55 protein-coding genes (2 of these 55 running past the window's edge) are annotated in these 56,557 nt (G+C 60.4%); 21 read left to right on the top strand and 34 right to left on the bottom strand.

The features are described 5' to 3' along the window. Window positions 1-1,081, top strand: the 3' portion of a protein-coding gene (locus tag AB6B39_RS03110; RefSeq protein ID WP_284371705.1) for a CocE/NonD family hydrolase. Its footprint begins 779 nt before the window's first position; 1,081 of the gene's 1,860 nt are visible here — the last part of the coding sequence; its start codon lies beyond the left edge, outside the window; the stop codon is at window positions 1,079-1,081. Here AB6B39_RS03110 and AB6B39_RS03105 read toward each other — a convergent pair. The 3 genes from AB6B39_RS03105 to AB6B39_RS03095 form a co-directional block, all read right to left on the bottom strand. After that, window positions 1,078-2,358, bottom strand: a complete 1,281-nt coding sequence (locus AB6B39_RS03105) for an NADH:flavin oxidoreductase/NADH oxidase family protein (protein ID WP_284371704.1) — start codon at window positions 2,356-2,358, stop codon at window positions 1,078-1,080. The genes AB6B39_RS03110 and AB6B39_RS03105 overlap by 4 nt on opposite strands. Before the next feature lie 76 nt (window positions 2,359-2,434). Next, window positions 2,435-2,962, bottom strand: a complete 528-nt coding sequence (locus AB6B39_RS03100; RefSeq protein WP_284371702.1) for a pyridoxamine 5'-phosphate oxidase family protein — start codon at window positions 2,960-2,962, stop codon at window positions 2,435-2,437. A 42-nt stretch (window positions 2,963-3,004) separates the two neighbouring features. Further along, window positions 3,005-3,268 (bottom strand): CBU_0592 family membrane protein, encoded by a 264-nt coding sequence (locus tag AB6B39_RS03095; protein ID WP_284371699.1) that lies wholly within the window; start codon window positions 3,266-3,268, stop codon window positions 3,005-3,007. 159 nt (window positions 3,269-3,427) lie between these two features. Here AB6B39_RS03095 and AB6B39_RS03090 point away from each other — a divergent pair, with 159 nt between their 5' ends. Both AB6B39_RS03090 and AB6B39_RS03085 read left to right on the top strand, forming a co-directional pair. After that, window positions 3,428-3,820, top strand: a complete 393-nt coding sequence (locus AB6B39_RS03090) for a BlaI/MecI/CopY family transcriptional regulator (RefSeq protein WP_284371697.1) — start codon at window positions 3,428-3,430, stop codon at window positions 3,818-3,820. After that, window positions 3,817-5,118 (top strand): M56 family metallopeptidase, encoded by a 1,302-nt coding sequence (locus AB6B39_RS03085; protein WP_284371695.1) that lies wholly within the window; start codon window positions 3,817-3,819, stop codon window positions 5,116-5,118. Before AB6B39_RS03090 ends, AB6B39_RS03085 begins: the two co-directional genes overlap by 4 nt. A 76-nt stretch (window positions 5,119-5,194) precedes the next feature. Here AB6B39_RS03085 and AB6B39_RS03080 read toward each other — a convergent pair whose 3' ends face one another. From AB6B39_RS03080 to AB6B39_RS03070, 3 genes are all read right to left on the bottom strand, one after another. After that, window positions 5,195-5,704 (bottom strand): DUF302 domain-containing protein, encoded by a 510-nt coding sequence (locus AB6B39_RS03080; RefSeq protein WP_284371693.1) that lies wholly within the window; start codon window positions 5,702-5,704, stop codon window positions 5,195-5,197. Between the two features lie 93 nt (window positions 5,705-5,797). Continuing rightward, the gene (locus AB6B39_RS03075; RefSeq protein ID WP_284371690.1) at window positions 5,798-6,445 is read right to left on the bottom strand and encodes an alpha-ketoglutarate-dependent dioxygenase AlkB family protein; all 648 of its coding nucleotides are present in this window, start codon (window positions 6,443-6,445) and stop codon (window positions 5,798-5,800) included. Beyond that, a complete protein-coding gene (locus AB6B39_RS03070; RefSeq protein ID WP_284371688.1) occupies window positions 6,442-7,941 on the bottom strand; it encodes a hypothetical protein in 1,500 nt (499 codons plus the stop codon). The genes AB6B39_RS03075 and AB6B39_RS03070 overlap by 4 nt, the downstream gene beginning before the upstream one ends. A gap of 361 nt (window positions 7,942-8,302) precedes the next feature. On the opposite strand from AB6B39_RS03070, the gene dnaK reads away from it, so the two are divergent. From dnaK to AB6B39_RS03050, 4 genes are all read left to right on the top strand, one after another. Further along, entirely contained in the window at window positions 8,303-10,228 is a 1,926-nt protein-coding gene (dnaK, locus tag AB6B39_RS03065) for a molecular chaperone DnaK (protein WP_284371686.1), read from the top strand. 71 nt (window positions 10,229-10,299) lie between these two features. After that, window positions 10,300-11,148, top strand: coding sequence for an FkbM family methyltransferase (locus AB6B39_RS03060; RefSeq protein ID WP_284371683.1), 849 nt, complete (start codon window positions 10,300-10,302; stop codon window positions 11,146-11,148). Beyond that, entirely contained in the window at window positions 11,135-12,289 is a 1,155-nt protein-coding gene (gene dnaJ / locus AB6B39_RS03055; RefSeq protein ID WP_284371680.1) for a molecular chaperone DnaJ, read from the top strand. Before AB6B39_RS03060 ends, dnaJ begins: the two co-directional genes overlap by 14 nt. A gap of 9 nt (window positions 12,290-12,298) precedes the next feature. Then, window positions 12,299-12,658, top strand: coding sequence for a VOC family protein (locus AB6B39_RS03050; RefSeq protein WP_284371678.1), 360 nt, complete (start codon window positions 12,299-12,301; stop codon window positions 12,656-12,658). Here the strand turns inward: AB6B39_RS03050 and AB6B39_RS03045 are convergent. Both AB6B39_RS03045 and AB6B39_RS03040 read right to left on the bottom strand, forming a co-directional pair. After that, entirely contained in the window at window positions 12,643-13,083 is a 441-nt protein-coding gene (locus tag AB6B39_RS03045; RefSeq protein ID WP_284371676.1) for an avidin/streptavidin family protein, read from the bottom strand. The two genes, AB6B39_RS03050 and AB6B39_RS03045, sit on opposite strands and share 16 nt — an antisense overlap. Beyond that, complete coding sequence (locus AB6B39_RS03040; protein WP_284371674.1) at window positions 13,076-14,545, bottom strand: Na+/H+ antiporter NhaC family protein; 1,470 nt, start codon at window positions 14,543-14,545, stop codon at window positions 13,076-13,078. Before AB6B39_RS03040 ends, AB6B39_RS03045 begins: the two co-directional genes overlap by 8 nt. Window positions 14,546-14,646: 101 nt before the next feature. On the opposite strand from AB6B39_RS03040, the gene AB6B39_RS03035 reads away from it, so the two are divergent. The 3 genes from AB6B39_RS03035 to AB6B39_RS03025 all read left to right on the top strand — a co-directional run bounded on the left by AB6B39_RS03035 (window position 14,647) and on the right by AB6B39_RS03025 (window position 20,009). Then, a complete protein-coding gene (locus AB6B39_RS03035) occupies window positions 14,647-14,838 on the top strand; it encodes a hypothetical protein (RefSeq protein ID WP_284371672.1) in 192 nt (63 codons plus the stop codon). After that, on the top strand, window positions 14,831-16,930 hold the full coding sequence (locus tag AB6B39_RS03030; RefSeq protein ID WP_284371670.1) for a peptidase domain-containing ABC transporter: 2,100 nt from the start codon (window positions 14,831-14,833) through the stop codon (window positions 16,928-16,930). The genes AB6B39_RS03035 and AB6B39_RS03030 overlap by 8 nt, the downstream gene beginning before the upstream one ends. A 466-nt stretch (window positions 16,931-17,396) precedes the next feature. Beyond that, the gene (locus tag AB6B39_RS03025; RefSeq protein WP_284371668.1) at window positions 17,397-20,009 is read left to right on the top strand and encodes a hybrid sensor histidine kinase/response regulator; all 2,613 of its coding nucleotides are present in this window, start codon (window positions 17,397-17,399) and stop codon (window positions 20,007-20,009) included. Here the strand turns inward: AB6B39_RS03025 and AB6B39_RS03020 are convergent. Then, window positions 20,006-20,482, bottom strand: a complete 477-nt coding sequence (locus AB6B39_RS03020; protein WP_284371666.1) for a hypothetical protein — start codon at window positions 20,480-20,482, stop codon at window positions 20,006-20,008. The two genes, AB6B39_RS03025 and AB6B39_RS03020, sit on opposite strands and share 4 nt — an antisense overlap. Before the next feature lie 91 nt (window positions 20,483-20,573). On the opposite strand from AB6B39_RS03020, the gene AB6B39_RS03015 reads away from it, so the two are divergent. Then, entirely contained in the window at window positions 20,574-21,746 is a 1,173-nt protein-coding gene (locus tag AB6B39_RS03015; RefSeq protein WP_284371664.1) for a PQQ-dependent sugar dehydrogenase, read from the top strand. Between the two features lie 49 nt (window positions 21,747-21,795). Further along, the gene (locus AB6B39_RS03010) at window positions 21,796-22,431 is read left to right on the top strand and encodes a hypothetical protein (RefSeq protein ID WP_284371662.1); all 636 of its coding nucleotides are present in this window, start codon (window positions 21,796-21,798) and stop codon (window positions 22,429-22,431) included. A 67-nt stretch (window positions 22,432-22,498) separates the two neighbouring features. On the opposite strand, the gene pnp is transcribed toward AB6B39_RS03010, so the two are convergent. From pnp to truB, 3 genes are all read right to left on the bottom strand, one after another. Further along, a complete protein-coding gene (gene pnp / locus AB6B39_RS03005; protein WP_284371660.1) occupies window positions 22,499-24,712 on the bottom strand; it encodes a polyribonucleotide nucleotidyltransferase in 2,214 nt (737 codons plus the stop codon). Window positions 24,713-24,870: 158 nt separating this feature from the next. Further along, window positions 24,871-25,140, bottom strand: a complete 270-nt coding sequence (rpsO, locus tag AB6B39_RS03000) for a 30S ribosomal protein S15 (RefSeq protein ID WP_284371658.1) — start codon at window positions 25,138-25,140, stop codon at window positions 24,871-24,873. Window positions 25,141-25,159: 19 nt separating this feature from the next. Next, entirely contained in the window at window positions 25,160-26,089 is a 930-nt protein-coding gene (truB, locus tag AB6B39_RS02995; RefSeq protein ID WP_284371656.1) for a tRNA pseudouridine(55) synthase TruB, read from the bottom strand. 147 nt (window positions 26,090-26,236) lie between these two features. Here truB and AB6B39_RS02990 point away from each other — a divergent pair, with 147 nt between their 5' ends. Then, window positions 26,237-26,659 carry a hypothetical protein gene (locus AB6B39_RS02990; protein WP_284371653.1) on the top strand — a complete coding sequence of 141 codons (423 nt, stop codon included), beginning with the start codon at window positions 26,237-26,239 and terminating at the stop codon, window positions 26,657-26,659. A 69-nt stretch (window positions 26,660-26,728) separates the two neighbouring features. Here the strand turns inward: AB6B39_RS02990 and rbfA are convergent, their stop codons facing one another. Continuing rightward, complete coding sequence (gene rbfA, locus AB6B39_RS02985; protein WP_284371651.1) at window positions 26,729-27,121, bottom strand: 30S ribosome-binding factor RbfA; 393 nt, start codon at window positions 27,119-27,121, stop codon at window positions 26,729-26,731. A 30-nt stretch (window positions 27,122-27,151) separates the two neighbouring features. On the opposite strand from rbfA, the gene AB6B39_RS02980 reads away from it, so the two are divergent. Then, window positions 27,152-27,940 (top strand): OmpW/AlkL family protein, encoded by a 789-nt coding sequence (locus AB6B39_RS02980; protein WP_284371649.1) that lies wholly within the window; start codon window positions 27,152-27,154, stop codon window positions 27,938-27,940. A gap of 69 nt (window positions 27,941-28,009) precedes the next feature. On the opposite strand, the gene AB6B39_RS02975 is transcribed toward AB6B39_RS02980, so the two are convergent. Together AB6B39_RS02975 and AB6B39_RS02970 are read right to left on the bottom strand one after the other, a co-directional pair. Then, window positions 28,010-28,888 carry a TraB/GumN family protein gene (locus tag AB6B39_RS02975; RefSeq protein ID WP_284371647.1) on the bottom strand — a complete coding sequence of 293 codons (879 nt, stop codon included), beginning with the start codon at window positions 28,886-28,888 and terminating at the stop codon, window positions 28,010-28,012. Window positions 28,889-28,914: 26 nt separating this feature from the next. Continuing rightward, window positions 28,915-29,274, bottom strand: coding sequence for a hypothetical protein (locus tag AB6B39_RS02970; RefSeq protein WP_371398686.1), 360 nt, complete (start codon window positions 29,272-29,274; stop codon window positions 28,915-28,917). 105 nt (window positions 29,275-29,379) lie between these two features. Between AB6B39_RS02970 and AB6B39_RS02965 the strand changes: the two genes are divergently transcribed. Together AB6B39_RS02965 and AB6B39_RS02960 are read left to right on the top strand one after the other, a co-directional pair. Next, window positions 29,380-29,892 (top strand): RNA polymerase sigma factor, encoded by a 513-nt coding sequence (locus tag AB6B39_RS02965; RefSeq protein WP_284371643.1) that lies wholly within the window; start codon window positions 29,380-29,382, stop codon window positions 29,890-29,892. Next, complete coding sequence (locus AB6B39_RS02960; protein WP_284371641.1) at window positions 29,889-30,455, top strand: hypothetical protein; 567 nt, start codon at window positions 29,889-29,891, stop codon at window positions 30,453-30,455. Before AB6B39_RS02965 ends, AB6B39_RS02960 begins: the two co-directional genes overlap by 4 nt. 51 nt (window positions 30,456-30,506) lie before the next feature. Here the strand turns inward: AB6B39_RS02960 and infB are convergent, their stop codons facing one another. The 13 genes from infB to gap form a co-directional block, all read right to left on the bottom strand. Beyond that, window positions 30,507-33,356 carry a translation initiation factor IF-2 gene (gene infB, locus AB6B39_RS02955; protein ID WP_284371639.1) on the bottom strand — a complete coding sequence of 950 codons (2,850 nt, stop codon included), beginning with the start codon at window positions 33,354-33,356 and terminating at the stop codon, window positions 30,507-30,509. A 140-nt stretch (window positions 33,357-33,496) separates the two neighbouring features. Beyond that, window positions 33,497-34,195 (bottom strand): RNA-binding protein, encoded by a 699-nt coding sequence (locus AB6B39_RS02950; protein ID WP_284371840.1) that lies wholly within the window; start codon window positions 34,193-34,195, stop codon window positions 33,497-33,499. Window positions 34,196-34,233: 38 nt separating this feature from the next. Beyond that, on the bottom strand, window positions 34,234-35,943 hold the full coding sequence (gene nusA / locus AB6B39_RS02945; RefSeq protein WP_284371637.1) for a transcription termination factor NusA: 1,710 nt from the start codon (window positions 35,941-35,943) through the stop codon (window positions 34,234-34,236). Between the two features lie 4 nt (window positions 35,944-35,947). Continuing rightward, entirely contained in the window at window positions 35,948-36,511 is a 564-nt protein-coding gene (gene rimP, locus AB6B39_RS02940; protein ID WP_284371635.1) for a ribosome maturation factor RimP, read from the bottom strand. Window positions 36,512-36,644: 133 nt separating this feature from the next. Then, window positions 36,645-37,373: a hypothetical protein gene (locus tag AB6B39_RS02935; protein WP_284371633.1), complete on the bottom strand. Its 729-nt coding sequence runs from the start codon at window positions 37,371-37,373 to the stop codon at window positions 36,645-36,647. Between the two features lie 52 nt (window positions 37,374-37,425). Further along, on the bottom strand, window positions 37,426-38,097 hold the full coding sequence (gene trmB / locus AB6B39_RS02930) for a tRNA (guanosine(46)-N7)-methyltransferase TrmB (RefSeq protein ID WP_284371631.1): 672 nt from the start codon (window positions 38,095-38,097) through the stop codon (window positions 37,426-37,428). Between the two features lie 37 nt (window positions 38,098-38,134). Beyond that, entirely contained in the window at window positions 38,135-38,560 is a 426-nt protein-coding gene (locus AB6B39_RS02925) for a helix-turn-helix domain-containing protein (RefSeq protein WP_284371629.1), read from the bottom strand. 54 nt (window positions 38,561-38,614) lie between these two features. Further along, window positions 38,615-40,231 (bottom strand): apolipoprotein N-acyltransferase, encoded by a 1,617-nt coding sequence (gene lnt / locus AB6B39_RS02920; RefSeq protein ID WP_284371627.1) that lies wholly within the window; start codon window positions 40,229-40,231, stop codon window positions 38,615-38,617. After that, complete coding sequence (locus AB6B39_RS02915) at window positions 40,228-41,166, bottom strand: hemolysin family protein (RefSeq protein ID WP_284371625.1); 939 nt, start codon at window positions 41,164-41,166, stop codon at window positions 40,228-40,230. The genes lnt and AB6B39_RS02915 overlap by 4 nt, the downstream gene beginning before the upstream one ends. A gap of 6 nt (window positions 41,167-41,172) precedes the next feature. Next, window positions 41,173-41,646 (bottom strand): rRNA maturation RNase YbeY, encoded by a 474-nt coding sequence (ybeY, locus tag AB6B39_RS02910; protein WP_284371622.1) that lies wholly within the window; start codon window positions 41,644-41,646, stop codon window positions 41,173-41,175. Further along, window positions 41,627-42,676 carry a class I fructose-bisphosphate aldolase gene (locus tag AB6B39_RS02905; protein WP_284371620.1) on the bottom strand — a complete coding sequence of 350 codons (1,050 nt, stop codon included), beginning with the start codon at window positions 42,674-42,676 and terminating at the stop codon, window positions 41,627-41,629. Before AB6B39_RS02905 ends, ybeY begins: the two co-directional genes overlap by 20 nt. 2 nt (window positions 42,677-42,678) lie before the next feature. After that, complete coding sequence (locus AB6B39_RS02900; RefSeq protein WP_284371618.1) at window positions 42,679-43,884, bottom strand: phosphoglycerate kinase; 1,206 nt, start codon at window positions 43,882-43,884, stop codon at window positions 42,679-42,681. Between the two features lie 3 nt (window positions 43,885-43,887). Beyond that, complete coding sequence (gene gap, locus AB6B39_RS02895; protein WP_284371616.1) at window positions 43,888-44,898, bottom strand: type I glyceraldehyde-3-phosphate dehydrogenase; 1,011 nt, start codon at window positions 44,896-44,898, stop codon at window positions 43,888-43,890. Between the two features lie 232 nt (window positions 44,899-45,130). Here gap and AB6B39_RS02890 point away from each other — a divergent pair, with 232 nt between their 5' ends. After that, window positions 45,131-45,442 (top strand): DUF4164 family protein, encoded by a 312-nt coding sequence (locus AB6B39_RS02890; RefSeq protein WP_284371614.1) that lies wholly within the window; start codon window positions 45,131-45,133, stop codon window positions 45,440-45,442. Beyond that, window positions 45,435-45,800, top strand: coding sequence for a cell division protein ZapA (locus AB6B39_RS02885; RefSeq protein ID WP_284371611.1), 366 nt, complete (start codon window positions 45,435-45,437; stop codon window positions 45,798-45,800). The genes AB6B39_RS02890 and AB6B39_RS02885 overlap by 8 nt, the downstream gene beginning before the upstream one ends. Before the next feature lie 336 nt (window positions 45,801-46,136). On the opposite strand, the gene AB6B39_RS02880 is transcribed toward AB6B39_RS02885, so the two are convergent. Further along, on the bottom strand, window positions 46,137-47,045 hold the full coding sequence (locus AB6B39_RS02880; RefSeq protein WP_284371609.1) for an IclR family transcriptional regulator: 909 nt from the start codon (window positions 47,043-47,045) through the stop codon (window positions 46,137-46,139). A 189-nt stretch (window positions 47,046-47,234) separates the two neighbouring features. On the opposite strand from AB6B39_RS02880, the gene AB6B39_RS02875 reads away from it, so the two are divergent. Then, on the top strand, window positions 47,235-47,909 hold the full coding sequence (locus AB6B39_RS02875; RefSeq protein WP_284371607.1) for a DUF2959 family protein: 675 nt from the start codon (window positions 47,235-47,237) through the stop codon (window positions 47,907-47,909). Between the two features lie 126 nt (window positions 47,910-48,035). Here the strand turns inward: AB6B39_RS02875 and AB6B39_RS02870 are convergent, their stop codons facing one another. From AB6B39_RS02870 to AB6B39_RS02850, 5 genes are all read right to left on the bottom strand, one after another. Next, a complete protein-coding gene (locus tag AB6B39_RS02870) occupies window positions 48,036-48,536 on the bottom strand; it encodes a ferritin-like domain-containing protein (RefSeq protein ID WP_284371605.1) in 501 nt (166 codons plus the stop codon). A gap of 127 nt (window positions 48,537-48,663) precedes the next feature. Next, entirely contained in the window at window positions 48,664-49,974 is a 1,311-nt protein-coding gene (locus AB6B39_RS02865; protein WP_284371603.1) for a TrkH family potassium uptake protein, read from the bottom strand. 3 nt (window positions 49,975-49,977) lie between these two features. After that, complete coding sequence (locus AB6B39_RS02860; RefSeq protein ID WP_284371601.1) at window positions 49,978-50,634, bottom strand: potassium channel family protein; 657 nt, start codon at window positions 50,632-50,634, stop codon at window positions 49,978-49,980. Between the two features lie 62 nt (window positions 50,635-50,696). Further along, window positions 50,697-52,301 carry a cisplatin damage response ATP-dependent DNA ligase gene (locus AB6B39_RS02855; protein ID WP_284371598.1) on the bottom strand — a complete coding sequence of 535 codons (1,605 nt, stop codon included), beginning with the start codon at window positions 52,299-52,301 and terminating at the stop codon, window positions 50,697-50,699. Continuing rightward, window positions 52,298-53,332 carry a ligase-associated DNA damage response exonuclease gene (locus AB6B39_RS02850; RefSeq protein WP_348520176.1) on the bottom strand — a complete coding sequence of 345 codons (1,035 nt, stop codon included), beginning with the start codon at window positions 53,330-53,332 and terminating at the stop codon, window positions 52,298-52,300. Before AB6B39_RS02850 ends, AB6B39_RS02855 begins: the two co-directional genes overlap by 4 nt. Before the next feature lie 105 nt (window positions 53,333-53,437). Between AB6B39_RS02850 and AB6B39_RS02845 the strand changes: the two genes are divergently transcribed. Both AB6B39_RS02845 and AB6B39_RS02840 read left to right on the top strand, forming a co-directional pair. Next, on the top strand, window positions 53,438-53,788 hold the full coding sequence (locus AB6B39_RS02845) for a DUF3140 domain-containing protein (protein WP_284371594.1): 351 nt from the start codon (window positions 53,438-53,440) through the stop codon (window positions 53,786-53,788). Window positions 53,789-54,852: 1,064 nt separating this feature from the next. Continuing rightward, window positions 54,853-56,557, top strand: partial view of a ligase-associated DNA damage response DEXH box helicase gene (locus AB6B39_RS02840; RefSeq protein WP_348520175.1) — the 5' portion only. The gene runs 869 nt beyond the window's last position; the window shows 1,705 of its 2,574 coding nt (coding positions 1-1,705); its start codon is at window positions 54,853-54,855; the stop codon falls past the right edge of the window.

The following is a 56,557-nucleotide window of genomic DNA, read 5'->3' as shown; positions in this document are numbered from 1 at the left end:
GAATGAACTGGATTCACCCCGCAACGAGGTGGCGGACTATCTGCGGCGGGGACCCGCTCATCCTGCCTGGAGCGAAAACCGCATCAGCCAGGGCGAGACTATCGCCATTCCAGGCTACTGGGCCGAAGCCATCTACGATATTTCTACGCGGTCAACCGTCAGCTATTTCGACTGGAACCGCGCGCAGAACCTGGCCGAAGGCCGGGACAACCAGACTTTGCGGCTGACGCAGGGCGGGCATTGCAGCTTTGGCCGGGAGACTCCGGACTGGAATATGGGCGAGCTGCCGCTCGGAGACGCCCGGTTCGACCTTGATTCGGAGATCATAGCTTTCCTCGATGCGTGGATGTCCGTTGAGGGCTCCGACACACAAGCGCCCCCCTTTACTGGCGTACGGGCTTATCTTTCAGACGGCTTCTGGGCCGATACGGACCGTTTGGCTTTCGGCGGCGGCGCGGTTTGGGCGCTCGGCGTTGACGGAACCTTCGGAGCGGCGGACCCAGCGGAAGGGCAGGCGCAAGCACTGTCCTATCGCTACGATCCGGCCGACCCGGTGCCCAGTCTCGGCGGCGAGATTGGCGGCACGGGCAGCGACCATGAAGATGGTAGCTTCGACCAGACACCGCTGGAGGCGCGCGAAGACGTGCTGGTATTCGATTCCGGCCCGCTGAACGCACCGATGGACCTGCTTGGCTATGCGCAGGTTTCGCTCACTGTATCGTCGGACCGGCCTGATACTGATTTCACCGTCAAGATAATGGACGTTCATCCGGACGGGCGCGCCTTCAATATCGGCGACACCATTCTGCGCATGCGCTATCGCGACGGCGTGGATCGGGAGGTCTTCATGGAACCAGGCCAGCGATACGATATCACCTTGCCGCCTATCTTGCTCAGCCTGACGATCCAGTCAGGCCACGCCCTTCGCGTCCACGTATCGTCCAGCAACTTCCCCAACTATGCACGCAACCTCAACACGGTCGGCAATCCCTACACTACGACCGAACAAGCCGTTGCACGTAACACACTCCATATCGGACATGACACGGCCAGCCGCATCGAATGGCCAATGCGGTCCTAGCCTGAGCGCTCCAGCCACGCTTTGTAGCGTTTCGTCTGCATGGCCTGGTTCTTCTGCTGCACAAGGCTGGCTAGCACCGGGTTGATGGATATCTTGGGCGCCTGCCCGCGGCTCAACCGGCGCAAATTCGCCTTGGCCAGCGCCATATTGGCGACGCTTCGAAAGGCTTTGTTCTTCCATGACACCGTCTGAACGCTGCCCGAGACACCTTCGCCGGCTTTCCATCGATTCGGTAGGTCCGGCGTCACGATCAGTGCGCGGGCGATCCCGACCAGATCGATCGCATCCGTCGCCAGCGCCTGTTCGATCGTATCGCGCCGCGTAATCCCGCCCGTCACCATGAGCGGCATCGTCGCGGCGGTGGCGATCTGTTCGGCAAATTCCAGAAAGAAGGCTTCGCGCGCGACTGTGCTCTGGCTGATCCGGCCATCCTGACTGTCGCCCATCATAGCCGCCGATTCATAAGTGCCGCCGGAGATTTCAACAAAGTCCACCGCTTCGGCCCCGAGCCAGTCCACCACCTGCGTCGCATCACCGACATCGAACCCGCCTTTCTGAAAGTCCGAGGAGTTCAACTTCACGCCAAGAATGAAATCTTCGCCGACCCGGTCGCGGATCGTCCGGACGATTTCCAGCAGAAGGCGCGCACGATTTTCAAGCGATCCGCCCCAGTCATCATCGCGTCGGTTCGTCAGCGGCGACAGGAATTGCGCCAGCAGATAGCCATGCGCGCCGTGAACTTCGACACCGTCAAATCCGGCTGATTTCGCCGCCAGCGCAGTCTCGCCGAAACGGCGGATCAAGCCGCGAATTTCATCATCGGTCATGGCGCGCGCCGGCGCGAACATATTGGAAAGGGATTCCCGTCCCATATCGAGCCGGGAGTCCGAGGCACTGACCGCTTCCGTACCTTGCGCGGCATAGATCTGGCGTCCGGGATGGCTGATCTGCATGATCATGGCAGCGCCGCCCGCCTTTCCGGCTGCCGCCCAGTTCGAGAATCGTTCGCGAACTTGTGGGTCCGCCAGCGTATCCCCCTCCAGCACAACGCCGCCCGGTCCGGTCAGGGCTGTCGGGTCGACCATGACATTACCCGTGATGATCATGCCTGCCCCGCCATCGGCCCAAGCCGAATAGAGATTAACCAGCGCGTCACCTGGAACCTGGCCGAGCCCGGCTGTCTGATCGGCCATATTCTCTTCCATGGCCGCTTTCGCGATCCGGTTGGGTAATGTGCGCCCACAGGGCAGGGACAGAGGATCAAATATATCGGCCATGCCGGGTCTCTAGGTCATGACGGATCACAAAAAAAGCCCCGCCGGAGCGAGGCCTTTCATGCAATCGTGAGGGGCGTTAGCCTGAAATCACTTTGCTCTTGCCCAGATCGGGCTGCGTGTCGGTCAGATTGGCTTTAGCAGTTTCATAGACGAATTTCAGCGGATTGCCCGTCGACGCCCAGACAGCGGCATTATCGATATCAAGGCGCAGCATCAGCATTTTCGGATCGTCCTGACCGTCCGGATACCAGCTTGCCACAACGGGATTCCAGAACCGCTCAATCAAGGCTGTGTCTGCTTCAACGGGATAGATTTCGCCTTCGACGCAGGCCTGATAATCCGATCCGATATGGCAAGCCCGGACCGTCGCACCGGGTTTTGCGAGCACAGCCCGTCCGAGGTCCGACGTCCGATCGGAATAGAAATAGATCACGGACGGCGCGCCCTGACTGACATCTTCGATCGACTTATCGTCGATCTGCGGGGACATGGGCTGCATATGTTCGTCAGCATTGGGAGAGCCCAGCATGACGCATCGGGCGCCCTTTATTTCTTCCAGTAGCTGGGTCTGCGGATTGGTTTCGAATTGCGACAAGTCGGCCATGATAATCTCCTTGGATTGTGTCCCAAGGCTACGTCCGGCCAGTCATCCCGGTTCCACGGACGTTTTGTCGCGTCGCCGCCACGCCTTCCATAAACCGTAACCGCTAATGAGCAGCCAGAAGATTTCGATCACAAAACTGGCCAGATTGAAGGTGAAATAGAGCGAGACGAGGATCAGCAGCGCGCCAAGACCGTTTATGCCGGAAAACCGCCAGTCTTCAGACCTGACGCGCTCAGTCTGGAGCGCGAAATAGGCTGTCAGTATCAGCGCCACGCCGGAAAGGCCGATCAGATCAGGAATAGTCATGCCGCGCTCTATGCCCGGTCAGAACCGACCGACAAGCGCGAAATTCTCAGCTCTCATTGACAATCCCGACTGTCTCGCTTGCCGCTTGCGTCAACGGTCCAGACATCATTGTGATTTTTTGCTTGACGTGTGACATATGTCACATCATACATGTGACATATGTCACACCCATCTGAAACCGAACTCGCAATCCTGAAGGCTTTATGGAACGTCGCGCCGCTCTCGGCACGACAGATCCATGACGGCCCAGGTATAATGCTAGGGTGGTCACTCAGTTCAACACGTACCACTCTGACACGCATGGTCGCCAAGGGCCTGCTCGAAGAAACGCGCGCCGATGGAGTGCGCGCATATGCCCCCGCTCAGAGTAAAGCGCACACCGTGGCCGCGCTGATGCGACGCTTCTTCGGGCGTGTGCTGGAAATTGACGGGCCGTTGCCCACCTCCGCTTTCATGGGAGGCTCACTATTGTCCGACGCAGAGCTGGAGGAAATCGACCGCCTGCTCGCGGATCATCCGGACGCGGACGAGAGTCGAGGGACCGAAACATGAGCGCTATGCTTCTGGCGCAGATTTGGCTGCTGGGAGTCGGGCTGTGGGCAAAGTTCTGGCTTGGCGTCCGCGCCGAGCGCAGCCCCGCACCTGGCGGATGGCTTGGTCTGATTGCAGTGGGAACAGGACCGACGCTGCTCTCAGTCATACTTCTGTTGCGCCCGGACATGATCCCGATCGTGACAGCCCTGGTCCCGGACACTATCACGGCCGCCTTGCCCACGCTGGCAAGCGTAACAGATATCCCGGTCCGATCGCACGCGCTGGATTTCGGGCCCGCACTGCCCCTGATCTTGTGGCTGGTCTGGTTGGCAGGTACGGCTGTGATGCTGTCGCAGCTGCTATGGCGAACCCTGTGGCTGCACCGCCTGCCTGTTACGGTCCTGATGCCGGACCTCGCCCTGACCCGCAAAGCCGTCCCGCCCCATGCGCTTGGCTGGCCATCCAGCCGCGTCGTCGTACCCGAAGCGCTCTGGCAATCGCTCGACGGGTCCGAGCGCGCCATGTTGGTGGCGCACGAACGGTCCCATATTATCCGGCGCGATCCGGACGTTACGCTGGCATTGCTGGCTCTTCAATCTGCGTTCTGGTTCAACCCGGGACTGCGCTGGCTGGTCTCCGGCTGGCGTCAGGCGGCCGAGATGCGCGCAGACCGCGCTGCGACTGCCGACCATAATCCGCGCGACTATGCGCAGATGTTCGCGAGATTGTTGCGAACCCCACACGGCCTGCCCGTTCCCACGGCCACGCCTCCGCATATTTCAGGAGATTTTATCATGCGCCTTGACGCTATTCTCAACGACCGGCCGACCCGGCCCAGACTGTTCACGACGCTCGCCCTCGCTATTTTGGGCTGCGGCGCGGTCGCAGCTGCCGCCGACACTTCGCCCGTCGACTATCCCGCGCTCGTTTCCAATGTGCCACCCGTCATGCCGATGCATTGTCTGATTGATGAGGAGGGCGCACCCACGTCCATTCTGAGCGAAGCGGCGAAGGCGACCCCCGATGGACGCGTTCTGCTGGAGAACGGGATCGCCAATGTGGGCTGGGTGAATGTCAGCTACGACGTCGCGCCCGATGGATCAACGCAAAACATATCCGTAATGGGGTCAAAGTCCGATTGCTTTCACGCGGCCAGCCTCAAGTCCGTGTCCCAGTGGCGCTTCGAGACTGGTAAACCCGTAACGGGCATGGAAACTCAACTACGCTTTGTCATGAAGTTTGACGCGGGTGAAGACTATCTCGCTGCGCTCCGGACTTTGCGCGCCCAGACGGACGCGGCGAGCGCCGACGAATAACACACATCTAGGCACCAAATCAGGCCGCGCCGTCAGTTCGGCGCGCCGACCACGGCTCTGTCTGTAGTGCTAAGTATCAGCTTTCGTTGATAATCCGGACCGTCGTGCCTGCCGCTTCCGTCAACAGCCCATCCATGACATCATGAATACGGTCGATCTGCGGCGTTACGTCCGCACGAACCCCGTGACGCTGCGCCGCCTCGCCGGGGTGACTATAGGCGAGATGGGTGCCGTCCGGCGCATCATGGATCAGGATCTTGAGTGGCAGGTCGAGGCCGAGCTGCGGATCGGCAATCATGAAGGGCGTGCCAACTTCGGGATTGCCAACAAGAAAGAGTTTGGATTGGCCAATCGGCATTCCGGCATTGCGGGCGCCTTCGCCGTGATCGACAACCGTGAAGAGCGTCAACGGACGGTCTGCAATCGCGTCGCGGAGCCGGGCTTCCACCGCGGCAAATCCGTCATCCGACACATAGACCGTATGGCGCTCCGGCGTCATGGACAATTCGGCGCTGTAAACCGTTTCGGTCGATGCGCAGGCGGCGAGAGTTATGGCTGTTAAGGCGAGTGTGGTGGTGCGAATCATGACAAGGCTCCAACTTCGATCTGTTACCAAATAGACGCGCAAACTTCGATCAGAGTTCCGGATTGCCAGAATTGCCAGACATTTGATCGTCGCTCAGCATGCGCCGACCACCCGCATCGTCAGGTTGATTCGTCCGCCATGGGGCACGAGGGCTGACTGACCGTAATCGACTTTACTGATACCGTGATAGCTGCGGCGCGCCTTTCCGGCGAGCACGACGACATCGCCGGAGAAGAGCTTCAGTCCGGCCGTCTTCCCGCCGCGAGCCTCCCCGCCAATGCGGAATAGAGCGGGATCGCCGAGACTGACCGAGACCACGGGGGCGCCCATGGCGTGTTCGTCATTATCGACATGAAGACCCATTTTTGCGCCTTTCCCGTCATTCGCGCTGGCCCGGTACCAGTTGATCAGACAGGCCTCGGGCAGTCCTGGCCAATCCGTCACATCATGCCAGAGATCCTTCAAAAGGCGGGGAAGGTCCGGCCAGGGCCCGCCCGTTTTCGGATGATCCGCCTGATAGCGATAGCCATCATCCTTGTCCGTCACCCATCCGAGCGGGCCGAAATTGCTCATCACAACGGATAATGGCGCGCCCGTGCGCGGCATCGTCGGCTGAAAGAACGGCGCTTGGGCCACGCCGGCCTTGACCGTATCGATCAGCTCGGCTTGCTGATCGGGCGAGAAATAGAGCGGATAATGCGCAAAGCCGGGCGGAAATGCGGGCGGGTTCCGGGTTGTCATTCTGCCATCGCGATCCGGCTGACCCGCCCATCGCTCACCACAAAGTCGAGATCGACGGCAGAGAGAAGACCGCGCAGAGCCGCGTCGGCATCTGGAAGGGTTTCAGTGGTTAAAACGCGCAACGCACCCACGATAGGCTCACTCGCGCCCAGTGCCTGCAATGCCGCAAAATAATCCTCAGCGTCGTAGCGGTTCGGGTCGTCGCCAATGCTGACCATATTCGCCCAAAGATCGTACAGATCATGATCCGGCAGAGCGGCGTCAGATGCTACCGCGATGATTTCGCCGCAATCATATGCCCCGATATAACCCGTATAGAGCGTCTCTGACAGGGCACGACCATTCAGCTCCGCTGCGCAGCGATTAAAGGCCTCGGCCAGGCGGACTTCATAGGCCTCCCGGGTCTGCAGGCCCTGTTCGACCAATAGCCGGTAGGCAACGGCACTGGCATGGCCTTCATGGATCCAGGCCGCGTCCTGATTTCCCAATGACTTGCCGCTGGCCTGCTGGAACAGATGCGCCGCCTCATGGGCAAAGAAGAACTGGAAATAGCCGGTGACGGCGTCGCTCGGCTGGCGCAGCGCGGTTCCCGCTGTCTCCAGCGCCAGCACATTGCCCGGCAGCGCGCCGCCCTTATTGCTTAACCCCTGCATGTCGTCACCGCGATAGGCGAATAATATGGTGGCTCGGTCCGGCAGCCCGTAGCCGAAACGCTCTTCCAGCGCGGTGAAGATAGTACCGAGCGTATCGTCGAAGTCCTCGCGGATCCAGGCGGGCAGACCCGGATCGATGACACCGACGAAATACTCGCCTTCAACCAGATCGGCCGTGCCAAAATATATATATTCCCCGCCGCCATCGACCATCACCGTCGTCTCGCCGGACTGGCGTCTGCCGTCCACCAGCATAGACCGATCGGATCTTAGCGTAAGCGGAATGGGGCGCTGTTCCCCGGACCAGTTCGATAGCCGCCCGCCAAGCCCTTCGATTGCGGCTGTGTCCGTTGCCGGCAACAGCTCGAACTGCCCCGTAAACAGGGCTACGCCACCGTCGGAAAATGGAATGAAAGGCGTGTAGTCGGCCCGGATATTACCTGAAAATGGCGTCACTGCGAACCGGGCTGCTCGCACATTTTCGTCAAAAATCAGCGTGTCGAAGCCGCCGATACGCGCAAGTTTGACGCCGTCATCCTGTGCGGCGTAACGCGCGACCCGATAATCGCCATTGGAGCGCGAGAAAAAGACGGGGCTCGACCCTGACCAATCGATCTCTGACCCATCCATATCTGGTCCATCGATCGCAATATCGAGCGTCCAAGGCCCATCCCCGCCATCTGTCAGCGTCAGCGTGATCGGAGAGACGCTCTCTGCCAGTGTGTCTGTTTGGGCGTCTGCCCTTGCGTCCAACTCTGCCGGTTGCTCGACCGGATCGGGACTGCATGCCACCAACATGCCAAGCGCCAATCCCGCCATCGCGGCCCTGAGCCGATATGCCATAACCCCGTCTCCCTTTTCAGGAAATCTGATTGGAGAGCTCGTACAGGCACGCAACTTAAATATCTGCAAGAGAGACGAAGACTTTCTCATAATGTCGTCTCCATGTAAAAAACTGTCGACCTGTCGGCGGGTCTACCGGGCTCTTCTGTTCCCCTTTCGTTTGAACACGCGATTTTCCGTGGAAATCGCAAGTCCGCCATCGATCGGAAGAAAACTGCCAGCTGACCCCTTGAGACTCTGTTTTCGCCTCCCATATCGGTCTCGAACGCTTCCGCCGGGCCGTTTGGGGACGTGCGGGAACTCACATCATATTGATTTCGTTGGGCGCTGCGAAGAGGCGGGCCCGGAAGAGGAGAAACCCATGTCGAAAGTGATCGGTATTGATCTCGGCACCACCAACTCATGTGTGGCCGTCATGGACGGCGACAAGCCGAAGGTCATTGAAAATTCAGAAGGTGCGCGCACCACACCATCCGTTGTCGCCTTCACCGAAGACGGCGAACGACTGATTGGTCAGACGGCCCGCCGTCAAGCCGTCACCAACCCGGACCACACCTATTATGCCGTCAAACGGCTGATCGGTCGTCCGTTCACAGACAAGGCCGTCAAGAAGGATGCCAAGCTGGTCCCCTATGAAATCGTAAAGGGACCGGGCGGCGATGCCTATGTGCAGGGCCGCGACAAGGCGCTGAGCCCGGCGGAAATTTCCGCCATGACCCTGACCAAGATGAAGGAAACGGCGGAAGACTATCTCGGCACGCCCGTCACTCAGGCCGTCATTACCGTTCCCGCCTACTTTAATGACGCCCAGCGTCAGGCGACCAAGGATGCTGGCAAGATTGCGGGCCTCGAAGTGCTGCGCATCATCAACGAGCCGACAGCAGCGGCGCTGGCCTATGGCCTCGCCAAGGAAGACGGCAAGACGATCGCAGTCTACGATCTGGGCGGCGGCACGTTCGACGTTTCGATCCTGGAAATTGGCGACGGCGTGTTCGAGGTGAAGGCTACGAATGGCGATACCTTCCTCGGCGGTGAAGACTTCGACATGCGGATCGTCGAATATCTCGCCGATGAGTTCAAGAAAGAGCAAGGCATCGATCTGAAAAGCGACAAGCTCGCGCTGCAGCGCCTGCGCGAAGAAGGCGAAAAGGCCAAGAAGGAACTGTCGACGGCTTCGACCTATGAGGTCAACCTGCCTTTTATTACGGCGGACGCAACCGGCCCGAAGCACCTGAATATGAAGCTGACCCGCGCCAAGCTGGAAAGCCTGGTCGAGGATCTGATCAAGCGCACCATCACGCCGATCAAGAAGGCGCTGGCCGATGCCGGTCTGAAAGCCTCCGACGTCGACGATGTCGTACTGGTTGGCGGCATGACCCGCATGCCCGCCGTGCAGAAGGCCGTGTCGGACTATTTCGGCAAGGAACCGCATAAGGGCGTGAACCCAGACGAAGTCGTCGCCATGGGCGCGGCCATTCAGGCCGGCGTGCTGCAGGGCGATGTCAAAGACGTGCTGCTGCTGGACGTCACCCCTCTGTCGCTCGGTATCGAGACCGAAGGCGGTGTCTTTACGCGTATGATCGACCGGAACACGACGATTCCGACCAAGAAGAGCCAGACCTTCTCGACCGCTGCCGATAATCAGGCCGCCGTCACGATCAAGGTCGCACAGGGCGAACGCGAAATGGCTGCGGACAACAAACTGCTAGGTCAGTTCGACCTTGTCGGCATTCCGCCGGCCCCGCGCGGCATGCCGCAGATCGAAGTCACGTTCGACATTGACGCCAACGGCATTGTCAACGTGTCAGCGAAAGACGCGGCGACCGGCAAGGAACAGCAGATCCGCATTCAAGCGTCTGGGGGTCTGAACGATGACGATATCGAAGCGATGATCAAGGACGCCGAAGCCAATGCCGAGGACGACAAGAAACGTCGCGACATGGCCGAGGCCCGCAATCAGGCCGAAGCGATCATTCACAAGGCGGAGTCCGATCTGGCCGAACATGGCGAGAAGGTCGACGAAGAGACCAAGACATCGATCGAAACGGCTCTGTCCGAGCTGAAAGAGATGATGACGGACGACGATGCCGATGCCGCCGGCATTACGGACAAGGTCCAGGTCCTGACCGCCGCGCTGATGAAGATGGGCGAAGCGATCTACGCCACGGCGCAGGCCGAGGAAGAGCAGAAAGCCAAGGACGCGACGAAGCCGGGCGATGATGTCGAAGAAGATGACGACATTGTCGATGCGGAATTCGAAGACGTCGATGACGAAAACGCGGCCTAAGGGCTCGCGAACAGGCCTCGCCGGGAACGGCGGGGCCTTTTGCTTTGCGCCGGACTGATCCGGGTTCTGCAATGACGGGGACGACACACCATATCGCCGATTTCGGGGCTTACGCCCTGCCGCTGGCGCGCGAACGCATCCGCCTGCGCGCGGACCGGTATACGGACACGCAGCTGGGGCGCTGGCGCATCAGCCTGGCCCGCAAGCAGGCGATCCGGGGGCTGGCTGAACCGTTCGACGTCACCGTTGCACCGGGGGTGAGGGCCCGCCTCTACCCATCCGGCAATCGCTGCGAAAAGCGGGCCTTGGCAGGCGTGCAAATCTGGGACGCCGAGGAACGTGGCGCCCTGCAACAGGCTGTGAGCGCAGGCACGGGCGAATTCGTCTTCCTCGACATTGGGGCCAATGCCGGGCTCTATTCCCTTTTCGTCAACGCCTATGCGCGCGCGGCAGACCGCACCGTTCGTCTGATCGCGGTCGAGCCCAGCGCGGAAATGGCGGCCCGTCTCAGCGTTAATGCAGCCGCGTCAGATGCCGATATCGAACTTGTCCGCTCCGCTATATCGGACGTGCCAGGCGAGGCGTGTCTGTCGGATGGCGGCGGCAATCGGGGCGAAGCCTCGCTCGGCGAAAGCGGCGAAACCGTACCGGTTGAAACACTGACCGGGCTTTGCGCACGGCTCGGTGTAGACCGGATCGACGCCATGAAGCTCGACATTGAAGGTCACGACGAACAGGCCCTGCGCGCTTTTTTCACCGACGCTCCGGAAGCCCTGCATCCGCATCGCCTCATTCTCGAACTGTCTGCGGAAAGTCGCAACGCCCTCGTTGAATTGGCCCATGCCCAAAACTACGTCCTGCAGGACGACACGGCGATGAACGCCGTCTTCAAGAAAAAGACTGATCATGTCCAAACGTGACTATTACGATGTGCTGGGCGTGGCGAAAACCGCCGACGCCAAGCAGCTGAAATCCGCTTTCCGCAAGAAGGCCATGGAGTGCCATCCTGATCGCCATCCGGATGATCCGGAGGCCGAGGCGCGCTTCAAGGAGCTGAACGAGGCTTACGGCATCCTCTCCGACGAGCAGAAGCGCGCGGCCTATGACCGGATGGGTCACGCCGCCTTCGAACAAGGCGGTATGGGCGGCGGTGGCTTCCAGGATTTCGGCGACATTTTCAGCCAGATTTTCGGTCAGGGCGGCGCCGGTGGGTTTGCCGACATGTTCGGAGGTCGCGGTGGCCGCCGGGCACAATCCGTCGCGCGCGGCAATGACCTTCGCTACGAAATGGAGATTACGCTGGAAGAGGCCTTCCGCGGCAAGGATATCGAAATCGAAGTGCCGATCGCTGAAGATTGCGGACGATGCGACGGCATGGGTGCAGAACCCGGTGCGTCCGTCGAGACCTGCAGCACCTGTTCCGGCGCGGGCCGGGTCCGCACGCAGCAGGGCATGTTCACCATGGAGCGCCCCTGCCCGACCTGTGGCGGACAGGGGGAGTATGTCTCTGATCCCTGCCGCGAGTGCGACGGTCAGGGACAGGTCCGCCAGCCAACCGAGCTGGACGTCTCCATCCCGGCCGGCGTCGAGGACGGCACCCGAATCAGGCTATCAGGTCAGGGCGATCAGGCCCCGAAACGCGGCGCCACCAACCGGCAGCGCGGGGACCTCTATCTATTCGTCTCCGTCAAACCGCACGATATGTTCGAGCGCGAGGGCGCGAACCTATTCATGCGCGCCCCCGTACCGATGACGGTCGCCGCACTCGGCGGCGAGCTGGAACTGCCGACCATCGATGGCGGCCGAACCAAGATCAAGGTCGAGGAAGGCAGTCAGGGCGGCAAACGGCTGCGCCTGCGCGGCAAGGGTATGAGCGTTCTGCGCAGTCAGGCGCGCGGCGACATGTATGTCGAACTGGCTGTGGAAACTCCGGCTCAACTGACCGGACGCCAGCGGGAGCTTCTGGAAGAATTTGCCGAGCTCTCCGGCGACGAAGTCAGCCCTGAAAGCAAAGGCTTTTTCGACAAAGCCAAGCGCTTCTGGGACGAATTGGTGGACTAGCACTCAGCCGTGCAGTTTGATCATATCGTTATTCTGGCTTCCGATATGGAGGCCAGCCTGCGTCATTACAGTACGCTTCTGCCCGCTCTCGGCTTTTCCAAGACGCGTGACCATGTCTGGTCTTTCGCGAATGGGTTTGAAATCGACCTGCAGCCAGCGCGGCATTCGCAGTCCTACGAACGGCATGGCCCCGGCGTGAACCATTATAGCGTGAGCGTCGGGAGCGAGGACGCCCTGGAATCGATTGCAGAGGCTTTACGTGAGGCAGGCCTCGATGTGCCGATCATTCAGTCCTTCGGCAATGCGCGAAGCCTGTTCCTGCCGGATCCGGACGGGTTACGCTTGGAAATCGCCTACGATCCCGACTGAGGCGGAAGGCCATTATCCGGTTCCTGACCAGGACGGAACGTGGCCGCCCCTGTATTGATCGTACGCCAGAGGTCGTCCCTTTCTTCCGCGTCGGGAATGTCCTTGGTATAGTGCCAGAGCGTGCGGATGAACGGGCCGTCTTCGTCCTCGGATAGCTGACCTGACCAGCTGGTGATTGAACCGAAATCGGTAAAGCTGACACTGAAGGCGATGACGTCGCCCTGTACCCAGCCTGTCAAAGGAAAGCGGCTCTGTGCATCGGGCGCGCCCAGTTCCGTCCGGTAATGACCTGTGAGCGAACCGTCCGCGGCGACACTGATCTCCACAGCCGAGCCGGCTTCATTGATCCAGAGACCGTCCATTTCGTGCGCGCTCGCCGTCTGGCAGGCGGACAGCAACATGGCAAGACAGGCCAGCCTAAGCATAGATCACACCCAGAACCAGATAGGCCGCGACTGTCAAACTGCCCGCAACCAATGCATAAGGCAGCTGCGTGCGGACATGGTCGATATGATCCGAGCCCGTCGCCATCGAGGCGATGATCGACGTATCGGATGTCGGGCTGCAATGATCGCCGAACACACCGCCGCCGATCGCAGCGGCAATGGCGAGCGAGGGATCGATGCCGTAGCTGGATGCGAGCGGGACGGCGATCGGCACCATGATGGCAAACGTGCCCCAGCTGGTCCCGGTCGAGAAGGCGACGAAACAGCTGATCAGGAAGACGAGCGCCGGCATCAGCGCCGGTGACAGAAACGCCGATGTGACGTCCGCCGTGAACACGCCCGTTCCCAATGTCCGGCACAGGCTGCCAAGTGCAAACGCCAGCAGCATCAGGATCGCCAGCGGAACCATCCCACCCATGCCCTTGAGCGCGGTCTCCATGCTCTCCCGCACCCCCAGAATGCCTTGCACCTTATAGAGCAGCATGGCGAGCATGACGGCGAGGCTGGTCGCATAGAGCACGGCCGAAGAACCTGAGCCGTCCTGCATGCGGGCGAACCAGCCGTCCCCCTCACCCGTCATGATCAGGAAAAGCGGGACCAGAACGACCATTGTCAGGATCGGGAGGATCATGTTGAATGCGCGGGGCTTCATGGCCCCGGACAATATTTTCGGCACGGGCGGAGTCTCCGCTGCCTCATCTGCAATCATCGGCACGGCCCCGTCACGCAGGATCGTGCCTCGCGCTTCGGCGGTTTTCATCTCGCCAATATCCTTGCGCGACAGAATGACGATAATGAGGACGACCAGGATCAGCATCGGATAGAAATTAAGCAGCGTCGCCTGCACCAGTTGCGAAAAGGGCTGGCTCAGACCTTCCGCGGCGATCAGCCCCATCAGATAGGCGCCCCATGCATTGAACGGGATGAGCACGCAGGACGGCGCTGAGCCCGTATCGGCGATCAGCGCCAGCTTTTCGCGGGGCATGCCGAGCTTGTCTGCCACGGGGCGAAACAGCGTACCGACCGTCAGGATGGAAATATTGCTTTCGATGAACAGTAATAGTCCTGTGCCGAGCGCCAGCAGTTCGACAAGGACGCGCTGATTCTTGGATTGGGCTTTTTGCGTGCGTCGCTCCAGCCAAGCCAGCAGGCCTGCGATAAATCCGGCCACACCGCCCGAGCGCTGGATCAGCGCAATCAACGCGCCAACGACCAAGGTGAAGAGAATGATGCGCGTATTGCCCGCATCGGAAAAGACAGTCACTACGGCATCGATCGTGTCGAATGTAGCCGCGACCGGATTTCCGCCCGCCAAAATCAGATAACCCGCTGCAATGCCGAGCCCGAGGCTCAAAAAGACCTGTCGGGTCCACAGGGCCAGTCCAATGGCCAGAATGGGCGGAAGAAGCGACCACCAGCCCGCAGTTTGAGAGACATCCATGTGCCGCGCTTTGCCCCTCAAAGCCTCTCTTTACAAGAGAGAGCGCATCGCTAGGCCTAGGGATGAATGGGTCTGTGGAACCCCCGATGGAGAGGGAGGCGATGAGCCAGCTATTTCGCAAGGAAGCCATGGAGCGCCGCTCGCGCGCTCTGTTTGGTGAGGTGGTTCTATGTGGTCCGTTGCCGCTTTGGTGTGTCGGTGTGCTGATCATGGGCGTGGGGTCGATGATTGGCGGAATCCTGTTCGGAATCGATGTGAACGGTCAGACCATCTGGAGCTGGCTGCGTGGCTGAGCTGTTCTCCAGCCGTCTCCCCGTCATTCTGCAGACGGAAATGACGGAATGCGGTCTGGCCTGCCTCGCCATGGTGGCACGCTATCATGGCCATGACGTCGATCTGAATTCGCTGCGGGACAAATATCTGCTCTCCATGCGAGGCACGTCGCTGAAGCAAATCATCAAGATCGCCGGATCTCTCAGCCTGTCGCCGCGGGCTCTGCGCGTTGATCTGGACCAGCTGCACAAGCTGGCCACGCCCGCCATCCTGCATTGGGACCTGAACCATTATGTGGTCCTGAAACGCGTACGCGGCGACCGGGTTTTCATCCACGATCCGGGCATCGGACAGCGAACATTGCCCCTGTCCAAGGTTTCCGATCATTTTACCGGGGTTGCGCTGGAACTGACGCAGGCGGCTGATTTCCAGCCCATCACGGACCGGATCCGCCCACGCCTGTCCGATCTCTGGTCGTCACTCGTCGGGGCCAAACGCGCTGTGGCGCAGACACTGCTCCTGTCGATCGCTTTGCTGGGCACGATTCTGATGGCACCCTTTCTGTTTCAACTGATCGTCGATGCCGTCCTACCCTCCCCCGATTTGCCAGGTGGCAACAGAAATTTGCTGATAGCTCTGGCGATCGGCTTTGGCGCGCTGACCGTGATGCGGGCCATCGTCGAAGCGGCACGCGGTTACACGATCGTGACTTTCGGCGCGCAGCTGTCACGACAGATGGTCGGCAATATCTTTCGTCACCTGATCCGCCTGCCCGTGCGCTATTTCGAACGCCGCCATGTCGGCGACATTATCAGCCGGATGAATTCAACACAGCCGATTCAGGAAGCGCTATCCCAATCCGTCGTTTCCGTTCTGATAGACGGGGCGATGGCGACTCTGATGCTGTTCGTCATGTTCATCTTCTCGCCGCTGCTGGCGCTGATCGTGGTCATCACGACCGCCCTGCTCGTACTGGCGACCTTGGTTCTTTACCCGCGACTGCGCGCCACTCAGGAAGAAGCCATCTATGCCCGGGCACTGGAAAACAGCCATGTCATCGAGAGCATCCGGGCGTCCACGACCGTCAAGCTGTTTGGCCGCGAAGCGGAGCGGGAGGCAAGCTGGGCCAATCTGTTTACCGATTTCATCAATTCCGACATGGCCCATCAACGCTGGCAGGTGGCGCAGACATTTGCGCAGACATTGCTGATCGGTGTGCAGGTCGTTGCCGTCGTCGTGGCTGCCGCCTGGATGATGACGGCCCCGGATGACCCTGGCGGATCCACCTTCACGGTCGGCATGCTCGTCGCCTTCCTGATCTACCGGCAATATTTCGCGGATGCGGTTGTCCAGCTGGTCACCAAGGGCAACGAATTCCGTCTGCTGTCGCTTCATCTCGACCGTCTGGCTGACATTATCCACGCTGCGCCCGACCGCGACCAGCATGGCTATGCCCCGCTGGGCCCGCTCGAGGGACGGATTACGCTGAACGGCGTGACCTTCGCCTATTCGCCCGAAGACCCGCTGGTCGTAACAGACTTCGATCTGGATGTTGCAGCGGGCGAGATGGTGACGCTGACCGGTCCGTCAGGCGGCGGCAAGACGACATTGATGAAGCTGATGCTGGGACTTTACGCGCCGAATGATGGCAGCATCCAGATCGATGGGCGGGATCTGAGCACGATCGACCCAGCGGACTGGCGCAGCCGCGTTGGCGTGGTGATGCAGGATGACCGGCTCCTGTCGGGAACGATTGCCGATAATATTGCTTTCTTCGATCCGGAAATTGACATGCAGCGCGTCATTCAGGCCGCACAGGCCGCCCGCATCCATGAAACGATTGCGGCCATCCCGATGAACTATCTGGCCGTCATCGGCGATATGGGATCAATCCTGTCGGGCGGGCAGAAACAGCGCCTCCTGCTGGCCCGCGCGCTTTATCAGAAACCCGACATTCTGTTTCTGGACGAAGGCACTGCCAATCTGGACACAGAGACAGAGGCGCAGATCGTCGCACTTGTGTCCGGTTTGGACATGACGCGGGTGATCGTTGCGCACCGCCCGGCCTTTCTGGAGGCCAGTGACAGGGTCATCACAGTGTCACAATCATAGTTAATGAATAATTATTGCACAACCTCAGTTAGAACGCATCGAATTGACACAACTGATTAACCATAAAATAGTGCATTTACAGTGCGTTAACTATAAAAAATCTCAAAATAATACATTTTTCTCTTGATAGGGGAAGTTTACTTTTGCTTAAGTATTCTCCCGCGAGTGGAATAATCCGCTCGCGCAACCACAAAGAGAAGGACTCAATATAATGCGTGAACTGACTGTTGAAGAACTCGAAGTCGTGACCGGCGGCGTGCCGATCATTGTCGGCCAAGACTTCTAAAAAACTGACAGCATTCGCTGTCTTTCATCATGTGGACACAAACCCGCTCATCTGAGCGGGTTTTCTTTTGTAAAGATACCGTTCCTTAAGCCCGTCAGGCTAGCCGATCTGGAGATTGGGTATGTTTTGACACTCTTTGCGCGATATCTCTGGCTGAGCTGCTTATTCAGCCTGTGCTGCGTGCCGTTGGCACAGGCCTCGGACAGATCTATTCTGATCAGCGACGCGGTCGTCGATTTTTTCAGTGAAGCCGAACCCGTCAATCCGGTCGAACTGTCGCTTCGCAAGCGCGACCGGTTGGGTTACGACCTCATGAACGAGCTGATCGAAGCCCTGGTCAATGCGGACAAATCCCGGATCGAGGCCGCGGTCGAAACGGCCCGCGCGGAGGCGAACGCCATGTCGCCCGCCTCCCTTCGCATTCTGGACTTTTCCGAAACCGTCCTCACCCTGTTCGACAATGAGAATCAGGTCGATCGATTCGATCAACTCAGAAGCTATTTTCAATCCCACCCGCATCAGACCGACTGGTACATCGAATCCATTGCCGAGAGCCTGACGGCCTTCACCCTGGTGTCACTCAACGATACGGTTCGGGCCGCAGAGCACCTTGATCAAGCGATGCATATTATACCGACGGAATTGTCGGACTGGGCCACGAGTGCCCGTCTGCTGGCATCCGAAGTCGCCATGACCTTGCACGGACTTCAAGGCAATCCTGTATTCATGCTCGACGCGGCCCGGACGCAGCGCAAGGCCAAGGCAGCCATCGGGGAAACCCTCAATCGCTACGAATTGATGACCAATTTCGTCTATGCTTTTAATCGGGTCCGGGATTTTGAAAGCGCGGCCCAAGTTGCAGAACTGATGCTGATCGAACCCCAGCCCGAGAATATGATCGAAGGCTTGGGCGAGGTCTATGTGGCACAGACCTTTGTCGAAGTCGGGCGCTACGCAGAAGCCCGCGATCTGGCCCGGCAATCACTGGCCGTCACCAAACACCCTCAGATCCGCAGGCGCGCGCATTATGCCCATATGCTCGGCCTTGCCGGGCTCGGCCGCGAAGCGGAAGCCCGCGCGATCATGACGGAACAGGGCTGGGTTTACAGTCGCGACGAGCTGCTTAACGACATCACCGCCGAAGCCGTCATTCATGCGGAAGCCCTGATTGCCATGCACCGCGAAGACTCGGCTTTCGCGCTGGCGCTGATGAAGCGCCGGACCGACCTGATCATCTCCCGCGTCCAGAATTCAAACTCGGCCAATATGACCGCTCTTCTGTCCAGTCTGGAGAACACGCAAGGGCGTCAGCTGGAACGCGAAGATGCACTGGCACGCGAAGCGGCGTTGAAGGCTGTACAGCTGGAACAGCAGACCAAGATGAACCGCCTGCTCTGGGTCTTGCTGGCTGTCCTGACCATCGCGTTCAACATGCTGCTGGCCTTCCTGCGCTACCGCGAAAAGCTCAGCCGCAAGGTCCAGGCGCTCCAGAAAGACGCGCTCTCTGCGGAGAAGATGAAGACCGAATTCCTCGGTATCGTCAATCATGAGCTGCGGACTCCGCTGAACGGTATCATCGGCATTAGCGACGCCATGATCCACAATGCCTCCGACCCGACAACAAAAGCCCAGGCCGAGGCGGTGCAGGAGAGCGGACAACTTCTATTCGATCTGCTCGACAGTCTGATCACCATGTCCACGATCGAAGGCAACCGTCTGGCTTTGGCTGCTGACGAGGCCGATCTGTCGCGCACGATTACGGCAGAAGCGAAAAGCTGGGAGCCTGCGGCAGAACAGAAAAACGTCGCCTTCAGCCATTATGTTGCGCCCGAAGTCGGTACGCTGATCGTCGGCGACCAGAAACGGATTCGCCAATGCGTTCGCTTCCTGCTGTCAAATGCCGTCCGCTTCACGCATGAAGGCCGCATCCATTTGCACGCCACCGCCGAACCGGACGGGCCCAAACATATGGCGCTGAGCCTGGTTGTGGCCGATACGGGTCAGGGGATCAGCGAAGCCGTGCAGGAACGCATGTTCAAACCCTTCCTGCAAGCCGACAGCACCATGACGCGTAAATATGGCGGCGCAGGTCTCAGCCTTGCGATTGCCCGCAAACTGGCCCGCATGATGGATGGCGACCTGACCGTCACCTCGCGCGAAGGGCGCGGATCCGAATTTCATTTCACGGCGCGCCTGCCCCGCGCCGATGCCTATGAGCCCGAACTGGCGGTCGAGGCAGAAACAATGCTTGCCGCAGAAGCCGGCCCGCAGACACTTACCGCCCCGGCACCCGCTGGCCTGGACGCGTTGAGCGAGCCGGAAGAAATTATCGACCTGATGCTGGAGCAGCAGCTCTTCGCCGAGACGACGGACGTCTCGCCCGCCAGACTGTCGGCACAGGGAGCGACGGCCCTATCCTCCCTGACCTTACTGGTCGGGGATGACCTGACCCTTCAGACCAGCGAAATGCGTGCCGCGCTCAAATCAATGGGCTGCCAGACAGTCGCCGTCGATCAGGCCGACCAGCTGATTGAACAGCTCGAGCGCAAACGTTTCGACGTCGTCATTCTGAACCTGCACAGCCCCGCGCTGGGCGGACGTGATACGGCGGCGCGAATTCGGCAATTGCCCGTGCCAGCGGGGCAGGTTCCCCTCATTGCACTGGCACGACCCGGACAGACCGGTGTTGATGCCGATGACGCGATGTTCGATCATGTGCTGACCCATCCCGTGACGAAAGCAGAAATCGAGGCTGCACTCAGCCAGATCCAGACCGTCGGGCGAGCCGCCTAGACTGTCACGCGCTTTCGGCGTGATTGCCTGACCTTGAGGCGCTGTGTCAGTCCGGCGAAAGCCCAGCCACCGACAGCCCCGGCGCCCAGTTGCAGGCTCAGGCCCAGAGGGCCGCGCGCACCGGCAATCAGGGTAATGTCGAAAAAGGCTGCTTTCATCGCCAGCAGCATGACAACCATCGCGACGGTCCCCGCTGTGATGAAAACAACCGGACGCCCAAAACCGGCTGCGCGATAAACCAGCAGGCCTGCCAGATAGGCGATCAACGTGCCCGCGAAGATGATAATTCCGTAGATCGAGCCGAGATGGATCAGATCATAAGCTGTCATGGACAGCCGGTCGCCAAGAGTGATCTCCGCCCCGACGGCATTGAGGCGGGCCAGAACGATCTGGGTCTGCCCGATCACGGCCAGCACCGTCGTTACGGACGCGCCAAAGAGCCAGCCCGCCAGAAATCGCAATGTGACGTTCATGGATGTCGTGCTTTCATCGCTGCGGCCAAGTGGTTGTCATTATCTTCGCTACGCCTACTGTGTCCGAGGGGTCAAATCCGAAGGACACTTCATGCTACGACGCGACCACTTCGCAAGCCTGACAATCTTTACCTTGCTAAGCGTCGGCTTGAGCGGATGCCGGGAACCCCAGCCCGCCCCGGATATTCAGCGACTCGGATCCGACTCATTCGTCATGGAAACGGTCATTGACGGGCTTGAACGCCCATGGTCGGTCGAACCCCTCGGGAACGCAGCCTATCTGATTACCGGAAAACTCGGCGTTCTGTGGCTCGTGGAAGGCGGACAGGCGCGAGAGATTGCCGGGCTGCCGGATGTTTTGATCGCTCAGCGTGACAAGCGCATCGCCGTCAAAGGCCACGGTGGATTGCTGGACATCGGGCTGCCCCCGGACTTTGCCGCAACGGGTGATATCTACCTCTCCTACTCCTATGGTGACTGGGACGCGAACGGGACCGCCCTGCTGCGGGCGAGGCTGGATGGCGACCAGATGCTGGACGCGCAGACTCTGTTCGAATCCAGCTTTCCGAAAGCATCAGGTCGCCATTATGGCGGCCGGATCGTCTTTCCTGATGATGGCACGCTGCTGCTGAGCCTGGGTGATGGAATGGCCTTGCGCGAGGAAGCGCAGAAACCGGACTCGCATCTGGGGTCCGTCGTCAGGATCAATCGCGACGGCAGCCCGCCGGACGATAATCCTGACTTCGGCGAGGGCGCGGAGCCCGAAATCTATACGATCGGCCACCGCAATGTGCAGGGCCTGGCCATCGACCCGGAGACGGGCGCGATCTGGTCGCATGAGCATGGTCCGCGCGGCGGGGACGAACTCAACCGTCTGCGCGCCGGCGCCAATTATGGCTGGCCGGTCGTCACGACAGGGCGCGACTATCAGGGTGCCCGGATTAGCCCCGACGAAACCGATCCGCGCTTCGAAGCGCCCGTGCATGACTGGACGCCGTCCATCGCACCGTCCGGTCTGGTGATCTATCGCGGCGCGCTTTTCCCCGACTGGGAGGGGGACGCGCTGAGCGGCGGGCTGGCGTCAGAAGATATTCGTCATGTCGATCTGAACACGGGTATGGAGACCGCCCTGCTGGGTGATCTGAAAACGGGTCCGGATACGTTCCGCGTTCGCGATCTGGCTGTCGATGAGGATGGTGCGCTGCTGATTCTGGTCGAAGACCCTGACAATGGGCGACTGATCCGGTTAATGCCGAAGGAATAGACTCTTTTGGGGACGTTGACGCGTAACGCGCACAAGGAAGGGACAGGGTATGAAAATGGGAACGCGATTGATCCTTGGAGCCGGACTGGCCTGTTTTGCTCTTGCAGGCTGTATGGCCGAGGCCCCCGAAACGCCCGCAAAGGCCAAACTCGTTACGGAGGCGGGCGATCCGACGCTCGCCTTGACCACTGTGCCGGACTGGGCTCGCGCCAATATCCGTTACATGAGCGCCGGGACGGGTCAGTGGATTGCCGATAATGCGACCTACCGTTCAGAGGGCGAGCCGTGGGATTCCTACGTCATCGAATGGACGGCAGGACCAGACGATCTGTCCATGACGGCGCGCATGTATGCGCTCAAAGACGGTCAACCCAGTCAGGGCGACTTCTGGAGTTTCTATCAGTTCTGGGATTACCCGGCGGGCCAGATGCGCATCATCCAGAATGGCTGGGGCGTTCACGGGGAAGGCACGATCTGGATGGATGAAGACGGGGCCACGCTGATCGCGGAGCAGCGTTTCACCCCCGTATCAGGACCGGCCTATAGCGTCCGACACGAGACAGCCGAGCTGTCCGAGACCGAGCATCGCAGCGCATCGCTCAATCCGTCGGATGCGGGTACATGGGTGACGGACCGCGCCTATGTCTGGGTTCGCACCTCGTCAGACGCGGTGGCTGCGCCATGAAAAAACCCGGCCAGAAGGCCGGGCTTATTGGTTCAACCTGATCTCAGGCCTTTCTCGTCGTCGCGAGCTAGTCTTCGTCTTTACGCGGCGAACGGCGGCGACGCGGACGACGGGGCTTGTCATCGCCGTCTTCGTCATCGTCACGCTTGGAGCGCGCGCGTTCTTCGACTTCAACTTCTTCGCCCGTTTCCTGATCGACATGTTTCATCGACAGGCGAACCTTGCCGCGATCGTCAAAGCCCATCAGCTTGACCCAGACGTCTTGTCCTTCTTCAAGGAAATCGGACGGGTGATTGACGCGCTCTGGCTTGATCATGGAGACATGAACCAGACCGTCCTTCTTGCCGAAGAAGTTCACGAAGGCACCGAAGTCGACGACCTTGACGACCTTGCCCTTATAGACCTTGCCCGCTTCTGGCTCAGCCGTCAGCGATGTGATCCATTCCTTGGCGGCGTCGATGGATTTCTGGTCGTTGGACGCGATCTTGATCGTGCCGTCATCTTCGACCGAGACGCGGGCACCTGTCGTGTCGACGATTTCGCGGATGACCTTGCCGCCGGAACCGATGACGTCACGGATCTTGTCGACCGGAATGCTCATCTGCTCGATGCGCGGGGCAAATTCGCCGACGCTCTCACGGCTTTCGGTCAGGGCTTCATTCATCTTGTCGAGAATGTGCAGGCGACCGTCATAGGCTTGGGCCAGAGCCGTTTCCATGATGTCTTCCGTGATGCCGGCGATCTTGATGTCCATCTGCAAAGACGTGATGCCTTCGCTTGTCCCGGCAACCTTGAAGTCCATGTCGCCAAGGTGATCTTCATCACCCAGAATGTCCGACAGAACGGCAACGCCATTATCGTCCTTGATCAAGCCCATGGCGATACCGGAAACCGGACGCTTGAGCGGAACACCCGCATCCATCATCGCCAGTGAACAGCCGCAGACCGTCGCCATGGATGAGGAGCCGTTGGACTCAGTGATCTCGGACACCAGACGGATCGTGTAGGGGAAGTCCTCATTGCTGGGCAGAACCGCCTGCAGCGCGCGCCAGGCAAGCTTGCCGTGGCCATGTTCGCGACGCGACGTGCCGCCCATGCGTCCCGTTTCCCCGACCGAGTAGGGCGGGAAATTATAGTGCAGCATGAACTTGTTCTTGATCGTGCCGGTCAGCTGATCAACGAACTGCTCGTCCTCGGACGTGCCCAGCGTTGCCACACAGATGGCCTGCGTTTCGCCGCGCGTAAACAGAGCGGACCCGTGCGTACGGGGTAGCAGACCCGCCATGGCTTCGATCGGACGCACTTCGTCGGTCTTGCGACCGTCGATGCGCTTCTTGGTCTTGATCACGCTCTGGCGAACCGTCTCGGATTCGACGGATTTGAACACGTCGTTGAAGACGGCTTCGGTCATGCCATGCGGATTTTCATCCGAAACGACCAGTTTGGTCTTGGCGTCTGCCTTGGCATCGCGCAGCGCGTCCTGGCGCTCCATCTTGTCTTTCTTCTTGTAAGCCGCCTTGATGCCTTTCTCGGCGATTTTCTTGACGTCTTTCTTCTCGTCTTCGAGGTTTGGAGTGACATAGTCGTAAGCAGGTTTGGCGCCGGCTTTTTCGACCAGATCGTGGATCGCTTCGATGACGTCCTGACAGGCTTCGTGAGCGAACATGACAGCGCCGAGCATCTGCTCTTCGGTCAGTTCCTTGGCTTCGGATTCCACCATCATGATGGCTTCGTGCGTCCCGGCGACAACGAGGTCGAGTTCGGACTCGACCATTTCGTCGAGCATCGGGTTGAGGACATAATCACCATCGATCAGGCCGACGCGGGCCGCACCAATCGGACCGGCAAAAGGCGCGCCGGACAAGGCCAGAGCAGCAGACGCCGCAACCATGCCGATAATGTCGGGTTCGTTTTCGAGGTCGTGCTGCAGGACCGTGATTACCACCTGAACTTCGTTGCGGAAGCCCTTTGGAAACAGCGGGCGGATCGGACGGTCGGTCAGGCGGGAGATCAGCGTCTCGCGCTCGGTCGGACGGCCTTCGCGTTTGAAATAGCCACCCGGCACCTTACCGGCGGCATAGAATTTTTCCATATAATTGACGGTCAGCGGGAAGAAGTTCTGCCCCGGACGCGCCTCTTTGGCATAGCAGGCTGTCGCCAGCAGTTTGGTCTCGCCATAAGTGGCCATGACGGCACCGTCGGCTTGGCGGGCAACCTGACCGGTCTCCAATGTGAGCTCGCGGCCCGCCCAATCGATCGTGACGGAATGTTTGTTGAACATGTGTGTAGTCTTTCGTTTCGTACGTATGACGTCCGTTGCCCCGCGCTGGTATCCCTCAATGGGCTTGAATGGCGGGTGGACGCTTTTTTCGAATGTGCTGAATGCACGAAAGCCGCCGAAGCCCTCTTCGGCGGCTTTATTCTTATCAGGAACGGGGCCTAGCGGCGCAGTTCCAGTCGCTTGATCAGGTCCTGATAGCGGGCTTCGTCCTTGTCCTTCAGATAATCCAGCAGGCGACGGCGCTTATTGACCATGGTCAGAAGGCCGCGGCGGGAATGGTTATCCTTGGCGTTGGTCTTGAAGTGTTCAGTCAGCGTCTTGATGCGGTGCGTCAGGATCGCGACCTGGACTTCGGGGGATCCGGTATCACCGGGTTTGGTTGCGTATTCAGTGACCAGTTCGGCCTTACGCTCTGGGGTAATCGACATCGGTTTCTCCATATTGCGTTCAAAGGTTGAACACGCGTTTCGGAAAAAGCTCCTCTCCACGTGGTTGGCACAGCGCAATTGGCAAACCCTCAGCCTCGGCCAATATCCATTCCCTATTCGATAGGGCAGAGGATTGGAGAGATTGGGGGGCGGCGATTGCACGGCCCTGCCTCAAAGCGGTCGTCTGCGGGTCGGTCACGGCCAGCACCGGGATGTCGTCCAGTGCGGTCGAGAGCGGCAGCAACCCCTCATCGGCGCGCGCGCCATCGCATAATTCCGACAGCGCGTCCAGCGTCAATGACCGTTGCAGATCGAATGGCCCGACCCGTGTGCGGCGCAGCCGGGACACATGCCCGTCCACACCGAGGGCGACGCAAATATCGCGCGCCAAGGAGCGCACATAGGTACCTTTGCCGCAATCGACGGTGAAGGATGCCGTGTCGCCGTCAAAGGCTGTCATCGTCACAGCGTCGATTCTGACAAGGCGCGTCTTCATCGCGACTGCTTCGCCTGCCCGCGCCAGATCATAGGCGCGCTTGCCGTCGATCTTGATGGCGGAGTATCTGGGCGGCACCTGCTCCACCGTACCCATAAAGCGGGGCAGGACGCCGGTAACGGCTGTGCGGGTCGGGCGGGCATCGCTCTTTCCCGTGACGTCACCTTCCGCGTCCAGCGTCGCCGTACTGACCCCGAACGCGATGTCGAATTCATAGGATTTGGCCGCGTCCATCAAAAACGGCACCGTCTTGGTCGCCTCGCCCAGTGCAATCGGCAGAATCCCCGTCGCCAGCGGATCGAGCGTTCCTGCATGACCGGCTTTTTGGGCGTCCATTAGCCGCCTGACGATTGCGACGGCCTTGGTACTGCCAAGCTCCAGCGGCTTGTCCAGCACCACCCAGCCATGCACGGCCTGCCCGCGCTTGCGTCGATTACGTCCGTTGGGGTCCATGGGGGGGGGCTTGGCGATGCAAACAGAGTCTGGCAAGAAGGACGGTCTATCTTCATTGAAAATTCGTCATAAACTGAACCGCTTGGTTGAGTGTCTTGTCGCCGCCGACTAGCTGTCATCGAAGGGCGCGGATTATGGGGGACTTTAATGACCATCAGATTTTTGACACTAGCCGCCTGCGCCATCAGCTTGGGGGCCTGCTCCACCGTCGTTAACGGCAAGAACCAGCTCGTACAATTCGATACAGGCTCAGTGACGGGCGCGGATTGCGTAGCAAAAGGTGGATCCGACTTCGCCGTGAACAAGCAATTTCAGACACCGGCAGACGTCAAACTGCCCCGTTCGAGCAAGGCACTGAATATTACCTGCAACAAGACTGGTTATCAGACGGCGAGTCGCACTATTTCCGGCAAGGTCGAGGGCTCTACGGCAGGCAACCTCGTTCTCGGTGGGCCGATCGGTGTCGGCGTCGATGCGCTGACCGGCGCAATCTACAAATATCCTGATACAGTTTCGATCCCGATGGACCCTCTCCAGCCGCCTACCGTCACGGGCGAGCCGATCTCCTAGAGCCAAGTCTGCCTGATGGCAGATCATCCGTAACTGTGAAACAAAAAGCCGCCCTCCGGTGCGGCTTTTTCATTCCTCTTCCGAACCCAGATCGCGCGCGACTTCAGGGCGGGCCAGCAGGCGCGCCATATCGTCAGCAGTATCGAAGGTGGTGTCGAGCCTGAAATTCAGGCGCGGCGTGCTTTTCATTTCCAGTTCGCGTCCAAGACGTCCGCGTAGAAACCGCCCGCAGCGTTGCAGGCCCGCAATGACGGCGTCCGCATCCGCGTCGGTCCCAAGCGGCGCCGCAAAAACCGTCGCCACCTTCAAATCCGCCGATGCCCGCACTTCGGCGATGGTCACGCTGACACCTTGCAGGGCCGGGTCCCGCAGGTCCTCGCGGTTGATAATATCCGCCAGTGCGCGGCGAATAAGTTCGCCTGCCTTGAGCTGACGTTGGGAAGGAGGTCTGTTGCGGGCCATGACGATGCAGATAGGGACCGCGCCGCGAAATTGAAAGATGATCCCGCAGCGTCGGAAACGGAACGGTTTCGTGTCGCCCATCACATCTATGACCTGCGAAATGTCGGACAGGATCCGCGTCAGAACAAGGAGACCATTATGCTGACGCCATCCCTTCCCAGACAAGATTTTCTGAAGTCATCCATTCTGAAGACCACGATGCTGTGCGGTCTGATCGCGGCCCCGTTCATGGTCGCCCCGACGGCCCTGGCCGGATCAGTGGATGATCCGTGGCTCGTGCGGGTTCGCGGCCTGTCCGTCATGCCGGATGAAGCGGGCACGACCGTTCCGCTGGGCGGTACTGTGTCGATCGAGAACCAGATCGTCCCCGAACTCGACATTTCCTATTTCTTCACCGAAAACTTCGCTGTCGAAGCCATTTTCGCCGTCACGCCGCATGACGTCTCGGTCGAGAACTCCTTGCTGGGCGATGTCGATCTTGGCGATGTCTGGCTGCTGCCGCCAACGGTCACCGCGCAATATCACTTCAATCCGCGGGGCAAGGTCCGTCCCTATGTCGGTGCCGGGATCAACTATACGGCCTTCTTCAATGCCGACTCAGGCCCGGTCGCCAACACGATCGAATATAGTGACGAATTTGGCTGGGCGCTCAATGCCGGGGTCGATATTCCAGTTAATGACATCTGGTTTGCCAATATCGACGTCAAGAAACTGTTCCTGGAAACCGACGTTGTCGCCAATGCTGGCGGACTGATCGTCACGTCCGATGTGCAAATCGATCCGTGGATCGTCGGTGTCGGCTTCGGGCGCAGATTCTAGAGACAGTCAGCCCGGACAATCATCCATGTGGGGCGATGGGGGCGCAGTCTGCGTCCCCATCTGCGACCTCTATTCGTCGACCAGACTGATGCGGCGGACTGTATAGCCACGGGCCTGCAACATGGACTGGACCGACTCCGGGCCCACCAGATGGCCCGCGCCGACGGCAATGAAATCACGGCCTGAGCCCTGCATCTCCGCGTCGATAATCTCCGCCCAGTTCGCATTCCGGTTGGTGAACATGGCCGCAAAAATATCTGGATAATCTGCGCGCATTTCGGCCAGCAATTCAGTTTCGATCATTTCGACATCGCCCTTCGACCATGCGTGCGCGACCTGCAAAAGCGTCTCGCCGATGCTGTCCAGATCATCCAGACTGCTCATCAGAAAACCGACCTGGTCGTCACCTTCCAGACTGGCGAGCATGCCGACCTGAAAAGCGGGGCTTTCGAGCCCGCGACGGGGACGATCCGCATAATCGTCTTCCAGCTCTTTCTCGACGCCGTTTTCGGGATTGAACCCAGCCTGTACAAGGCTTGTCATGCTGAGCATGACCGCCGCCAGCCAGGGCCGCATCGGGTCGATCTGCGCCAGCGGAACGCCAAGCGAGTCCAAGGTCGCTGTCAGCGTGGCGAGTTGATCCTCGCTCAGACGCTTGGATAGTGGCATGTCCGGCGACAATCCCTTTTCGCCCATCAGCGCCTGAATCTCGGCCACGGCCTGTGGCGATGTCGCATCCTCGATTTCGAACCAGACTTCATCCGCCTGCTGAATTTCAGCTTTCAGGGCCTGCGTTTCCCAGTCGAGCCCGTCTGGCAGAACGTGGATAGTCGGGAACAGAACGACGCGACTATCCGCATCAGTAATTTCCCAGGCGGGCGGCGCGGCCAGCGCCGGCGTTGCGGTCAGCAAACTGCAAAGCGCGGCGGTTATGAATATGTCTTTCATGATGGTCTCCTCTGGCTGATGATGACTTAGCTGATGAAAAGTTTCACAGTCTGACTGATCAGGGCACCAAGCATCATGCCCATTGCCATCAGGCCGATGATCCGCTGCGGGGCCAGCGCTTCGTGCGAACACGCCTTGCCCGGTCCACGACCCGTAATCGGACGCTTTTCCTGCCAACGCGCGAATATAAGCGGGCCGATCGACAAAGCCAGACCTGCGCTACCGATTATCAGAAAAGGGGTGAGCCGATCCATGACGCCCCATGGGGTGTCATGAACGGCGAACAGTAAGCCCAACAATACGGCATAGCCCCCTAGCGAACCCATAATCGTTGCCCGAAGCAGGTGCGCATTTGACGTTTCGTTTTTTCGATCAAAATGTGTCATCTGTAAACTCCCGTGTTTGACGGGAGAACAGTCGGAGAATGAGGATATTCGTTACAAAAAAGCGTCTTTGAAGATGTTTGTAACATATCTGCTTTGACGGCGACTATGGCCAGTATGACCGGGGTTCTGGATTTTGAGACCATTGTGCGCGAACAGGCGCCGCTGATCGGCCGGATTGCGTCTACCTATGAACGTCGTCCGGCCCTGATCGAAGAATTGACGCAAGATGTCTTGCTCGCGCTCTACCGTGCTCTGCCGACCTTCCGCGGCGATGCGAGCCTGAAAACCTTTATCGCCCGGATTACGCATAATGTCTGCGTCGATCATGTGCGACGAGCCACCTGCAGACCGGCTGAACAGGGCGATGACGCACTGAGTCACATGATCGATCCGTCCCAAAGTGCAGAAGAGGTTACGGACCTGTCCCTGGCACGCGACCGTCTTCTCACAGCTGTACGGAATTTGCCTGTCGCCAGCCGACAGATCGTCTCATTGCATCTGGAAGGATTTGACAATCTGGAGATCGCCGACGTTCTGGGCCTGACACCCGGCAATGTGCGGGTCCGGCTTCACCGTAGCAAAGACACGCTCAGAGACATGATGGAGACAGGACGATGAGCGATTTGCAATCCCTGTGGCAGAGTTCTGCCCCGCCGCTAGACGCCGACAAGCTGATAGCACGGCTACAGAAACAGAACCGGGCGCTGCGCCGGGTCAACCGGATCAGCTTTGCCGTCAGCCTGATTTCGCTGATCGTTATTCTCGCCCTGGAGTTTCTCGGTCGCATTCCGACAAAGGGACTTCTCAGCCTGCTTGGCGCTGGCGGCCTCATCTGGAGCGTATGGAAATACCGCCGTGACAAGGCGCGGCTGATCGCCGCCTATTCCGAAGAACCAGGAAAACTCCTGCCTTTTCTGATTAAACGCACACGGGCCGCGCGCAATCTCGGCCTTTATTTTCTGCTAACACCCCTGCCCAGCATTGGCTTGGGGTATGGCGTCGGTTATCTATTTGACCGGGCTGGTCATGAGGATGCAGCCAATCCGGACATCCTGCTAGCGATCATCGTGCCTGCTCTTCTGCTGGTGGCTGCCTTGATGATCTATGGCTACCGTCTGGCCCGACGCAAATCCACCGAACTGGAAGAGCTGTTAGCCCTGCAGGCCGAACGCCACGCATGAAAAAGGGAGGCCGGAGCCTCCCTGATCCTTTTGTGTATCGATGCGGAAGATCTAGGCGTCTTCGCTCTCACTTGCACTTGCGCTTGCACTCGCGCTTTCCGCTTCCATGTCGGACATGGCGACATCGTCGAGCGAGCGATCGACCATTTCGACCGTGAAGCACTCGATCTGATCGCCCTTGCGGATGTCTTCATAGTTCTCGAAGGCCATGCCGCATTCCATGCCACTCTGCACCTTCTCGACTTCATCCTTGAAACGCTTGAGCGTCTTGAGCGTGCCTTCGTGGATCACGACATCGTCGCGCAGCAGACGCACACCGGAGCCGCGTTCGACACGACCATCCGTGACGCGACAGCCCGCAACCTTGCCCAGCTTGGAAATGTTGAACACTTCCAGGATCTCGGCGTAGCCGATGAAGGTTTCGCGGCGCTCCGGATTGATCATGCCCGTCAGAATGCCCTCAATATATTCGATCAGCTCATAGATGATCGAATAGTAGCGGATTTCGACGCCTTCCCGTTCGGCCAGTTCCTTGGCCTGCTTATTGGGTCGGACGTTGAACGCGATGATCGGCGCACCCGCCGTCATGGCCATCTGCACGTCGGATTCGGAAATACCGCCCGCCGCCGCATAGATGACATTGGCTTTGACCTCTGAGTTTGACAGGCCTTCGAGCGACGCCTTGATGGCTTCGGCGGAGCCCTGAACATCGGCTTTGACCAGCAGTGGCAGTTCGGACACTTCCTTGTTCTGCAGCTTGGCCATCATCTGTTCCATCGACGCCAGAGCCGAAGGCTGCGCTGCCGCATCCTGCTTCTTCTTGCGTTGACGATATTCGACGATCTCTCCGGCTTTCTTCTCGCCATCGACCACGGCGAAGGGCTCGCCCGGCATCGGTGCGCCGTCCAGGCCCATCACTTCGACGGGAACGCTCGGACCGGCAGATTTCACCTGCTTGCCGCGCTCGTCCATCATCGCCTTGACCTTGCCCATATATTCGTCGGCCACGATCATGTCGCCGCGTTTAAGCGTGCCGCGCTTGACCAGCAGGGTCGTGACGGCGCCGCGCCCCTTCTCGAACCGGGATTCGATCACCAGCCCGTCCGGATTGCGTTTCGGATTGGCTTTCAGTTCCATCAGTTCGGCCTGAAGCGTGATCGCTTCGGCAAGTTCGGTCAGGCCGGTCTTCTCCTTGGCCGAGACCGGAATCGCCTGCACGTCACCGGACATGTTTTCCGTGATGATTTCATATTGCAGCAGGTCAGTTTCGACCTTTTGCGGATTGGCTTCATACGTATCCATCTTGTTGATGGCGACGATGATCGGCTTCCCGGCTGCCTTGGCGTAGCGGATCGACTCGATCGTTTGCGGCTTCACCCCGTCATCGGCGGCCACGACCAGAACGACAATATCGACGGCTTCCGCGCCGCGCGTCCGCATCTGCGCAAAGGCCGCATGGCCCGGCGTGTCGAGCACGGTGATCTTGTCACCCGATTTCAGCTGCAACTGATAGGCCCCGATATGCTGCGTGATCCCGCCGGCTTCGCCCGCGGCGACATCGGTCGCGCGCAATGCGTCCAGCAGCGAGGTCTTGCCGTGATCGACATGCCCCATGATCGCAATCACGGGTGGACGCGGCTTGCGGTCCTTTTCCTGGCTCGGCGTGTCGTCGATCAGGAAGTCCATTTCGACATCGGACTCTGAAACCCGTTTGACCGTATGACCGAAATCTTCAACAATGAGCTGTGCCGTATCGGCATCAATGACATCGTTGAGCGTGGACATCGTGCCCTGCTGCATCAGGTATTTCACCACATCGGCGCCGCGCTCGGCCATACGATTGGCGAGGTCGGCAATGGTGATGGTTTCTGGAACGGTGACTTCGCGCTGCACTTTCTCGCGCGAACCGCTACCGCCCATACGGCGCTGACGTTCGCGTTCGCGCTTGCGTTTGACCGCTGCCAGGCTGCGCTGGCGATCTTCCTGACCTGAGAGGGCGGACACGATCGTCAGCTTGCCTCGCCGACGCTTCTGCTCGCCCTTGGAGCGGGTCGGCGGCGGCGTATTGCGTTTCTTCTTGATGCGACCGCCAGCTTTTTCCAGCTCGCTCATCTCGGCTTCGGTCTTGCCGCGTTCGAGCGGCGAGCCGACAGATTTGCGTTGCAGACGCTCCTGCTCTTCTTTTTCCTTGCGGCGGGCTTCGGCTTCCTCTTCCTCGATCCGTTTCAGTTCGGCTTCTTCCTCAGCGCGTTTCTTGGCTTCGAGCATTTCCTGCTCTTCACGCATGCGGGCTTGACGCGCTTCGGCTTCGGCCGCCTTCCTGGCAGCGCGTTCGGCGGCCTGAGCCTGCGCTTTCTGCAGCGCTTCCATACGGACCTTGAACTCGGCCACAGACAGACCCTGCTCGCGCGCAGCGGCGGCAATCTGCTCTTCCGTGAGTGCGGCCGCTTTAGTCGGAGCGGGTTTCGGTGTCGGTGCGGGCTTGGCCTCTGCAGCCGACTTGATCGGTGGGGCCAGGGTCGGTGCCTTGGTCGGTGTGGCTTTTTTCGGCGTCGCGGCTTGCGGTCCGCTGGATGCACGGGCCGTCGCGCCTTCCGGTGCCGGAATGTTCACGGCCTTGGGTTCGGCCTTGGCTGTGGGGGCAGCTGCAGCCGGTGCGTCGACTTTCGGCGTGACTGGCTTGGGCGCAGCCTTCGGCGCTGCCGCGTCGCCACGTGGCTTGAGTTGAATTTTCGGCTTGGCGCCGCTTGCGCCTGTCCCACCGGCACCCGGCTTGACCAGACGCTTCTTTTTCTTTTCCACGACCACAGCCGAAGGGCGCGCCGTCGTGCGGCGCGGGCTGCGTGTGGGTCCACCAGGTCCGCCGGGGCGGCGGGGACGGTTGTTATTATTGTCGCTCATGCTTCACTTTCACTTCGTCAATTCGTCGGGGCGGTCGTCCGGGCTGCCCAACCCATTCGTCCACCTTGGAGACCGCCATCCATGCGTCCCGCCTTGCGACGGGCCGCAACCTAGCGGCAAAACCTATTTATTCAACCGCCTTAAGGCGGTGGTTCCAGCGCAATTTCATGCCGCGCATCGGACCAGGTGGGCGGCAGTAATGGCTCGAAACCGGCCAGTTTCTGCGCGGTGATCTTCACTTCGCCGACCATCGGGCCGGATATTATCGCCGCATGCACGACCGGATCGCGCCCCAGCGCCTGGCCAATCTCGGCGGCCGTAAAACAGCCGATGACCGGCGGATCGGGCCGCTTCACCCCTTGCGAGGACATCTCGCGTGCAGTCGCCAGGCTAAGCGTGCGGATCTTGCCACGCCCATCGGGTGCACCATCCGTGGCCTCGATCCGGATCGCCACATCACCTCGCGAGGCCGGTTCCCTTACGCCCGTTTCGCCAAAGACCAGCCGCCCAGCCTTGCGCGCCATGGTCAATTGACCCAGCAGGCGCCGACGCAACTGCGTCCGGGTCTGATCGATCAACACGTCCGCATCGGCAGAGACCTTGGTCTTGAAGCCCCGATTGAAGCCCCCTTTCTGTACCGCCTGGCGCAGCGCATCTGCATCGGCAGACACCCAGCAGCCGCGTCCCGGCAACTTACCGAGCGCATCCGCAACCACTGCGCCGTCCGGCGAGAGAACATAGCGAACCATCCACGCAGGATCGCGTACGTCGCCGCTGGCGACGCAGCGGCGCTCACGCGACTTGTGGCCACGCTTGTCCCCCTCGTCAGGGGCGTTGATGTCGGTTTCCGCAGTCAGCGGCCCGGGTCAGAGGCGCATTATGCGCCTGTTCCTTCTGTGTTCGCGCCGTCGCTGTTGAACAGCGCTTCGGCGGCATCGATCGGACGTTCAGGAGCCTGATAGGCGTCCGGATCGACGGCGCCTTCTCCGTCTTCCGCATCGCCTTCTGCACTGGCGTAGAGGTCTTCTTCGCTGATCCAGCCCGCGTGAACACGGGCCCGCATGATCAGGTTGGTCGCATCCTCGGCGGTGAACTTCATGTCTTCGAACAGACCGGGTTCGCGGATCCGCTCGCCGTCCTTATATTCGACATAACCCGTCAGATCATCCGGGATGAGACCGGCCACATCCTCGACGGACAGGATTTCGTTTTCACCGAAAATCACGGCCATCGGCAGGGTGACGCCATCGATTTCGAGCACGCCGTCTTCGACACCCAGCTCGGTCCGTTTGGCATTCTGCTCCTCGGCGATCTTTTCGAGATATTCACGGGCTCGGGCTTGCAGCTCCATCGCCGTTTCCTCGTCGAAGCCTTCGATAGAGGACAGCTCGTCCAGTTCGACATAGCCGACTTCTTCCATCGTCTCGAAGCCTTCGGAAACGAGCAGCTGCGCGACCATTTCGTCGACATCCAGACCATCCATGAAGAGCTGCGAGCGTTCGCGGAATTCCTGCTGACGCCGTTCGCTTTCCTGTTCTTCGGTCAGGATATCCAGCGCCCAGCCGGACAGCTGCGAGGCCAGACGCACATTCTGGCCACGACGGCCGATGGCGAGGCTGAGCTGCTCTTCAGGGACGACGACTTCGATCCGTTCGTCTTCCTCATGGATGACAACCTTGGTGACGGTCGCAGGCTGCAAGGCGTTGACGATGAAAGTCCCGAGATCTTCGGTGTAAGGAATGATGTCGATGCGTTCGCCCTGCAATTCATTGACCACGGCCTGCACGCGCGAGCCGCGCATACCGACACAGGCCCCGACCGGATCGATCGAACTGTCATTGGAATAGACGGCGATCTTGGCGCGGCTGCCCGGGTCTCGGGCGACGGCCACGATCTGGATCGTGCCTTCATAGACTTCCGGCACTTCCTGCGCGAACAATTGCGCCATGAATTGCGGATGGGCGCGTGACAGGAAAATCTGACTGCCTCGCGGCTCTTCGCGGACATCCATGATATAGGCGCGAATCCGGTCGCCCGGCTTGACGTTTTCACGCGGCAGGGCCTGATCGCGACGCACGACCGCTTCGGCGCGGCCCAGATCGACAATGATGTGGCCATATTCGACGCGCTTGACGATACCGTTGATGATCTCGCCGATGCGGTCCTTGAATTCTTCATATTGACGAGCGCGTTCGGCTTCGCGGGTCTTTTGCGTAATGACCTGCTTGGCCAAGTGCGTCTGCACGCGGCTCGGTTCGATCATGGGCAGCGGCGTGGAAATTTCCGCGCCGATTGCAGCGTCAGGATCATCCATCTGCGCGGTCGACAGACCGACCTGCGCCTGGGGTTCCATCACCTCTTCATCGGCCACGATCGTCATGACCCGTCGCAGGCTCATCTCGCCCGTCTCGGGATGCAGGAAGGCGCGGATATCCAGCTCAGCGCCGTAACGCATCTTGGCGGCCCGTTCGAAGGCTTCCTCGATCGCACGCAGGACGATCTGTTTGTCGATGCTCTTTTCCTCGGCAACCGCTTTCGCGATCTGAAGCCACTCGAGCTTGTTGGCGGAAACGCCGGCGATACCCACGGTACTATTCCTCTTCTTCGTTGTTCGAAGCAGCAGCTTTCGCTGCGTCTTTCTTGCGTTGACCCTCGGCGACCAGCTCATCCGTGATCAGCAACTTGGCCTCGGCGATCCAGTCAAACGGGATCGAGGTCGTATGCTCATCATCCCCGTCGAGATTGATATCGACCATTTTCGACCCCTGAGGATCAGGCTCGACCCCTGCCAGCACGCCGCGAAAGCGCTTGCGCCCTTCGACCATGCGGTCCAGCTCCAGCCGGGCCAGATAGCCCTCATAGGCGCTGAAATCCTCGATAGCGGTCAGAGGCCGGTCGATACCGGGGCTACTGACCTCCAGCACATAGGCATCGTCCAGCGGATCTTCCACTTCCATCGTCGCCGACAGCTCACGCGACAGCGCTTCGCAATTCTCGATCCCCATCAGGCCGTCGGACAGACGTTCAGCCATGATCTGCACGGTCCGGCGTTTTCCGGCCATGACGCGCACGCGCACGATCCGCAGACCCAGATCTGCAGCAATGGGCTCAGCAAGCGCCAGAATGCGCTCATCAATATGGGTCTTGGTCTTCAAGACGATCCTTCAAAGTCCCAATAAAAAAACGGCCCGCCGTGACCGGGGGCCGCCTGGCTGGCAACTGCCAGATCCGGCGATGTGAGGCTCATATAGGCCTCGCATACCGTCTTGGCAAGTGTCGCTATGCGGTTCAGATCGCGTTGAGAACGAGGCTGAACACGAGGAAGAAACCAAGGATGAGAACGGCCATTGCGGCTGTCAGCCCGAGCGCGCGAAACGTGGACATGGACCCACCCATTCGAAAACACCAGAAATAGACCCACATGGGCAGAGACAGGATCGGGATGGTATTGAGATCGTAGAGGGTCTGCTTGTTCCAGCCCTCCATCGCCACGCCAGCAGCGTCGATAATCAGGCTCGACAAGATGATCCAGCAGATCGCGGTCGCAATGGCGTAGAAGCTGGCCCGCAAGGACACGCGTATATCCCACCATTCCCCCGCGAACCGCGTTAAAGCCCGACCGAGAATACCGAAAAGCACGGCCGCGACGAAAACCGGCGCGATCCGCGACAGGGTCTTCCAGATATCACCCTCTGCGGCGGCGGCCGCGACATCGACAGCCAGTTTCGGACCGATTGCACCGCCATTGCTCTGCACGATTTCGGGCGTGACGAGTGACCCGACAAAGACGAGAATGACGGCCAGCGAGAGAACGAAATAGGCCCCGGGCGACAGGATCATGCCCTGTCGCCCATCAGGATCATCCGCGATCAGCAAAGGGGCCAGCTTCCAGGGCTGAAAGATTGCGACAAACAGTGTCGGAAAGACAGCAATGATCGCCAATCCGGCGCCCGTGACGAGCCGGTCCAGCCCGCCAAGCGGATTACGCTCTTCCAAGTCGATGTTGGGTCCGGACATGGCACTGCCCCTCTCTCAGGTTGGGGGCTTTTCACCCTATTCTGTCAAGAGGTCAAACCCGCGTGAAGGTGAACCAGTAGGGGGTCCGCCCTTCCCGGCGCGCTTTGGCTTCGTATTTGGTGCCCGGCCAGTTTTCTGGTGGCTGTTTCGGATCGCTGCCATCCCAGACAAATCCGCCGCCTGTCTGGCGCGCATGGCTGCGGAAGCGGGTCAGCGCCCAGTCGACATAATGCGGTATATCGGACGCAAAGATCAGCGATCCGCCCGGCGCGATGAGCCGGTGCAGCTCTGTGATAAAGGCTGTCCGGATGAGGCGACGCTTATTGTGGCGCGACTTCGGCCACGGATCGGGAAAGAGGATGTAGACACGTTCCAGGCAGCGATCCGGCATTTCGGTCATCAATTCGCGCACATCGCCCCGAAACAGACGCAGATTGTCCAGCCCCTCTTCGGCGGCTCCACGTACAGCTTTGGCCGTCCCGTTCAGAAACGGCTCCGCGCCGATGATGGACATGTCCGGATGGGTCCGTGCCAGATGCAACACATGCGATCCCATGCCGTAGCCGATTTCAAGCCAGATCGGACCGTCCGGCAGCGTATCGCCCGGTCTGATCTCAAGCCGCGGCCAATGTTCGGTCATGACGGCCTGTTGCGAGACTGTCAGGGTCCGGCCCTTGGCGCGGCCAAAGGTACGGAAACGGGTGTCGTCCGGTTGGGAATTCATGGCGGGCGGCCTAGCGGCGCGTCCGCCTCAAGACAAGTTAGTCGCTCTTGGCAGCACTGTCTTTGGCGAGACTGCGGGCCAGTTCGAGTATCTGGCGGCGCACGGCCTTGTTCTTGATCTGGCTGACAGCTTTGGCGAGTGCAACGCCGTCGGAGCTGTTGATGAAGTCGTACACGATAGGCATCTGATCATTCTCGCCGAACTCGCCCGCTTCGATCTGATCGGTCATGCCTTCGAAGAAATAGGAAACCGGAACTTCCAGCACTTGCGACAGACGCCAGAGCCGGGACGCGCCGACCCGGTTGGTCCCGCGTTCATATTTCTGAACCTGCTGAAACGTCACGCCCAGCTGGTCGCCAAGCTTTTCCTGGCTCATTTTCATGACTTGACGTCGCAGGCGGACGCGCGCGCCGACATGGACGTCAACGGGGTTTGCAGATCGAGGTGCGTGCTTGCTGGTCATGGTTATATCCCCTTCCACCGGGGGCTCTTATTTCTTGTGGAACCGCCGCGAGCCCTAACTACGGCGCGAACCAATCGCCCCTAGTAAGAATAAACATAGATTAATCAAGAGCAGCGCTGCATTGACCTGCCTCATCGAAACAGTTGAGCCAATGGCCATGGGCAGGACTGCATCCAGATGGTCGATCCCTTCCGCTGACAGGACGCGATCGGCGCGTCCGTAGGGATCGAACACGCCGCTAATCCCGTTCGCCGCGGAGCGGATCAGCGGCAGTCCCTCCTCGATCGCGCGGTAGCGCGCGATGGCGGCATGCTGATGCGGGCCAGTTGTCGCCCCGAACCAGGCATCATTGCTCTGATTGAGGATCGCCTGCGGAGCCGGACGGCCATTGCGGGCGCGTGGCGTCAGACCCGGAAAGATGACTTCGTAACAGATCTGCGGCGAAATGGGCGGCAGGCCCGGAAATTGCGCAATCCGCTTTTCCGGTGCCGGCGTGATCGAGCCGAGCGCCGTTGACACGAGCCGCGCCCCGATCTGCTCTACGATTTCCCCACCCGGAATGAACTCTCCAAAGGGGACCAGCTTGGCCTTGTCATTGGTTGCAGCGATCGCCGGGAAGCCCGAAGCGTCAAACGTTACGGCGACGGCACTATTATAGTAGCGCGACTTGGCGACACCGGTGCGCGGGTCGGGGCTTATCTCCATCCGGAGCGAATTCATCAACCAGACCGGCGGGCTGTCATCGGCGCGAACCAGCAGTTCACCCATGATTTGCAGCAGTCTTTCATCCTCTATCGCAAGGCCGTTGACCGCCCCTTCGGGCCAGACCAGATGGGTGACATCCTCCAACCCCGGCGCAAGGCTGGCGCGGATATGATTGTCGATCACCTGATTGGTCGTGGCCGGGTTGATCTTCTCCGACTGGTGGAACGGTGCGTCGACAAGCCGCAGCAGGACACCCGGCTGAATATCGGTCGATGCGGAGGCCAGACGCAGCTGCCCGAAGGAGAACAGGACGACCAGAATGGCCACGCCGCCCACAGCCGATATCGCGTTGCGGGTCAGCAGGGCGATCCCGAACAGGGCCGCAATCCCGTAGGCGATCAGGCTCAACCCATAGACGCCGACCAGACTGGCGCTCTGACTGATCGCGCCGCCCGGTTCGAACGCATAGGCCGCCATGTTCCACGGAAAGCCGGACAGGACATGGCCGCGCGCAAGTTCGGCCAGCATATAGGTCGCAATGAAGAGGCCAGCGGCCCACCATACGGATCGCCCGCGCGCGAAACGGACGGTCAGCGCCCCTGCAATACCCCAGAAGAGCGACAGAAGGATCGCCAGCCCCCCGACCAGCGGCGGGATCATGGGGATGAATTCCGGGCCGCGCTGGATAAAGGCCGATGCGATCCAGAAGCAGCTGGCAGAAAACCAGCCCAGGCCGAATAGCAGCCCGGTTCTGAACCCGGCACGGACAGGGCGGTCCCCATCCGAGACCCCGATCAGCCGGACGAACAGGAGCGACAGCGAAAGAAGTGTCGCGCCCCAGATGTGAAACGGCGCAAAACCCAGCGCCGCAAAGGCACCGATAGCCGTAACGGCGAGTCCCGCCAGCCAGCCGCGTCGGCGAGCCAGGGGCGGGACTGCCACGACGCCGCGACGGCGTTCGCTCATGGGTGGCTCAGAATGGCGGCGACGTCCTCGGCCGTCGGGGCCGTCTGTTTCGGCAGGGTGACACGCAACCGCTTCACCCGGCGCGGATCGGCGTCGACGACTTCCATCTCCACCCCTTGCGGGTGAACGATGATTTCGCCGCGCTCCGGCACGCGTCCGGCCAGGGTGAAGACCAACCCGCCCAGCGTATCGACTTCCTCTTCTTCGTCCAGTGTGGCGAAGTCGCGTCCGATCGCCTCCTCGAATGCATCGATGCTCATGCGCGCATCGGCGTCCCAGCAGATCTTGCCATCATCCCGCACGACCTTGCTCAGCGTGTCGTCCAGTTCATCATGTTCGTCTTCAATGTCGCCGACGATCGGCTCGATCAGATCCTCGATGGTGACCAGACCGTCCGTCCCGCCATATTCGTCGACCACGATCGCCATATGGATGCGCCGAACCTGCATCCGGCGCAACAAATCCTGAGCCAGCATGGAGGGCGGCACATACAGGACGGGGCGCTTGATGGTCCGGATGACTTTCCGGTCCGGATAGGTCTTGGCCGTGCGCCCGCGCGCATCGAACATCAGATAGGGCAGCAGATCCTTGATATGGACCATGGCGATCGGATTATCGAGCGTGTCTTCGAAGACCGGCAGCCGGGAATGACCCGCATCACGAAACGCCTTGGACAATTCCTTCAGTGTCGCTGTTTTCTCGATGGCAACAATGTTGGCCCGCGGCACCATGACATCGTCTACACGAAGCAGGTGGAAGCGCTCTGCCGCGTCCATCATCCGTTCCTGCGCCGCCGCTTTCGCGGTTGGCGAGGCAGCCTCCTCCGTGCCAGCATCGACGGAGCGACGGCGGAAGACCTTGCTGAACAGGGAGGGCTTTACGGATTCTGACGCCGGGTCGGGTTGGTCCGAAGGCGACGATGGATCGGTGGTCATAGCGCGCTAGCCACTATCCGAGCTGTAGGGATTGTCAATCGACAGACACGCCAAGGCCCGGACTTCGCGCGCTTCCATATCCGCCGCATCCTGATCGGCCTCATGGTCGAAGCCCTGAAGATGCAGCACCCCGTGGATCAGAAGGTGGACAAAATGGTTGGGGAAGGACTTGCCCTGCTCCCGCGCTTCGCGCGCAATCGTTTCGCGTGCCAGAACGACGTCGCCCATCATCGCGGTTTCCGGCGGCATTGGAAAGGACAGGACATTGGTCGGCTTATCCCGTCCACGAAAATCCCTGTTCAGCGTCCGGACCTTATCGTCATCGCTCAGCACGATGGACAATTCGCCCAGCAGCGGGGCATCGACGGTGGACAGGGCGGCCTGGACAGCCGGGCGGATCAGATCGTCGATATCCGGCCAGGCTGCGTCCAGCCGGGCAATCTCAATCGTCAGGCCCGGTCTATGCGTCGACTTCGGCATCGACCTCCGGCGACCATTCGCCCTTGGATGCCAGACCATTCATCCGCGCGCGGTGCGCGAAGGCCGCCTGCGCAGCATCGTAATTCGCCGCCTTGCCCTGCCAGGCAAAAAGTGCGGATTGCTGCAAGGCGCGCCCGTAGGAATAAGTCAGTTTCCAGGGGAAGCCGCCGATCTTGTTCATCATGTCGAGATTGCGGGTCGCTTCCTCATTCGCCTGCCCGCCAGACAGGAAGGCGATGCCCGGCACAGCCGCCGGGACCGTATCCTTCAGCACCTTGATGGTGCGCGCTGCAATATCTTCGCGCGATGGCTGATCCGCACATTCCTTTCCGGCCACGACCATGTTCGGCTTCAGGATCGTCGCTTCCAGCGCCACGCCTTGTTCATAGAGTTCGGTGAACAACGAATTGAGGCAGCGTTCCGTGACTTCGTGACAGCGCTCGACGCTATGCGCGCCGCCCATCAGCACCTCCGGCTCGACAATCGGCACGATACCCGCTTCCTGACACAGGGCGGCGTAGCGACCGAGCGCGTGCATATTGGCCTTGATCCCGCCTTCCGTAGGCGTGCGGCCCACGGCCACGTCGGGATGGGAAATCTCGATCACGGCCCGCCATTTGGCGAAGCGCGCACCGAGCGCATAATACTCCGCCAGCCGTTCGCGCAGACCGTCCAGACCTTGGGTGATAGTCTCGCCCGGACGTCCGGCCAGAGGGGTAATGCCCTTATCGACCTTGATGCCCGGAATGGCACCGGTCGCCTTGATCAGATCGACCATGGAGGTTCCGTCCGAGGCTTTCTGCCGGATGGTTTCGTCGAACAGAATGACGCCGGAAATATGGTCGTCCATGGCGGGACGCGTGCGGAACAGCATGTCGCGCCAGTCGCGGCGATTGTCTTCCGCATTCTCCGTGTCGATCGAAGCGAAGCGTTTGCCGATCGTCCCGGTCGACTCATCCGCCGCCAGAATGCCCTTGCCGGGCACGACCATGGCGTTTGCCACGGCGACCATTTCATCCATCTTGCTCATCTTCACGCGCTCCCTCTTGTCACAATTTTGATGCCGGGAAGGGTCTTGCCTTCCATCCATTCCAGAAATGCGCCGCCTGCGGTCGAGACGAAGGTAAAGGCGTCGACGACATCGGCTGCGTTGAGTGCCGCAACCGTGTCCCCGCCGCCAGCAACCGCGATCAGCGCGTCGGCGCGCACCCGCCGCGCCGCATATTTCGCCGCTTCGATGGTCGAGGTGTCGAAAGGCGGCGTTTCGAACGCGCCCAGCGGTCCGTTCCAGATCAGCGTCTTGGACTTGTCCATCGCGTCCATCAACTCGGTCACAGTTTCGGGTCCGACATCAAGGATCATCTCGTCCGACTTGACGCCGTCGCTGCCGGGATCGGGTATGGCGCGGACCTGCGTCTCTGCACCGGCTTTGAATTCGGTTGCCGTGACGACATCGACCGGCAGAATGATTTCGCAATTCGCTTTCTGCGCCGCCTTAAGAATATCAGTCGCCTTGCCGATCAGGTCGGGCTCGGCCAGGCTTTTGCCGACATCGTGACCCTTGGCCAGCAGAAAAGTATTGGCCATGCCACCGCCAATGGCGAGGCGGTCGAGCTTGGTGACCAGATTTTCCAGCAGATCGATCTTGGTACTGACCTTGGCTCCGCCGACAATGGCCATAACGGGCGTTTCGGGATGATCCAGCGCGGCCGCCAGATGATCCAGCTCACGCGCCATCGCCAACCCGGCATAGGTCGGCAGATAGTCCGCAATGCCGGCAGAACTGGCATGGGCGCGGTGGGCGGCGGAAAAGGCGTCCATCACGAACAGATCGCCAAATTCGGCCAGTTCCTTTGCCAGCGCGGGATCGTTCGTCGTCTCACCCGGCTGGAAGCGCGTATTTTCCATCAGCAGCACATCGCCGGAACCGAGATCATCCAGCGCATTGATATTCGGCGCAGAGAGAAAACGCACCGGCGTTTCGAGCGCTTCGGCCAGCGGCGCCGCAACGAAACCCAGTGAAAGGGCCGGATCGACCTTTCCCTTGGGACGCCCGAAATGCGACAACAGCACGACCGCTGCGCCCTGTTCGCGTAGATAACGGATCGTGGGGAGTGCAGCCTGAAGCCGCGTATCGTCGCTGATCGATCCGTCCTCACTGCGCGGCAGGTTGAAGTCGACGCGCACGAGCGCGGTCTTGCCGGACAGGTCTGCCTCTTCGAGACGTTTGATATCCATTGTCTAGGCGAGCCCGAGCCGCTGACCCATGACGCGCGCGACATCGATCATCCGGTTCGCAAAGCCCCACTCATTATCGTACCAGGCGATGACCTTGACCAGATCGCCGTCCATGGATTTGGTCAGCAGGGCGGCGTAGGTCGCACTGTGTGGATCGTGATTGAGGTCGGAACTGACCAGCGGGTTTTCCGAATAACAGATAATGCCTTTCATCGGGCCCTGTACGGCGAGTTTCATGGCGGCGTTCAGCTCTTCGGCCGTCGTGTTCTTTTCGGGCTGGAAGGCCAGATCGATCATGGAGACATTCGCTGTCGGGACACGCACGGCGGCGCCTGCCAGACGACCATCCAGTTCCGGAATGACCGTGCCGACCGCCTTGGCCGCACCCGTACTGGTCGGGATCATGTTCAGGCCGGCCGCGCGGGCCCGGTACAGATCCTTGTGCGAATTATCGAGAATGCGCTGATCCTGCGTATAGGCATGAACCGTCGTCATGAAGCCACGCTGAATGCCGACCGCGTCCAGAATGACCTTGGCGATCGGAGCCAGACAGTTGGTTGTGCAGGATGCGCAGGAAACGAGCCGGTCTTCGCTGCCCAGCAGATCGTGATTGACGCCGTAGACGATGGTTTGGTCGACGTTCTCGCCGGGGGCTGAGATCAGCACGGCTTTCGCCCCGCCATCGAAATGAGGTTGGCATTTTTCACGCGATCGGAACAGGCCGGTACATTCCATGACCAGATCCGCCATCTCCCACGGCACGTCAGCCGGGTTGCGCTCATGCGTCATGCGGACCTTGCCGCGCCCGAAATCGATCCAGTCGTCGCCTTCCTCCACGGTCGCCGCGAATCGGCCATGAACGGAGTCGTAGCGCAGCAAATGGGCGGAGGTTTCAATCTTGCCGGGCGAGTTGATCAGAACCAGCTCGACATCGGAAATGTCATATTCATGCAGGGCACGCGCGACGAGGCGGCCGATGCGACCAAAGCCGTTGATGGCGATCTTGAGAGTCATGGGCGGTTGGGTCGATCCTGAAATCTGGCCCACCGGAACGGATCCGGGCGGGCATGAGCCATTTGGGCCGGCGCGGGTCGCCAGCGTCTTGAGGTTGGACCGCCGTTACGCGGAACGACCCGTCGGGGCAATGCGCCAGAGCCAAAAATACCCTTGTTGAACGGCATTTCTTGCGTCATTCAGTCAGCAAGAAGAGGACTTTACCCCGATTGCGATGATTGACAGCGCTGACATGGAACAGACAGGTCTTACCGATGCGGCGCGCGCCCTGTCGGATGCGCTCGGCGCGCTGGAACGCGCGCTTGATCCGATGCTGGCCAGACTGTCCCAACTGGAAACACAGGTGACGGAAGCCGGGGCCCTGTCCGAAGACCGGGCGCGGCTGGCGGCGGAACTGGATGATGCGCTGGAAGCCCGGCGTGTGCGCGAAGCGGAATTCGAGACCCTGTCGCGACAGACCCGCGCTGAGCTCGACGCCACGATCAGTACATTGCGGAACGTTCTGCAAGGCGGCGCGGAGCCGCAGGGAGACGGCCATGGGTAAGGTCAGCTTGAATATAAATGGTCGCTCCTACGGGTTGGGCTGCGAAACCGGCGAAGAAGAACGGCTGATGCGGCTGGGACAGCGACTGGATGCCAGAGTGGCCGAAATGGCCAATCAGTTCGGACAGATCGGCGATCTGCGCCTGCTGGTCATGGCGGGGATCACCCTGCTGGACGAAATGGACGACCCCAAGGGCAATGTGGATGCGCAGGTGAATGCGCGGCTGGGATCACTCCGGGCCGAAGCCGACGATGCGTTGAAAGCCAAGGCGTCGGCGGAAGTCAAAGCGGCTGAAAGCCTGATGTCCGCCGCGCAGCGCATCGAGCGGCTGGCCGAACGCCTCTCGGACAGCGACTGAACGCAGCCCGTCCGTTAACCGCACCCGACATTGAGGCTTGCGCGCGGACGCGCCCCGCCCCACATAGTGCCGGACGGTTTCTGCGGGTTGCGTGAGCAGCACTAATCCACCGGACCTTACTGTATCCTTCGGGAGCTGGCTCTGTTCGGACCGTGGTCCGTTTAATTCCGGCACCCACCTCAAATTGAGGTTCACGAGGATTTTTAAGCCGCCACGGGCTTTGTGGGGCCGTCACTTTACCAACCCCAATATCTGCTCCGAGCGCAGCGAGGGGTTGTCGCGATACTTACCTGACTGCCGCCAGGCAGAGCGCCCTCTAAGTCTCATCCAGAGCCCTCATTCCGGCCCCGGCAGACGCGCGAGCGCCCCACGGCCCAGTATGGCGTCTTCGATCGAGCGTGGCAGACCCGCGACGAAGCCGCGCAGCACGGGCGCGATCTCCGCGCCGCGTTCGCGGATCACATCCGCAGGACCGCCGACCCCGACGCAGAGATGGCGCCGGACGGTCCGCGACGGCAGAGCCACGGCAATCCCCCCCGTACTTTCATGGGACGGGCCGACGGCAATGGCATAGCCCTGTGCCCGTGTGTCCTGAACCCCCTCCAGCGCGGCGCCAGCCGTTTCCTTCCAGAAACTGTTTTCGACCTCATGTACGGTGCGCCGGATCAGCTTGCCGATATCCGCATCCGCATCGCCGCTCAGCATGGCATAGCCGGTCGCCGAACAGACGAGTGGGCGCACCGATCCGGTTTCGACATGTTCCCGCACCGGACCGTCATGGTGATGCGTGTAGATATATTGCGAATAGATCCCGTTGCGCATCGCCAGAAAGACGGTCTCGCCGATGGTTTCGGACAGTCGGGCCAAATTATCCGTGAAGTCATCCGGCAGGGCCGCCATCCGGACCAGCCAGTCGCCTAGAAAGCTGAGGCGCAATGTCGGATAGAAGGCCCGGCTTTCGACGTCGCGCTCCAGATAGCCGCTATCGAGCAGGGATTTGGTCAGGGCCGAGGCCGAGCTTTGCGGCATGTTGAGATTGTCAGCGATCTCGCCGATCGAGGCCGGACGTTTCGCGTCGGCAAAGAATTCGAACAGGGCCATCGTCCGGAAACTGGACTTCAGCATGTTTTCCGTATCATCGAGCCGCAAGACCTGCCCCGGCACATCGCCGCCCGTCGCAAGCGGGGGCAGACCGGTCCGCTGATCCGGATGATCGCGAGGGGTCGTATCGAGAGGAGCGCTCATGCCGCTCATCTGCCATGCAGACGCAGATAGCGGAAGGGCCGTGCCACAGTCGGCAGGCTTTCCCGGTTCAGCCCCAATCAGGGCAGGCTCGATACAGGACCGCCATCAGCCGGGAACGAAAGCGGCAACCCTGTGTTAGTCACAGCAGCACGGCCCGTTCCGGGTCACCACGCTTTCAGGGAGCCCATAATGAGCCGATCACGACACACATCACATCGACTGGCCTTGATCATGTGCGCCGCCATGCTGGTGCCGGCCACCGTGACGGGCTGCGCGACAGCAGCCTACACGATCCAGGAACAGTTTGGCATCGAGAAGCGTGACATACTGGTCGACCGTGTCGGCGATGTCGCCAAGTCGCAGGATGAGGCGAAGGAAGAGTTCGAAGATGCGCTGAGCGCTTTCCGCGCGGTCGTCGCCGTCGATGGCGGCGAGCTGGAAGACCGCTATGACGATCTCAGTCGCGCCTATGACCGGGCCGACGCTCAGGCGTCCGAAGTGCGCAACCGCGTTGAGTCCGTGAAACGCGTCTCGCGCGATCTGTTCCGGGAATGGGAAGCGGAACTGGATGATTATTCCGACGCCGGGCTGCGCCGATCCTCCGAACGCCAGCTGCGGCAGACCCGGCAGACCTATGACGTTCTTGCCGACAAGATGGACCGCGCCACCGAATCGATGAACCCGGTTCTATCCGTCTTCCGTGACCGCGTGCTTTTCCTGAAACATAATCTGAATGCGCGCTCGATCGCCTCACTGGAAGGCGAACAGGCCGATCTGGAAGATGATGTGGCGCGCCTGATCGCCGAGATGGAACAATCCATTTCAGCGGCTGACGACTTCATTCAGTCAATGCGGGGATCGTAACCCGCCACCCGAATTAGGATTAGCGGAATAGGCGGGCTGAGTAGCCCGCCTCTAATTTTCGTCAGACACAAAAAAAGCCGCCCGCAGATTCTGCGGACGGCTTTTTTGGTAAATGGGCTCAGGCCGTTAGGCGGCCATCGCTTTTTCGTTGATGGATGCGTGGGCCAGTTTGGTAAAGCGCAGATCGCCTTCCATCGTCTTTTCCTTACACTCTTCCAGCGTCGCGGCGTTTTCGAAATCGCCGAGGCGCTTTGCAAAGGCTTCGACCGTGCCGTAACCGGTGATCGCATAGTGGGCCATGCGCTGATACTGGCTGATCAGCATGGCATCGCGAACACTGTCATCGCCGAATTCTTCATCCAGCACATGTTCTTCGGCTTCCTTGGTCAGGCCTTTCATGCCCTTGCAGGTCGCGTTTCCAACACCTTCGCCGTGGCTGTCGAGGATCGACTTGATCGCCGCATTGCCTTCCTTCGTGCCCTCGATGGAGCGCTTCAGCGCATCCTGCAGGTCCGAACAGCTGGCGGCGTCGATCAGCTTCTCGACGGTCGCATTCGCCTGTTCGTTAGCGTCATACAGGTCCTTCAGTTCAGCGATGTAAAGTTGTTTCAGATTTTCGATAGCCATGTGTCGTTTCTCCTTGGTTTGCGGGCGGCCCTGCCAGGCGGGCAGAGCGTCGGGTTCACCAAAGCAACGGGGGCGAGGGGCGAAATGTTCCGAGACTCTTCGCTAAATCACAGACTTTAAACGACTTTTATCCAAGATAGACCTTACCTTCCGGATAATGCAGGCGCGGCGGTGTCTTGGTCGCCAGCATGAATCCAAGTGTCAGAGGGCCCAGCCGTCCGAGGAACATGACGACGCAGATGGTCAATTTGCCAAGCGTATCAAGCGCGCCCGTCGCGCCGCGCGACAGACCGACCGTCCCGAAGGCCGAGAAGACTTCGAACGCAGCATCAAGAAAGTCGAGCTCCTGCGTGAGGATCAGCACGAACAGGGCGGTGAAGATCAGCATCAATCCGACGAACAGCAACGCCATGACCTTGAGCCCGGCGCTGGGGCCGATTTCATTGCGCTGCACATGGATGACGCCGGATCGGCGGAAAAAGGCGATCGTGGCAAGCAACAGCACGAAAGCCGTCGTGACCTTGATCCCGCCCGCCGTCGACGTCGCGCCGCCCCCGATGAACATCAGCACCATGGTCAGCAGGGCCGTTGCGTCCGTCACGCCCGCCGTATCCATGGCGTTGAACCCCGCCGTGCGCGGCGTGACCCCTTCGAACCAGCTGGCCTGCAACCGGGCAAACGTACCGTCGAGGCTCCCGAGGGTCGCCGGATTGGTCCATTCCAGGGCCGCATAACCGCCGACACCGACAATAATGAGCAGCGGAGTCCCGATCAGCATCAGGCGCGTATGCAAGGACAGTCGCCGCCAGCGCCGGATCCGGAACAGTTCGGAGAGCACCAGAAACCCCAGACCGGACAGGATGAATTGCAGACTGATCGTCCAGATGATGACAGGATTGCCGACCCACCCCATCAGACTGTCGGAAAAGGTCGAAAAGCCCGCATTGTTGAAGGCGCTGATGGAATGGAACAGGCTATGCCAGAGGCCCATGCCCCAGCCATATTCCGGCACGAACTGCGTCGCGATCAGCGCCATGCCGAGCAGTTCGCAGACGATGAAAATGCCGAGAATGCGCTTCACGAATGGGATCAGCCCGCCCATCGTATCGACATTCAGCTCCTCGGCCAGATAGCGCTGCTTCGAGACGTCGATCCGCGCTCCGATAGCCGCGAGCACGAAGACGGCAAAGGTGATCAGGCCCAGGCCGCCAAACTGGATCAGCGCCATGATCACGCCCTGACCGAACAGGGTCCAGGCACTGCTGGTATCGACCACGATTAGACCGGTCACGGTAACGGCGGAGACGGCGGTGAAAAACGCATCGATCCAGCTGACCGGCTGATGGGCGGCGATGGGGAGCTTCAGCAACGCCGTTCCGAGCGCGATCCAGGCCCCGTAGACGAGCACGAGCCAGGCCGGAATGGACAGTTTGTTCACAGCTTAGCCATGCAGGGCGAAACGGCGCAAATCGGCCCGTTTTCCCGCCAGGATCAATCGGTCGGAAATTGTCAGCGCGTGTGTCGCCAGCTCGCCAGTCAGGATCCGCTCGCCAATATCGACGCCGATACAGGCCAGATTATATTTCGCCAGCGGCAGATCGGCGACCGTGCTGCAGGCCGTGCCGGACGGGGCATTGATGGTGGCAATATAATTGCCGTTTCCGAGATTGAGAAAATCTACAATGTGCGGATTATGCAGCAGCTGCGATAGATGCAAGGCGAAGCTCGCTTCGGGCTCCAGCAGGTTGTTGACGCCCATGGCCTTCAGGATACGGGCATGTTCGGGCGTCTGGGCCTTGACATAGACATCGGTACATCCCGCCTGCATGACCGCCAGCGTGGTTAGAAGGCTGCTCTGCATATCGTCCCCGATGGCGACGATGACGCTGTCGAAATTGCCGATCCCGGCGTGATTGAGCACTTTGGCGTCCGTGGCGTCGGCCTGCATGACGGCATCGATTTCGCCGTCCATCGCGCCCACGCATTGCGCGTCCCGGTCGATCCCCGTAACCCGGTCGCCCATTCGAGACATTTCGCGGGCCAGGGCCGTGCCGAACGTCCCTAGTCCGATCACGGCAATATCGCGTCTGTCAGGCATATATTGTCCTTTCCGGTTGACCAGGACCTGTGCGTCATCGATCCGTGTTCGATCAAGCGAAACTATTTGCCGATGATCGTTTCCATGATTTCGAGCCGGTCGGCCTCATGGGCGGGTTTGTCCCATCGGATGCGGCTGATGCGCGGGAAGCGGAGCGCGTAGCCGGATTTGTGACGTGCGCTGCGGTGAGCGGAATCAAACGCGACTTCGAAGACGAGCTCTTTTTCCACTTCCTGCACTGGCCCGAAACGCGCGACCTTGTGACGTCTGATCCAGCTGTCGAGCTGCTTGAGCTCTTCATCCGTGAAACCGAAATAGGCCTTGCCAATGGGCAGAAGCGTCTCTTCGCCGTCGACCGTCTTCCAGAGCCCGAATGTATAGTCGGAATAAAAGGATGAGCGCTTGCCCGTCCCGCGCTGCGCATACATCAGAACGGCATCGAGCAGGAAAGGGTCGCGCTTCCACTTGTACCAGGCGTGTTTGGGCCGGCCCGCGACATAAGAAGAATCGCGACGCTTGATCATCAGCCCCTCTTTAAGGCCCTCTGAGGCGGCGGCGTCTTCGCGCAGAGCCTTCAGATCCGCAACCGATTTCCAGTCCAGCAATTCGGACAGCGAATAGCGATCCGGGTTCCGTTCGGCGATGAATGCGCTCAACGTGTCACGCCGTTCGTCCAACGTCTGCTCGCGGAAGCTCACCCCGTCCTGGCTGATGATGTCATAGGCGATCAAATGGGCGGGCAGACGCTTCATGAGCGCAGCCGAAGGTTTCTTCTTGCCCAATCGCTGTTGCAGATCATTGAACGACCCGATCGCGCTATTGGGTCGGACCAGCAACTCCCCATCGATCACCGCGTCCCAATTCACGGTGGCCGCGAGATCCGGAAAGCTGTGCGAGATATCGTCGCCCGTGCGCGAATAGATGCGTGCCGCGCCGTTCATGCCCGCCACCTGCACGCGGATACCGTCCCATTTCCATTCCGCCGTATGGGTGTCCGGCGACAGGCGATCCAGATCAGCCTCTTCGTCGATCGGATGGCTCAGCATGACGGGCGAGTAGGTCAGCACCTGACTGATGTCTGGCATCGCCGCCGTCCCGTCGATCCATGCGAACAGGTCCGCATAGGGCGGCGAAATGCCGTGCCACAGCTCCTCGATTACGCCGACATCGACGCCTTTCATATTGGCCAGCGCCTTCTTCACCGTCCGTGCGCTCATGCCGATGCGCAGTCCCCGCGTGCCGAGCTTGAGCAACGCCCAACGCTGGTGCGGCGCCATATTGTCGAGCAGGGTGATCAGATAGTCCCGGATGCCCGCCTTGTTGCGGACCTTGAACTCCTCGATCACCTCATGGAGGTCCGGCAGACGGTTGAGGCGGACGGGATCCGGGCTCTGCGGCCAGGCCAGCGCGACGGTCTCGCTCATCTCGCCGACATAGTGGCGCGAGAGCTGGAAGAGGTACGGGTCCATCCGCTCCTCCATCAGCGTCTTGACGAGATTGCGCTTGAACAGGTCGAAACTGAGTGTCCCGCCAATCGCCGCCAGCGCCCACCCCCGGTCCGGGTCGGGCGTCGTTCGCAGGAACTCCGCGAGGATCGCTTCCTTGGCGAGATTGGAGTTAGTGAAATAGAGGTCGTCGAGCAGGTCGGCGAAGGCGGGAAAGCTCATTCTCCGATCTCCTCTTCCATACCGATCAGGTGCAGCCCCTTCGCGTTGATGCCTTCCTTCTTCAGCGCATATTCCAGCGCTTCCACACGGCCATGCGTGATCCACACCGTCTTCGCTTGGGTTTCGCGGCACGTCCGCAGCAGGTCGTTCCAGTCGGCATGGTCGCTGACCACCAGACCCAGCTCGGCGCGCTTCTGGCGGGCCCGCGCTCGGATCTGCATCCAGCCGCTGGCGACCGTCGGAAGCGGGTCGGCGAAGCGGCGGGACCACCGGTCATTGATCTGGGCGGGCGGGCAGAGCACGATCTTTCCCCGGAACAGGTCCCTATCCTTGCGCGGGATCTCGCTGACCAGCTGCCAGTCCCCGAAATCCTGCCCGTAGCTCTCATAGAGTTCGGTCAGGCGTTTCAGCGCGCCGTGCAGATAGAATGGGTGCTCATACCCCGCGAGCCGCAATGTTTTCATCACGCGTTGGCATTTGCCGAGCGCGTAAACGCCGACGATGTGGGTGCGGTCTGGGAGCGTTCGCATACTCCGCATCAGCTTTTCCACCTCTTGTTCGAGTGGCGGATGCTGAAACACCGGCAGGGCGAAAGTGGCTTCTGTGATGAACACGTCGCAGGGCACGACCTCGAACGCCGCGCAGGTCGGATCGGGATGGCGCTTGAAATCGCCGGCCGCCACGATGCGCTGGCCCTGATATTCGAACACGGCCTGGGCGGAGCCGAGAATGTGGCCGGCGCTGGCAAACCAGAGCGTCACCCCGCCGCCAAGATCATGCCGCTCACCATAGCGCAGCGGCACGCGCACCGTATCGTCGGAAATGTAATAGCGCGTATCCATGATCGCCATGGTTTCCGGCGTCGCCCAGACTGTACCGTGCCCCTTGCGCGCATGATCGGCATGGCCATGGGTGATGACGGCGCGCGGGCTCGGCTCCATCGGGTCGACATAGACGTCGGCGGGCGCGCAGTAGAACTGCCCGTCGCGGACTTCCATCCAGCTTTCGGAGTCGATTGGGGCCGGGTCCATCATGTCACTCCTGACGGGCGGCGCGACAAAACGTTCCCCTGCGGAACGCAAAACCGGTCCTGCCGTTACAAACACGATCTTTCATACGCAGCAGAAGCCGCCCTCATGTCATCTTCCAAAAGCCGTGACCAAATCTGGGACGAATGGCGCGACCTCGTCAATATGGCGCCCCAACAACTGGATGACTGGCTGGATACGGACGAATCCAGGTCAGTCGGGGATCGCGACAATGGCGAGAGTACCGGTCATAAATCCGGTCGCCGCATCGTCACCATAAAACGTACCAAAAAGGACGATCTGAGCGACGATCAGTGGGACCATATGGCTAGGGTCGTCGGCTATATCAAACGCCATTGCAGTCAGGGCGCGACGGAAGAGGATGTCGAAACCAGCAACTGGACCTACTCGCTCAAGAACTGGGGTCATGACCCGTTAAAAGATGATGGATGCGCGTGAGAGCTGAAGGCGCTCCCGCATGCCGGGACGGAATGAGACCTTCGCCACCGTTCATCCTCTGATGCAGATTTCTCCGTCCTCTCCCCCTCCACCCCGTCGCTTCGTTCGCTCACGTTCACTCCCGCGTCGCGGTCCCCCTCCCCCTGTCCGGGGGAGGTGGCTGAGCGTTAGCGAAGTCGGAGGGGGAGAGGACGGTGAGGGTTTTGAAAAAGGGCGCGTTTTCTTTCCCGCCATCACACAACTTGATTGTCTGATCCATGGCCTCGATCTCTCGGCTAGCCTGACGGCCCCTGCCATGGATCGCACAATCGCGCTCTGCAATGACGGAAGAGAAGAAATAGACTTTCCTCCCCTTCTTCCGCTGTCGCCGACTTGACCGGCGAGCCTATCTCCTGCCGTCTCGGCTGGCGGAAACAGGTGGGAAATAGGCAGGCCGATCAAGTCGGCCTGAGCGGAATTATAGAGACCTGCTTGGATTGATCCCCGCCTATACCTTTAACGCCGCCGGTGTTTTCAGAGGCTTGTCAGAAAGTCTGCCAATTCCGTCCACCCCTTCATTTCCCATGCTTTTCTAGCTTCACCTGCTTCGGACACGAGAGAGTGTATGGCTTTTGGTATGAGCGGGGGCTTGGGGGTTGGGCGTTGCGTGAGGTCATACGGCACGCAGGGCCCCACCCGGCGAAGCGACCAATGGTGAGGCGGGGGCGAGATACGAGTCCCAGGTCTGGTCTGTTTCGGACCAGGCCCCGGATGCGCCCTCCCGCTAAAACCGGGATGATGAGGCTGTCCTCGAAAGGGGCAGCTTCGTCTATCCCGCTCCGGGGTGAGGCCATGGTGGCCCCTCGGGGCCACGGCGCTGACGACCGGATGCGCTCCTCAGGCGCGCGGACTGTGTTCGCTGAAAATGGTTCTATTTCTCGTTCCCCATCAGGGAACACAGTCCGCGCTCGTGTCACTCACGACGCAGAATGGACGAAGGCCGCGGCCCCGATGCCCGGTGGGACAATGGCGCCTGGGCTGAAATGAATCGGAGCGGATCGACGCTTTCATACGTATCCAATCTTGTGTCCGTCGCGCCTACATCGTCCGAACCACTGATTCCGTCTGACATTGACGGCTGGTTCGCCGCGCAGGGATGGCGCGTGCGCGATTATCAGCGGCGCATGGTGGACCAATTCGCACAGGGACGCGACACGCTACTGATCGCACCGACGGGCGGCGGCAAGACGCTGGCCGGGTTCCTGCCATCGCTCTGCGATCTCGCCAAGAAAAAGGAAGACAGACCCAGCGACGCTGAACCCGCCCTGCATACACTCTACATCTCGCCGCTGCGGGCGCTGACCAATGATATTGAGCGCAATCTGATGCGGCCCGTGACGGATCTGAGCCTCCCCATCGAGATCGGCATTCGCACGGGCGACACGAAAAGCTATCAGCGTAAGAAGCAGCAAACACGCCCGCCGGACATTCTGCTCACAACACCGGAATCGCTGATGTTGCTGCTCTCCTACGACAACGCGCCGAATTATTTCGCGTCGCTGAAATGCGTGGTGATCGATGAAATGCATAGTTTCACGACCGGCAAGCGCGGCGATTTCACGGCGCTCGCTCTGGCCCGGCTGCAGACGCTGGCCCCCGATCATGTCCGTTTCGGCCTGTCGGCAACAGTCGCTCAGCCGGACAAAGCCGCCGCCTGGCTCGGTCCGACAGGCGCACCCGCCGACCGGATCGAGGTGGCGGGCGATACGCCGCCGGCGATCACCATCATCGAGCCGGAAGGGCGCTTCCCGCTGGGCGGACATTCGTCGCGCTTTGCCGTGCGCGACATCTACCAGATCATTCGCGATCACCGGACAGCCATCGTCTTCGTCAATACGCGCGCCCAGGCGGAAGTGCTGTTCCAGCAGCTCTGGGAAGCCAATGAGGACGGGCTGCCGATCGGCGTCTATCACGGATCGCTGGCCCGCGATCGGCGGCAGAAGACGGAAAGCCTGATCGCGTCGGGACAGATGCGCGCCGTGGTCTCGACTTCGGCGCTCGAGATGGGGATCGACTGGGGCGATGTGGATGTAATCATCCAGGTCGGTGCACCCAAGGGCGTTTCGCGCCTGCTGCAACGGATCGGACGGTCCAACCACCGCATCGACGAAGCCTCCAAGGCCGTTCTGGTCCCGACCAATCCGCTGGAGGTCGTCGAATGCGACGTCGCCATTCAGGCGATCGAGGGCGGTCATCGCGACGGCGAGACCTATTCCGACGGGGCGATGGATGTGGTCGTGCAATATCTGGTCAATCGCGGCTGCGCCGGACCGCTGAAAAAACGCGAAGCGCTCGCCGAGATCCGTTCCGCCTGGCCCTACCGCCATGTCACCAAGGCGGATTTCGACGCCATTCTCGCCTTCGCCGTCGATGGTGGTTATGCGCTGAAAAATTATGAGCGGTTCAAGCGGTTGAGACAGACCTCACGCGGCTACATGATTGCAGATAAATTCGCCGCGCGGCGACACCGCATGAATATCGGCACCATCGTCGAATATGCCAAGCTGAAGGTTCGCCGCATTCCATCACCCAAATCCAAGCGCGGGCGCGTCGTCGGCGAGATCGAGGAACGGTTCGTCATGAACCTCAACCCCGGCGATACATTCGCCTTCGCTGGAGAGACGCTGCGCTATCAGGGCATTCGCGACATGGCGGTCGAGGCCGTTCCCGCCCCGCGGGCCCGACCGAAAATCCCTGCCTATGCGGGCGGAATGATGCCGCTCTCCTCCT

The organism is Algimonas porphyrae (genome assembly GCF_041429795.1).
Classification (GTDB): domain Bacteria; phylum Pseudomonadota; class Alphaproteobacteria; order Caulobacterales; family Maricaulaceae; genus Litorimonas; species Litorimonas porphyrae.
This window is presented reverse-complemented; position numbering and strand designations above follow the sequence as displayed.

What these genes read in the sequence shown, in the direction of transcription:
- gap (WP_284371616.1), bottom strand. Translation starts at nt 44,898, where the DNA reads ATGACTCTCAAGATCGCCATCAACGGCTTTGGTCGCATCGGCCGCCTC.
- AB6B39_RS02905 (WP_284371620.1), bottom strand. Translation starts at nt 42,676, where the DNA reads ATGAGCAAGATGGATGAAATGGTCGCCGTGGCAAACGCCATGGTCGTG.
- AB6B39_RS02960 (WP_284371641.1), top strand. Translation starts at nt 29,889, where the DNA reads ATGAGCGATTTGCAATCCCTGTGGCAGAGTTCTGCCCCGCCGCTAGAC.
- AB6B39_RS03015 (WP_284371664.1), top strand. Translation starts at nt 20,574, where the DNA reads ATGCTACGACGCGACCACTTCGCAAGCCTGACAATCTTTACCTTGCTA.
- lnt (WP_284371627.1), bottom strand. Translation starts at nt 40,231, where the DNA reads ATGAGCGAACGCCGTCGCGGCGTCGTGGCAGTCCCGCCCCTGGCTCGC.
- rpsO (WP_284371658.1), bottom strand. Translation starts at nt 25,140, where the DNA reads ATGTCGATTACCCCAGAGCGTAAGGCCGAACTGGTCACTGAATACGCA.
- AB6B39_RS02935 (WP_284371633.1), bottom strand. Translation starts at nt 37,373, where the DNA reads ATGTCCGGACCCAACATCGACTTGGAAGAGCGTAATCCGCTTGGCGGG.
- AB6B39_RS03090 (WP_284371697.1), top strand. Translation starts at nt 3,428, where the DNA reads ATGTCACACCCATCTGAAACCGAACTCGCAATCCTGAAGGCTTTATGG.
- AB6B39_RS02975 (WP_284371647.1), bottom strand. Translation starts at nt 28,888, where the DNA reads ATGAAAGACATATTCATAACCGCCGCGCTTTGCAGTTTGCTGACCGCA.
- AB6B39_RS02855 (WP_284371598.1), bottom strand. Translation starts at nt 52,301, where the DNA reads ATGAGCTTTCCCGCCTTCGCCGACCTGCTCGACGACCTCTATTTCACT.
- AB6B39_RS03070 (WP_284371688.1), bottom strand. Translation starts at nt 7,941, where the DNA reads ATGGCATATCGGCTCAGGGCCGCGATGGCGGGATTGGCGCTTGGCATG.
- AB6B39_RS02970 (WP_371398686.1), bottom strand. Translation starts at nt 29,274, where the DNA reads ATGACACATTTTGATCGAAAAAACGAAACGTCAAATGCGCACCTGCTT.
- AB6B39_RS03105 (WP_284371704.1), bottom strand. Translation starts at nt 2,358, where the DNA reads ATGGCCGATATATTTGATCCTCTGTCCCTGCCCTGTGGGCGCACATTA.
- truB (WP_284371656.1), bottom strand. Translation starts at nt 26,089, where the DNA reads ATGGACCCCAACGGACGTAATCGACGCAAGCGCGGGCAGGCCGTGCAT.
- AB6B39_RS02890 (WP_284371614.1), top strand. Translation starts at nt 45,131, where the DNA reads ATGGAACAGACAGGTCTTACCGATGCGGCGCGCGCCCTGTCGGATGCG.
- AB6B39_RS02875 (WP_284371607.1), top strand. Translation starts at nt 47,235, where the DNA reads ATGAGCCGATCACGACACACATCACATCGACTGGCCTTGATCATGTGC.
- AB6B39_RS03060 (WP_284371683.1), top strand. Translation starts at nt 10,300, where the DNA reads ATGACGGGGACGACACACCATATCGCCGATTTCGGGGCTTACGCCCTG.
- pnp (WP_284371660.1), bottom strand. Translation starts at nt 24,712, where the DNA reads ATGTTCAACAAACATTCCGTCACGATCGATTGGGCGGGCCGCGAGCTC.
- AB6B39_RS03040 (WP_284371674.1), bottom strand. Translation starts at nt 14,545, where the DNA reads ATGGATGTCTCTCAAACTGCGGGCTGGTGGTCGCTTCTTCCGCCCATT.
- AB6B39_RS03035 (WP_284371672.1), top strand. Translation starts at nt 14,647, where the DNA reads ATGAGCCAGCTATTTCGCAAGGAAGCCATGGAGCGCCGCTCGCGCGCT.
- AB6B39_RS02990 (WP_284371653.1), top strand. Translation starts at nt 26,237, where the DNA reads ATGACCATCAGATTTTTGACACTAGCCGCCTGCGCCATCAGCTTGGGG.
- AB6B39_RS03010 (WP_284371662.1), top strand. Translation starts at nt 21,796, where the DNA reads ATGAAAATGGGAACGCGATTGATCCTTGGAGCCGGACTGGCCTGTTTT.
- AB6B39_RS03020 (WP_284371666.1), bottom strand. Translation starts at nt 20,482, where the DNA reads ATGAACGTCACATTGCGATTTCTGGCGGGCTGGCTCTTTGGCGCGTCC.
- AB6B39_RS03085 (WP_284371695.1), top strand. Translation starts at nt 3,817, where the DNA reads ATGAGCGCTATGCTTCTGGCGCAGATTTGGCTGCTGGGAGTCGGGCTG.
- dnaK (WP_284371686.1), top strand. Translation starts at nt 8,303, where the DNA reads ATGTCGAAAGTGATCGGTATTGATCTCGGCACCACCAACTCATGTGTG.
- AB6B39_RS02845 (WP_284371594.1), top strand. Translation starts at nt 53,438, where the DNA reads ATGTCATCTTCCAAAAGCCGTGACCAAATCTGGGACGAATGGCGCGAC.
- AB6B39_RS02965 (WP_284371643.1), top strand. Translation starts at nt 29,380, where the DNA reads ATGGCCAGTATGACCGGGGTTCTGGATTTTGAGACCATTGTGCGCGAA.
- AB6B39_RS02925 (WP_284371629.1), bottom strand. Translation starts at nt 38,560, where the DNA reads ATGACCAGCAAGCACGCACCTCGATCTGCAAACCCCGTTGACGTCCAT.
- AB6B39_RS03075 (WP_284371690.1), bottom strand. Translation starts at nt 6,445, where the DNA reads ATGACAACCCGGAACCCGCCCGCATTTCCGCCCGGCTTTGCGCATTAT.
- AB6B39_RS02870 (WP_284371605.1), bottom strand. Translation starts at nt 48,536, where the DNA reads ATGGCTATCGAAAATCTGAAACAACTTTACATCGCTGAACTGAAGGAC.
- rbfA (WP_284371651.1), bottom strand. Translation starts at nt 27,121, where the DNA reads ATGGCCCGCAACAGACCTCCTTCCCAACGTCAGCTCAAGGCAGGCGAA.
- infB (WP_284371639.1), bottom strand. Translation starts at nt 33,356, where the DNA reads ATGAGCGACAATAATAACAACCGTCCCCGCCGCCCCGGCGGACCTGGT.
- AB6B39_RS03095 (WP_284371699.1), bottom strand. Translation starts at nt 3,268, where the DNA reads ATGACTATTCCTGATCTGATCGGCCTTTCCGGCGTGGCGCTGATACTG.
- AB6B39_RS02850 (WP_348520176.1), bottom strand. Translation starts at nt 53,332, where the DNA reads ATGGACCCGGCCCCAATCGACTCCGAAAGCTGGATGGAAGTCCGCGAC.
- ybeY (WP_284371622.1), bottom strand. Translation starts at nt 41,646, where the DNA reads ATGCCGAAGTCGACGCATAGACCGGGCCTGACGATTGAGATTGCCCGG.
- AB6B39_RS02915 (WP_284371625.1), bottom strand. Translation starts at nt 41,166, where the DNA reads ATGACCACCGATCCATCGTCGCCTTCGGACCAACCCGACCCGGCGTCA.
- trmB (WP_284371631.1), bottom strand. Translation starts at nt 38,097, where the DNA reads ATGAATTCCCAACCGGACGACACCCGTTTCCGTACCTTTGGCCGCGCC.
- dnaJ (WP_284371680.1), top strand. Translation starts at nt 11,135, where the DNA reads ATGTCCAAACGTGACTATTACGATGTGCTGGGCGTGGCGAAAACCGCC.
- AB6B39_RS02900 (WP_284371618.1), bottom strand. Translation starts at nt 43,884, where the DNA reads ATGGATATCAAACGTCTCGAAGAGGCAGACCTGTCCGGCAAGACCGCG.
- AB6B39_RS03045 (WP_284371676.1), bottom strand. Translation starts at nt 13,083, where the DNA reads ATGCTTAGGCTGGCCTGTCTTGCCATGTTGCTGTCCGCCTGCCAGACG.
- AB6B39_RS03100 (WP_284371702.1), bottom strand. Translation starts at nt 2,962, where the DNA reads ATGGCCGACTTGTCGCAATTCGAAACCAATCCGCAGACCCAGCTACTG.
- AB6B39_RS02885 (WP_284371611.1), top strand. Translation starts at nt 45,435, where the DNA reads ATGGGTAAGGTCAGCTTGAATATAAATGGTCGCTCCTACGGGTTGGGC.
- AB6B39_RS02880 (WP_284371609.1), bottom strand. Translation starts at nt 47,045, where the DNA reads ATGAGCGCTCCTCTCGATACGACCCCTCGCGATCATCCGGATCAGCGG.
- AB6B39_RS03080 (WP_284371693.1), bottom strand. Translation starts at nt 5,704, where the DNA reads ATGATTCGCACCACCACACTCGCCTTAACAGCCATAACTCTCGCCGCC.
- AB6B39_RS02860 (WP_284371601.1), bottom strand. Translation starts at nt 50,634, where the DNA reads ATGCCTGACAGACGCGATATTGCCGTGATCGGACTAGGGACGTTCGGC.